Below are 57,671 nucleotides of genomic sequence, written 5' to 3' on the forward strand. Positions count from 1 at the left end.
AAAACGACAAAAAGGAACAAAAAGAAGTGAATTTTTTATGAAAAATCTTTAAAAAGGTGGGTTTTTCCACAATATTGTTAAAAAAAGACTTCGCTTTTGGCGAAGTCTTAATGATTTTGCATCTGTTCACTTGGTGAATTTTGATTTTGATAAAATGCGTCATAAATCGCATAACCACTAAGTACAAGAGCAACATAGAGCAATGCACTAATGGTCCAAACCCATTTGACATTCATCTTCATTCTGCCACTCCTTCTCTGACTGGCTTCAATCGTTGCAATCTGAGTGCATTCAGCACAACGGACACGGAGCTAAAGGCCATTGCCGCTCCTGCAAGCCATGGCGCAAGGAAACCAAATGCAGCGATCGGTATCCCAATACAGTTATAGGCAAGCGCCCAAAATAAATTTTGCTTAATGTTTCTCATTGTTTTTTTACTAAATTCCAGCGCATCTGCAATCGCATGGAGATCTCCTGTCATGAGCGTAATATCTGCTGCTTCCATGGCAACGTCTGTCCCTGTTCCCACAGCCATCCCAATATTCGCTGTTGCAAGAGCTGGGGCATCATTGATACCGTCTCCGACCATGGCGACTTTTTTTCCTTGTTTCTGAAGCGCTGCAATGTGAGCCGCTTTTTCTTCAGGCAGTACTTCAGCAATGACATGATCAATGCCTGCCTGTTCCGCAATCGCCTCTGCTGTTAGTTTATTATCACCTGTCATCATTACAACGTGAATCCCTTGCTCTTTCAGACGAGCGATGGCTTGAGGAGAGGATGATTTGATCGTATCTGCGACCGCGACAATGCCAGCGACTTCGCCGTCAATCGCGACAAGCATAGCCGTTTTTCCTTGCTCCTCCAGCGTTGTGACGGATGATTCGACTTGATCATATGGGATATGATGTTTCTGTAATAGCTTACGCGTTCCAATTAAAAGCTTGTGTCCTGCTGCCTTTGCTTCAATTCCATGACCTGGATCTGCTTGGAACGCTTCAACCTCGACCGTTTCAAGACCTTGTTCCTTCATACCGTCTGTGATCGCCCTGGCAAGCGGGTGTTCCGACTGCTGTTCTGCCGATCCTGCTAGTTGCAGCACCGCATCTTCTGTCCAATTCGCATATGCCAACACATCTGTCAGACTCGGCTCCCCTTTTGTCACAGTTCCTGTTTTATCTAACACCACCGTGTCGAGTGATTGAGTCACTTCTAAATGCTCTCCGCCTTTAAACAGAATGCCTGATTCAGCCGCACGGCCGCTGCCAGCCATAATAGAGGTAGGTGTAGCAAGTCCGAGCGCACATGGACATGCGATAACAATGACGGCTATAAAGGTTTCAAGTGCTGACGTCACATTCCCAGGGTCGACAAAGAAAAACCATATGAGGAATGTGAGCACAGCAATTCCTACAACGATGGGCACAAATATCCCTGATATTTGATCTGCCATTCTTTGAATCGGTGCTTTTGAGCCCTGCGCTTGTTCTACGACTCGGATAATCTGGGAAAGCGCCGTCTCTTTTCCGACTTTTGTCGCTTTTATTTTCATAAATCCATTTTTATTGATCGTTGCCCCGATGACCATATCTCCTGCTGTTTTATCAACTGGCAGGCTTTCTCCTGTAATCATGGACTCATCTATTGCGGTTGTTCCCTCTATGATCTCTCCATCTACCGGCACTTTTTCACCCGGTTTGACAAACACAAGATCATTCACTTTCACGTCAGAAATAGGTACAGTCATCTGTTTGCCATCTCGTTCGATAACCGCTTCTTTCGCTTGTAAGCCCATCAGTTTTTGAATCGCTTCTGATGATCTTCCTTTTGCTCTTGCTTCCATTAATTTTCCGAGCACGATCAACGTAATGAGGACAGCACTTGTTTCATAATAGAGGGCTGCCTCATGTGTGCCTCGAATCGCTGACTGGATGCTTTCATATAAACTATAGAAAAACGCGGCAGATGTCCCAAGTGCGACAAGAACATCCATATTGGCACTTTTATTTCTTAAAGCCTTATACGCACCTACATAAAATGGCCAGCCGACAATAAACTGCACAGGCGCTGCTAACGCCAGCTGAACCCATGGATTCATGAACGCTTCAGGCAGCCAAATAAAGGATGTGAAAGAAAAATGGCTGACCATTGCCCAAAGAAGCGGCAGTGACAAAATCATTGAGAATAAAAAGCGTGCCGTCTGCTTCTCTATTGCTGCTTGGCGGTGATCTTTTTTTCCTCCCTCTGCTTGATCTACGTCTGGTTCAATTAAAGAATACCCTATAGACTGCACTGCATCTTTTATATCATTTGTAGACGTTTGGCCCGGATGATATGTGACCTGAAGTGTCTCTAGCGCAAAGTTTACAGACCCGTGATCGACACCGTCCATTCGGTTAATTTTTTTCTCGATTCGGTTTGCACAAGCCGCACACGTCATTCCCTCTATATCAAATTCTGCTTGCTCCATCACCACATCATAGCCAAGAGATTGGACTTTTCGCTTCAAATCATCTGGTGTTAACTGCTCTGATTCGTAGATGATATGGGAAGTTTCAAGCGCCAAATTCACACTGGCATCCTCCACACCTTCCAGCCTGTTCAATCCCTTTTCGATGCGGCCTGCACAGGCAGCACAGGTCATCCCCGTAATTTGAAAGTCAATTTCCTTTTTCATTGATCTCACCTCTCCACATACTCCATGGGGGTATTATATTTTGAAAAAAAGACGTGCTGTCATGCAGCACGTATGTTCATTTATACGACATCATATCCCTGTTCTTCAATCACATCAGAGATACGGTGTAATGTGACTTGATCCGGGTGAAATGAAACCTCCACCTGTCCTTTGTCTAAATGGACTTTCACAGATTCAACACCTGCTAATTCTCCTACATTTCCTTCGACTGCTTTCACGCAATGTCCACAAGACATGCCCTGCACTTGAAGTGTTGCTTGTTCCACTTCTCATCGCCTCCATCAATCATTTTCTACAACTTACTATACCCTAGTAGGGTATCAATGTAAACATAAATGCTACGATTTTGTTAGTTTCGTAAAGACCGTCATTAACTCTTCAATGGCTTCATCCCCATTGCCGCTCTTGATAGCATCTGCTACGCAATGATGTGTGTGCTTTTCCATCAAATGCAGACTGACTTTTTTCAAAGCCGCATTGACTGCGGAAATTTGATTCACAACATCTATACAGTAACGATCGTTTTCAATCATTTGTTGAATCCCGCGAACTTGTCCTTCCACTCGTTTCAAGCGATTGATCAATTGATCTTTTTCCTTCTCGGCTCTTGGCGAAGCCATATGTCGTTCTTCATGTTCTGTCATGTGATCACCTTTTTTCTATTATGACTTGTCATTACCTAAATTAAAGCATATCTCCACCGGAAAAGGCAAAGATATGCTGAGCATCGCATATAAAGCTATGTTTGTCCTAATTTGTTAATTGTTCGATATCCTGCAAAAGATTGACGGATTGTTGAAGCTGTTTCATCAATCCCTGCTGATCCTCCAGTATGGAGGCAGCATCAATATCGCCTGCTTTCAATTGCTGTAAATACGTTTGGATTTCCTCTGACAGCACTTTATTTTTTTCAATGATTTGTGCATGCAGGTCTTCTGCCATTTTTGGCGCTGTGACTTCATTAAAATCTTGAATATCTGCCTTCAATGATTCAAGCTGCTGCGTTAATTCTGCTTTTTTGGCGGCATTTTGCACAGCTTCTTCAGCGAGTTTTGGAAAGTCCTCTGTAAATTGCTGAATGTCTGTCACATAGTCATTTGCCTCAGTGACATATGTCGTTGTATCGTTGACCTGATCAAGCAAGCCGGAGCACCCGCTTAATACAAGCGTTCCGGAAAATAGGAAAGCCATCACATATTTTTTCAAGATCGATCATCCTTTCATCTGTAGGATTAAAAGCATCATTTGTTCCGCTTCCCTCTATATCACACAGATGCAAAAAGACCTTAAAAATAGCCAGACCTTTGCCTCATGTGTGATAGGCAAAGGTCTGGCTAACATTGTTCATGCCGGAATGACCGAGAAACAACGAATGTTTCTGTAATGACGACCAGACCGTAAAAGCTACTCCCCTTTAGGAAACCGTTCAAATGTTATGTTTATCATATCGAATGTCGGGACAACAGTCAATTCGGGAGGTCCTGCTCTTGATATAGCACATGACCCTTTCCAGTTGATGCATAAATCCGGTTCCGTCCTTGGCGTTTTGACATATACAAGGCCTGATCCGCTTCAAATAGAAGTGTTTCTAATACACAAGGATCATTGGCTGTATGAGCAATTCCAAAGCTCGCTGTCACTCGCACTTTTTCCTCATCATTCGTAAAGAAACTCGCTTCAAACGAATGTCTTATTTGTTCCGCGATATGACATGCCTCTTTAAATGACTGATGAGGCAGACAAATCGCAAACTCTTCTCCCCCATATCGTCCAAATAAATCATCCATTTGTAAATGCTCCTGACAAATAGAGACAACATGACGCAGCGCTTCATCTCCAATATGATGTCCGTGTGTGTCATTAATTTGTTTAAAGAAATCAATATCAAACAGCATAACTGCCGTATCCTGCGCATCCTCTTCCAAAATCAGCTGCGTTCGTTCGATGAAAGAAGAACGATTGAAAATATTCGTCAAACCATCGATATACGCACGACGCTCCAGCTCTTCCTGCAGCAAACGCTGCTCTGTTACATCACTGATCACTATTTGCCTGCCCTCGATCTCTCCTCTTTTATTAAATAGAGACGAAGCGGTCAGATGATAATAGCAGGACTGGTCTTTTTCCTTTTTCCACATTAGATCATATTGCGAATGATCCTGCGGAGAGCGCAGCCACTGAATGAACGCTGAATCTTTGATGATTCCTGAGAAAATATCGTCGACTTTATAGCCAATTCCCTTTTTATTCGCAAGTGTCGGAATGATCGATGCTGCAGCGGGGTTGTAATCAATGAGTGTCCGATATCGATCTAAAATCAGAACCCCTTCAGACATATGCTCAAACACACGCTCCATTGCAATGGGAGAGATTTTAAAGAGCTGAAACGACATAATCGCCCATAGATAGAGTGCGTTAGTCAAAAACATCACCACAGGGACCGGATCAATATGAAAAGGAGTGACGCCTAATAAATAGATAAAAGAAGTCATAATGGGTAATAACATTCCCACTAACAGTATCAGAATCTGCTTTAAATATTCTTTTTTTGTGACACGTAAAAACCAAACCAGCATAAAAATAGCGAGCATCGAACAGCCAAACGTATAAACGCCATGGATGATATACCAATAGCCAATCGTAAAATCAGCCAATAAAAAACCATCTACTGGATTTATCGTGATGTCTCGATAAAAGAGCGAATGTAAAGAGTTGGTGAACACCAAAATGGTTGTGAGAGTTGGAATCAATAAGATGAGAAGCACGCGGCGCTTTGTGAAATATTGATGGAACCCCGTAAATTGCAGCACAATCAGCAGACTGAGCGGTGCGATAAACGGAAGACCTATGTATTGAAAACAAACCCAGAACATGATTTCTCCAGGGGTACGAGCCAATAATTCAAACGTATGCCCAAAGATATAAATCGCAGTTGCTCCAGACATGTACATAAACAATTGACAGCCAATATACCGATGGCGGTTTGCATGAGCAATGATTGATAATATCACGGACAGAATGCCAGAAACACTCATGATCACAATAAAATGTAAAACAATCGAATCCATGTAAACGCCCCAATTTCAGTCATTTAGAACTAGTCTAATCTTACTATATATGAGGACGTCACAAATGGGAAGATGTGATTTTGAATTGGTTGGAGGTTTTTTGTAAATTTTCAGGCGTTACCTGTTCGTGCCCCCTTATATTTTCACTACTTTTTGCTTAAATTGAGGGAGAAGTATGTTGCGCTCGGAGAAATATCTGTACAATGTGGGGATGAATGGAGAGGAGACTCGAAAGAAATATGATTTTTTGGATGATCATGACGGGGCTGTTTATACTGATTCTTTTAGAAAAACCGTTTGAAAAGAGAAGTTCTGGATTATTATTTTTGATCAGTTACTTGCTGCTGATTGCGATTTATGTGATTCAGACAACATTTGTGGAACTTGTGTCAGATGAATTTTTGATGATGTTTGCGGTGGTTGTCGTTTTTCCTTTGTTTGTTCGGTTGTTGGTGTCTTCTATGAGAAACCGTACATAAGAAAAGAGATGCCAGATGTGGCATCTCTTTTTCTGTTGTGATCCAAGTTCGGTGTATCTCCCTTAAAAAGTTCCAGCATCATTTTTTAAAATCAAGATTTTGATTTGTCCTTTGGTGTATCTTTAGCTTTCTCATCTTCAATTTTACTAACTTCTGTTTTTGCAAGAACCATCTCTTCTAATGCTTTCTTCATTCTAGAATCTATGAAATTCAAATCATCATCAACGACCTTATCTTGCTTTGTAACCTTTATGATATCTTTGAAGACCGGTTCTAATTTGTCATCTGTTTTTACTAAGTAACTATTTACTTTTTTATACGTATCAGGAACTTTGTTTTCGTTTTCTTTGGCTTCGCTAAGTAATTCTCGCAGGCTATCAATTTTCTTCTCAAGTTCACTAGCCCATTCTTTATCATAAACATTATCCATTGGAACTAATGAAAAAAAGAAAGGCATAATTCTATCTTCAAAACGTTTTAAATACCCCTTATACCATGCAGCATATTCTTTATCGGTCATCTTTTCAATTTTTTCTTGTTTTGCCGGCGTTTTATTTGACGATGAACCGTTTGCTGCTTCATTTTTACCGCATGCTGTGCTCATCATCAATGTAAATACTAGAAGAAATACTGAAATCATTGTCCTTTTATTTGTCTTCATGTGTGAATTACTCCTTATCCTTTGAGACTTTTTCTACTTCGTCATCGGCTTTGGCTGTTTGATCGTATGCTTTGTCGAGACTTTTCGAAATGTTATCCAATGATTCAAGATCAAGATTTTCAAGTGCTTTCGGTGTTTCTTCTACGGCATATTGATATCCTTTGTTTGCTTTTAGCAAATACTCATGTGCTTTTTTATAAGCACCAGGAACGTTTTTCTTTTCATTACCCTCATCAATGACTTTTTGTACATCAAAAAGTGACTTCTCGACAGATCCAAGCCATTCATTATTACCTGCATCAATGGCCACCATCTTTTTAGCAAACACGAGCATTGTGTCTTCGATATCACCTCTGTAGTTCTCATACCACTCGGCATATTCTTTTTCTGCTTTTTGGTTGCTGCACGCTGTACCGAATACCATCAGCACAGCAAGCATGATCATCGTTGCGACTAGTGATTTAGTCTCTACTTTGTTCACTAAGATAAACTCCTTCTGCATTCCTGCTGTTATTTTCAAGCTTTAAATTTAATGAAATTGCCACTTGTATATGGTGTAACATTCCTACATTTCATCGGTTAAATAGTAGTTATATTTAGCTATTCATTCAATTTATTAGTAAATAGATCCTCATTTGGCTTTTCTGTTAAAAAATTATAAAAAGCATAAAAAAAAGACGCTATCAATAGCGTCTTCTTGTATTTAATCTCAATTTTCATGTTGCCAGTCTCGCATCAAGGGCTTTCAAACCCTTTATACGACTGCATGCTGCAAAGGATGATGATACAGTCAATCAGATAGCTGTATTTTGGAAAGTTCCTTATATAGATGAAGAAGAAACAGTGGCCAAATTCTTGAACGAACATTCGGGGGGAACAAATGAAAATTACCGATAAAGTATCTTCTTTAATATGACCCTTCAAGTTGAAGGGTTTTTATTATCTTTTTGTAGAAGGGTACGACGTGACGGATCTTGATAAAGAGAAGCATGAGTGGAAGTTCAGTAATGTAAAAAAGCCGCCCAGGTGGACGGCCAATTTTACATATTAATCTTATTCATATTGAGCAGGAGCAATTTTGGCTACTGGCGCACCACAAAACAGCATGAATACAAATAACACGCTCGGCTTAATTGCAAGGCCTATACCGCCTAAGTATACTGCCACTGTCATCCAATCTCCCTTATCTATTGCTTTTTGCAGATGCTTTAAAGTACCTTTAGCGATGCCAACTGCATCCTCGACACAGCGAGTTACCGTGTTACTTTTCGTGGTCGCTTCTTGATTCATTAATTTTGCGAAAGCGATCATTCCATTTTTTTCTGCATCTGTATAAGGTGATTTTTCAAGCTCTTCTTTATTAATGGTGTAGCCTTTTTCTTTATCAGAAATGATAATCTTTGTGAAAATGTATTCAATTTCTTTTAAAGACTTCTCAATTTGCTCTTCTGTCAAACCTTCTAATCCCTTTGTGCTTTGTGTCTTTGCAGCAGCAGCTGGAGCAAAGGCAGTCACAGCCAGAACTAATGCTAACATTAAAAAAACCAATCTTTTCATATTAACTCCCCCTTTTTTCAACTCAAAATTACCTTATCATACATTTATGTAAAATAAAGGGTTTTAAGAGAGAGTTAAACCCATTAGTCATAATCAGACATACATCGACATTTTACGCCCACAAGTTTAAAGATAAAAACGAGAGAAAATAAATTACCATGCCTAACATTACAAAAAATTTAAGGAAATTTTCGTACTTTGTGAGAGGTCGCTCTTTTTTTGTTTTGATTAGTTTCCAATAAAGAGCGTATCCAGAGAAGAAAAGAATTAATTGACCAAGTCTTGAAGCGTTCTCTAATATATCTATTCCATTCATTATAGTTCACCTCCCAAATCACAGAAAAATCAAACATTCTACACATCTATTTTTCATGTATATCCAAGGTAATTTCAATTCATTATCTCAAATTTCCTTTCACCTTCCAACATTTATGTAAAAATAAGTAATAAGAAGCATTAGACAAGATAGATGAATCCCTCCTTTCTTTAAATGTTTTTTTGATATTCCAAAAATACGAATGATAAATAGGTGGACTTGAAGTAAAGAATTAACACAAAAAAGCCCCTCCAAAAAAATGGAAGAGTTCTCAATTTACTTATGTTTTACCTTAACATATTTTAATGAAGCAGTGATGTATAATCCTGATCTAATTTTAAACATTTTCGATCCGTTAACGGTCACCTAATCAAGCGTAAATGCTTCACCAAGCTTTATTTCTTTGTGTTTCGCTGACCAATTGGGCTTATCATAAAACATGCCTAATATTTAATAAATAAAAATTGCAATCCTTTTGTGCTAACCAGTCGTTTTATGGCACTCAGAAATTATAGCCACATATACCCTTCCAAACAAAAGGAAGTTGTAGCTTTTATGAAAGAAGAAGTTTTCTAATGTTGCCAGAATGATGCCAGCCTCACATCAAGGGTTTTCAAACCCTTGATACGACTGCATTCTAAAAGTTTTGATGGAGACGGTGGGAGTCGAACCCACGTCCAGAGACATCGATTACTTAAGCGTCTACGAGCGTAGTCAACATATTTTGTGTTCACTCATCCTCATGCCTGCTGACGGGCGCTTGGAGAGCTAGTCTGATGGATCTCTTCTTACGTCCTCAGACGGAAACGTAAGCGTAGCCTACTTCATTGGGCTCCTCACAGACACATAGGCGATGTCAGGAAGAGCTCGCTGCGCTTATTAGGCAGCTAGTGCTAAGTTTTGGTTAAAACTTTTAGTTTTGCCAGTTACATTTAAGTGCGTGTTAACGAGATCGCCTCTCGGCTCGCAGCCTAAGCTCGAACCATCCCTGTCGAATCCGTAACGTCCCCTTGTAAAAAGGGATATACGGGATGGAAGTTCAGCTTCACTGCTTCCGTATATAACTATTATAACAATCTCATCGCTCGAAACAACTGGTGGTTTCTGTAAAAAAGCGATGATTGTTTTCTGCATAACATATTGTAGCATAATGCTTCCGCTCTCAGCAAGCCATCTGCATCAGGCTAGAATTGCTTTTGACGATCGCGGAAGGCACGTTCGATTTCACGTTTTGCATCTTTTTTCTTCAGATCTTCACGTTTATCGTATTTCTTCTTCCCTTTCCCAATTCCAATCAGCACTTTTGCAAAGCCATTTTTCAAATATAGTTTCAGAGGCACAAGTGAGTAGCCTTCTTCCTTTGTCGCACCAATCAATTTGCTGATTTGCTTGCGATGAAGTAGCAGCTTTCTCGTTCTCAGCGGATCATGGTTATAACGGTTCCCCTGTTCGTATGGGCTCACGTGCATGTTGTGAAGAAACACTTCTCCTCGCTCGATTTTGGCAAAGGAATCTTTTAAATTCACTTTTCCAGCACGAATCGATTTGATTTCAGTTCCTTGTAATACAAGGCCGGCTTCGTAAGTTTCTTCTATAAAGTAATCATGATTTGCTTTTTTGTTTTGGGAAACAACCTTTCCCTCTCCCTTTGGCATTGGCGTACACCCTCCTTTTGACACAGACACGGTCCAAATCGTACGGATTATTTTATCAAACAATCCACCTTTCTACAATGCTGACGCCATGTGGTCAAAAAGCAAATAGAGCGTGATGCCCTATTTGCTTTTTGGCACGTTACTTTTTCTTTTTGCGTTTTTGTTTCGGTGCGTTTTCAAATACACGTTTTTTCTTTTTCTTCTTCTTACGGCTTGTGAACCAGTCACTTCCGCTTTTATCCTCTTTGCCTTTTTCCCCAGAGGCTTTTTGACCTCCACGCCCTTTTTTCGCTGGTGGATCTGTCCGTTTTTTGAACTTGAAATCTTTTGGTGATTTACGGCGAGTGCCCTTCATACCGACGATTTCAAAATCAATCGAGTGCTCATCTTTATTGACATTCACGACTTTGACAGTGATTTCATCACCGATACGGTAGACATTTCCTGTACGTTCACCGATCATGGCAAAGTGCTGCTCATCAAAGCGATAATAGTCGTCAGTCATGTAGCTGACATGGACAAGACCTTCTATCGTATTTGGCAGTTCAACGAATAGTCCGAAGTTCGTCACGGAACTAATCATGCCATCAAACTCTTCACCGATTTTATCTAGCATAAACTCTGCCTTCTTCAGATCATCTGTTTCACGCTCTGCATCGACTGAGCGGCGCTCCATCGTAGATGCATGATCTGCGATTTCAGGCAGCAGCTGGCCCCACTTTTCTAAGGTCGCTTCATCTGTCTTTTTCTGAATCAAATAGGTTCTAATCAGTCTATGCACGATTAAATCCGGGTAACGTCGGATCGGTGATGTGAAATGTGTATAGAATTCCGTTGATAATCCAAAATGGCCAATGCTTTCTGGATCATACTTCGCCTGTTTCATAGAGCGAAGCATCACAGTTTGAATGACGACTTCTTCTGGTTGATCCCTGACAGCATCGAGGACACTTTGAAGTGCGCGCGGGTGAATATTCGTTGACGTTCCTTTTACAATGTAACCAAACGTCGTCACGAACTCTAAAAAGCGCTGAAGTTTCTCAGGATTTGGTTCTTCGTGAATTCGGTAAATGAACGGAACATTCATCCAGTGGAAATGCTCTGCAACTGTTTCGTTTGCAACAAGCATGAATTCTTCAATTAATTTCTCTGCAACGGAACGCTCACGAATGACAACATCTTTCGCTGCGCCTTCATCATCTACAAGTACTTTTGCTTCCTTGAAATCAAAGTCTACAGCTCCGCGCTCCATTCGTTTGTCACGTAGAATCTCTGCAAGCTTCTCCATCTCTTGGAACATCGGAACAAGCGGCTCATATTTGTTTAGAAGCTCTTCGTCTTGGTCGACTAATATCTTATTTACATCGGAATAGGTCATTCTCTCTGTCGTTTTGATCACACTTTGGAAAATCTCGTGTTTGACGACTTTCCCGTTACGATCAATGACCATTTCACAAGACAGGGTGAGACGATCGACCTTTGGATTTAATGAACAAATACCGTTTGACAAACGATGCGGAATCATCGGAATGACGCGATCGACGAGATACACACTCGTTCCACGTTCATAAGCTTCCTGATCAATCGGCGAATTCTCTGTGACATAATGAGAAACGTCTGCAATGTGCACGCCGAGCTTATATTTGCCATCATCCAGCTTTTGCACGGTTACGGCATCATCTAAGTCCTTCGCATCTGCACCGTCAATTGTCACGATCGTTTCATTGCGCAGATCACGTCTGCCTTCAAGGTCCTTTTCATCAATCGTTTCCGGTGTGTCCGCTGCCTGCTGAAGTGCTTCTTCTGGGAACTCACCTGGCAGACCGTGTTTATGAATGATCGACAAAATATCAATGCCAGGGTCATTTTTATGACCAAGAATTTCAGTCACTTCACCCTCTGCACTCATTCTTCCTTCAGGGTAGCTTGTCAGCGTCACAACGACTTTATGACCTTCGACCGCTCCGTTTTTAGCGGATTTCGGAATGAAGATATCGTTTGTGATTTTTTTATCATCAGGAATAACAAAGCCAAAGCTTTTCGTTTCAGTATAGGTACCGACAACCGTCTGAGTATTGCGCTCCAGAATGCGGATGACAGTTCCTTCTTTTTTCGTGCCGTTTGATTTGTGGCTGACACGAACCATGACGGTATCGCCATTCATCGCTGTGCCTAACTCATTTGGGGGAATGAAAATATCATCCTGTCCAAACTCTTCTGGCGTTACAAATGCAAATCCTTTTGCATGAGCAGACAGCTTTCCTTTTACTAAATTCATTTTTTCTGGTACACCGTAACGGTCGCTGCGCGTGCGAACGATGAGTCCTTGATCTTCCAGCGTCACAAGTGCTTTGACGAGCTCTTTATAATCATCAGGATTGGTAATCTCCATCATGACTTCCAGCTCTTGAACTGTTAACGGTTTATACGCTTCTTCTTTCATAAAAGCGAGTAATTCATCCATAAATTCTTCTTTTTGCACACTCTAACCCCCTATATATTTAAATTGACCAATCAAGTGATTCTAAGAATGCATAGACATCCTGATGAACCTTCTCCCGCTCTTTATCAAGCGTGATGACATGGCCTGATTCTTCATACCATTTCAGATGCTTATCATCTGTCTCTACTTCGTTATAAATGATATTCGCACTGTCTGTATTAATCATATGATCGTGACGTGCCTGCACAACAAAAGTAGGTGAATAGATCATGTCGACATTGTTTCTGACATCTGCAATCAGTTCTTGCAAACTCTTGAGAGTATCCATTGGTGTTTTCTTGAACGCTTCCATTTCTTGTTCAATTTGGTCCTCTGACTTACCCTCAAATTTCTTATAGTTACGGGCATAATCTAGTACACCCTGGTACATGACTTCTTCACTTTTTATGTACATAGGTGCACACATAGGTACAATTCCCTTTACAGGTACAGTGTAACCTAATTTCAATGAAAAAACTCCTCCGAGGGATAGTCCGCAAACCGCAATCTCTTCATAGCCCTCATCTTTTAAGAATTGATAGCCTTCTTCTACATCTTTCCACCAGTCAGCCGGGCCTGTATGGACAAGCTCTTCTGGCGGCACACCGTGACCTTTATATTGAGGTGCATGACATGTATATCCTCTTTCGTTCAAATAACGGCCAAGCATTCGAACATCGGCTGTATTCCCAGTAAAACCGTGAAGAAGAAGCACCGCCTTTTCTCCACCTTTAAACGTAAATGGTTTTGGTGTAACAACTTTCATGATGATGTGACTTCCTTTCCTTCTGATATGGTTTATATTTTCCACTTGTATGTATGAAACAAACACAAAAGAGTGCTGATAATAAAAAAAGGTCTGAAAAAAGATCAGACCTTCTGTTACTCGCGCTTTACACGCCTAAATATGCCAATGCAAGTGTTAAGATGAAGAAAAGCACTGACAAAATAACCGTTAATCGGTGAAGAATCAAGTCAAGGCCTCTCGCTTTTTGTTTACCGAAAAGCTGCTCGGCTCCACCTGAAATAGCGCCTGACAGTCCAGCACTTTTACTTGATTGTAGTAATACAACGATGATAAGTGCGATACTGACAATTACGAGTAATGTGATAACAAATGCGTGCATGAAAACACCTCCAGACAAACTGGTACACATAACTTTATTTTACATGAAAACAAGGTGCATGTCACGAAACATCAAAATAAAGATTTCCTATATATTGTCGACTTGATTCGTTATTTTGATACAATTTCGTTCCAAAGTGCTGGCTGCAGCATTTTTATATGCAATTTTCCGGTTAAAAACTCATTTTTAATGAGTTGCTTCTTCCTTCAATAGCTGTTTTAATTCTTCTAACAAACGTTCAGCTCCTTCAGGACTCAGCATCACGCTTCCATTTCCATAGCTTTTGTTGTACTTCGTCACTTGTCCCGTTAGCAGGCAGCTCTTATCTGCATCATATTTTTTCAGCATAATGGTTTGATCTTCAATGAAAATTTCTAACAGCTGCTCTTCTTTAATATTGAGTACCTTGCGCATTTCTGAGGGCAGAACAATTCTGCCGAGAGAATCAATTTGTCTGACCATCCCAGTCCTTTTCAATGACATTTCCTCCTTGGTGATGATATGAATTATTGACTTTTGTCAACATTTTCATAGTAAAATAGATCTTCAAATTTTTTATCAAAGTAATGAATCATTTTGCCAATGACAAGCTGTCCTGGTTTTCGGTGACCATTTAATACCCTGCTAAGAGTGGCAGGAGAGATGCCAATTTCATCAGCGAGCTGATTTAAAGACATATCGTTCTCGATCATATACTGCATGACAAAAGCCCGCCTGATCTGAATCTTTTCGACCATCATTACAACCTCCTATGGAATCAATATGTACAACATGTAAGGCTCTCACATCAAGCAGATTCATTAACTTATGTCAACACTTTTGCCCCTCTGCTATTTCCTTTGGTCAATGATCATACTAAAATAAGTCATATACTGAAATGTGAGGTTCGATGTCATGAATCACTTTGGTGAACAATTACGCATTTTAAGAGAAAATAGAAAAATGTCGGTCAATCAACTTGCCATGTATTCAGGTGTAAGCGCTGCTGGTATTTCTCGTATTGAAAATGGAAAGCGCGGTGTGCCAAAGCCTTTAACCATAAAAAAATTAGCACACGCCTTGAAGGTGCCTTATGAGGATTTAATGCTGCTTGCCGGTCATATTGAACAGGAACAAGTTCATGAAATGAAACCGAAATATGAGTCCATGTTAAAAATCTATCAAACGGCGCTTCAAAAGGATGTAGAACATCTTCCCATTTTTGACGGGGACAAATGGGAAAGGCTCTCCGCACAAGACATCAGCCAGCTGAATGAATACTTTCTCACGCTCATCAACCAAAAAAAGGCGAACAAATAGCGGGGCATAAACCTAATGTACATCCACCATTAACTAATGTCAATATTTTCATGGTATACTTATTGCCAATAGTCAACATATCAAGTAAAATAGACATATCGAATCTATAACCATGTGAGGTTTTGCGTTGATGAACTTTGGTGCATATTTAAGAGCATTACGTGAAGAAAAGAAGCTGTCAGTGAACCAATTAGCGATGTATTCTGAGGTCAGCGCTGCCGGTATTTCTCGTATTGAAAACGGGAAACGCGGCATTCCGAAACCTCCTACGATTAAAAAGCTAGCTGGTGCGTTAAAGGTACCTTATGAAGACATGATGCAGGCTGCGGGCTATATTGAGGAAGTCTCTCCTGTCCATCAGATCAAGGAAGAGGATCTGGCTTTATCCAAAATAAAGGAAGCCTCAGCGAAATATGAACTTGATGATCTCGAAATATTTGATGGTGACATATGGTCGACCCTTTCGAAAAAAGAAATAGAGGACCTCAACCGCTATTTGTTATTTATGTTAAACAGCCGATCATCCTCATAAATGTTTTCATTATTAACAAGCTTTTTACGCCGATTTATGACAGATTTACGGTATAATGGGTTCAGATTGGAGTGAAGGAAGATGAATCAATCTGACATGTGCCCGCGGTTTGAAAAAGCAGTTGAGTTATTGAGCAAACGCTGGGTGGCACTGATTGTTTTTCAGCTTCTCTCAGGTCAGCAGCGCTTTAGTGAAATTGAGGCAGCCCTGACAAATTTAAGCGGTAGAGTATTATCTGAGAGATTAAAAGAGCTGGAGGCAGCAGGTATTGTAAAACGGGAGGTTTTTGCTGAAACACCCGTGCGCATAGAGTATTCTTTAACAGATATGGGGCGTTCACTTGCACCCGTTTTTGAAGAAATTGCGAAGTGGTCCTCTGAATGGATCACGCTTGAATCATAAAATACATGCATGTGAACTGCCTGATCATCATAAAACAACCTCCCTTACAGATGTAAGGGAGGTTTTGTCTTTTCAACCGCTTAAGCAGATGTGATGTTTTTTTCAGCTAACGCTTTTCTTTCTTTTTTCTTGTTTGTCGGGCTTAAATAACGTTCGAGCCAGCCCATGACAAGGTCAGCAACGATAGCCATGAGTGCAGTTGGAATCGCACCTGCTAAAATGATGGCTGTTCCGTTTGTGGCGTTTGATCCTCTGATGATGATATCACCAAGACCTCCCGCGCCCACAAATGTTCCAATCGCTGTAATACCGATGGCAATGACCAGTGCGGTTCTTAAACCTGCCATAATGACTGATAAAGCAAGCGGTAATTCAACCATTCTCAGCACTTGCCATTTCGTCATGCCCATCGCTTTACCTGATTCTAAATAGGCATGTTCAATGCTGACAATGCCTGTATACGTGTTTCGGATGATCGGCAGAAGCGAATACAAAAAGAGTGATAGGATGACTGTATTTGCGCCAAGTCCTAATACAAGCATCAACACGGAAAGCATCGCTAATGCCGGTATCGTTTGAATGACGTTGGTAATGGCGAAGACCCAATTGCTCAGCTTGCGGTAATGCGCCACAAAGATGCCTACTGGAATCCCGACAATCGCCGCAAACAACACCCCATACGCCGACATGAGAAAATGCCGATAAAATTCTTCTAACACATATGAACCGTTCTGCTGATAATACGTCCATAATTGCTGCAGTGTGTCCATCAGCCGTGACACCTCCCCATCTTACTCAAAGTAATTGTGTTTTTTCAGGAAATTCTTCGCAACGGTTGCTGGTTCTTGAAGCTCGCCGTCGACTTGATAGTTCAACTCTTGCATTTGTTCTGTATCGATTTTTCCGATCAGCCTGTTGATCACCTTATTAAGCCCTGGATTTTCTTTTAAGACTTTCTCCGGGACTACTGGCGATGCATCATATGGCGGGAAGAAACGTTTATCATCTTTTAAAATTTTAAGGTTATAGGCCTTGATTCGTCCATCTGTAGAATAGGCAAGCACAATATCCATTTTTTCATTTTTTAATGCATCATAGACTAAACCAATTTGCATCGGATATGTGCTGCCAAATTTAATTCCGTATGTTTTCACAAACCCTTCATAGCCGTCGCCTTTCTTTTTGAGCCATACGTTATCGACACCAAAACGGTAATTGTTCGCATTCTTTTTCAAATCAGAAACCGTTTCTAACTTGTTTTCCTTCGCCATCTTCTGCGTCACGGCAAAGGCATACGTATTATCAAACCCATAAGAATCAAACCATTTGTAATCATATCGTTTCTTAAATTCTTTTTGGACAATCTCCATCGCACGCTCCGGGTCTTTTTCTGCATCCATTCCAAGCGTACTTGTTAAATCCGTGCCTGAATATCTTGTGGCAGAGATGTCAACGTCTCCGTTTTCCATTGCTTTCTGCTGCACAGTGTTGGAGCCTAGGTTTTTCACAATGGTTGTCTTTTTATCTGTGTAATGTTCGATCATATCGCCAACCATATAGGCCATAATTTCTGATTCGGTAAAGTTTTGTGCTCCGATTCGCAGCGTGCCCCCTGAGGAGCCGGCTAGTCCAGGAAGTGAACAGCCGCTTATCAATAGCAAGCATCCGGCAAGCAGTGCACTGATCCATTTTGTTTTTCGATTCTTCACATAAGCCAACTCCTTATGAAACTTCCTTCAATCCTTTTAAGCCTTCTGGTGTTACTTTTTTCTCCAGCTTCATTAATGATAGGTCGATGATGACTGCTAAAATCGTGACTGGGATCGCACCCGCAATAATAAATTCAGGCTGATACAGCTGAAGTCCAATCAAAATGTAGTCACCTAGACCGCCTCCACCGATAAAGGCTGCAAGTGTTGTCCAGCCAATCAAATAAATCGTTGACGTTCTGACACCTGCCATAATGACCGGTACAGCAAGCGGGAGTTCAACAAGACGAATTTGTTCCCATGTTGTCATCCCGATTCCTTTACCGGATTCAAGCAAGTTTTTGTTCACACCTTGGACCCCGGCATACGTATTTCTTAAAATAGGTAAAACCGAATAGAAAAAGAGAGCAACGATTGCAGGTATTTTCCCAACCCCCAAAATAGGAATAAAAAAGGCAAGAATCGCTAAACTAGGGAGTGTTTGAAAGATATTCACGATACCGATGATAAAGCCTGCGCCTCGTTTCATTCGTGTGAGAACCACACCTAAAGGAACGGCAACAAGAATACCAAGCACAACAGCAATTAAGGAAATATATAAATGCTCCCACATTTTTGTGAGGAGTTCCCCACCATTTTTCTCTAGAAAGTCGATGATTTGATCCATGTGTACACCTCCCTTAATTCATTTCAGTGACAGCCGCCGGCGTATCGTCTCCCCAAATGGAGTCGTACACAACATCTACAAGACTTGCACGTGTCACAATGCCTTTTAAGTGCCCTTCTGCATCCACAACCGGTACATATTTAATGCCGCGTATTAAGATTTTCCGGACAGTGTCTCTTAGAAGTGCGCCTTCTTGTACGGTATAGAACTCTGTATTTAAAATATCACCAACGAAAGCTGCTTTTCTGCGGTTCGCATCGATTGTTTCAATGTCGATATAGCCTTTTAGCACATGATGTTCATCTACTACAAGCAAGGAATCGACCCGCTTTTCTCTCATGATGTAGATGGCATCTGTTAATGTTTTTTCAACTGTAATGGTGACTGGTGACGTGTTCATCATTTGTTCTACACGTTCCATATTCGGATTTGATTGAAGCAGACGTTCTTTTCCGATGAATTCTTCTACGAATTCATTGGCAGGGTTCCGCAGAATATCGTCAGGCGTACCTACTTGGACAATCTCTCCATCTTTTAAAATCACAATTCGATCAGCTAGTTTAATGGCTTCGTCCATGTCATGTGTGACGAATACGATGGTTTTATTTAACGTTTTTTGCAGTTTCTTAAATTCTTCCTGCAATGAATCTCGTGTGATTGGATCAAGTGCTCCGAATGGTTCATCCATGAGGATCAGAGGGGGTTCCGCTGCTAGTGCGCGAAGAACACCGATGCGCTGCTGCTGTCCTCCGCTGAGTTCATGAGGGTAGCGTTCTAAATATTCTGGTCCCATGTCGACAAGCTTCAGCAGTTCACGTGCTCGTTCTTTTCGTTTTTCTTCCGGCCATTTTAACAGCTTTGGAACAAGTGAAATGTTTTGTGCGATGGTCATATGGGGGAACAGTCCAATTTGCTGAATTACATAGCCAATTTCTCTTCTTAATTGAACTGGATCTTTTTTCATAATATTTTCTCCCTCGATGAAGATGTTTCCTGAGGAAGGTTCGATGAGTCGGTTGATCATCTTCATGGTTGTTGTCTTACCACAGCCACTCGGTCCAATAAAACAAATAAATTCTCCTTTTGCTATTTCTAAATCAATATTTTTGACAGCTTTTTTTCCGCCTTTATACGTCTTAGATACATTCTCTAGTTTCAGCAAATGAGACACCTCCAATTAGTCGGATCAATATTTTCAGAAAATTTACACCTTATTTATTATAGTGCAAACTTTATAAAATAAAAAGTTTATGATGTGTTTGTATTGCATAACATTTATTTAAAATTTTCAGTTAATGTCCTGCTAGATAGAGATCTCTCCTTTTTCCTCCAAATTACGAGCAAATACTCAATATTTATTGTTTTCATCAACAAACAGGTATATGATATATTGTGTTACAAATTGTCAGTCGTGAAGGGATGAATCGGGGAGTGGACAAGCAAGCGTTAGGCGCCATTCAAAAAGCACAGGATCATTATATTGAAAAAGCTGCCGAGAACATGAATGCCTTTGGTCTTTCTTCTACAGTAGGTAGAGTGCTTGGTATCATTCACATGAACCGTAAACCAATGACGCTTGGAGAGCTATCAGAGGCGACAGGCATGAGCAAAACGAGAATGAGTCAAGTCGTTCGAGAAATGCTCGATTTGAATATTGCGGAAAAGGTTTATGAAAAAGGAATACGTAAAGATCTTTATGACGTTGAGCAAGATCAATACCAAACGTTTATTTCCTTGTTTGCAGCCAATTGGTCCCGAGTTGTCAGCAAAAACCGCAAAGCACATAAGAAAACGTGCAAGGAATTGCTGGAATTGCTTGAACAGGACGACCTGCCAGAAGAGACAGAGGATAAAATCAATCTGCTTCTTTCAGAAATCAAGGAAAGTCTTGATTACTATGATTGGATTAGCCGCTTAATTGAATTCTTTGAGAGTGAAGAAGTATTTAAGCATGTGCCGAAACCTTAAAAAAAGCTGTTTTATTTTACATCATTGTAGAAAAAAACAGCTTTTTTATATACACTTATGACATAAACATCGGAAACATCCCTTTTAAGCCCGCACCAATCATTTCAACTGCCACTACAGCAAGAATTAATCCCATTAAGCGCGTCACGACATTCATCTCTGTTTTCCCCATTTTTCGCATAATGAAACTTGAATAATGAAAGGCATAAAAGGTCATCGCCAGTACGATGACAATGCCGATTAAAATCGCAAACATGTGAAGCATCACTTGACTTCCCGGGGTTAAGCTCATCACTGTAGCGATTGTACCGGGACCAGCGATGATCGGAATCGCCAGCGGCGTAACGGAGACATCAGCCTTTTCTTTGCTTTCTGCCTTTTCCTCAGAATGAGGGTTTTGGACATGTGACTCCTTTGCATTCAGTAAATTGTAAGCGATACCAAAAATGAAAATACCTCCGGCGATGCGGAGTGCATGAATATCGATCCCAAACAATTTGAAAATGAGCCTCCCTGCCAATAAAAAGGCAACCAAAATAATGAAAGAGACCACAATGGCTTTTTTGGCTGTTTGGGAGCGTTCTTTCTCTGTATATCCCTCTGTTAAGGTAATAAAAAGAGGCACGTTTCCAATAGGGTTTGATACAGCAAATAATGAGACCACGACATGAATCATAAAGGAAATCAACAGACACCCTCCTTTTTTCATAGTGTCTGCCAATCTGATGTGAATATTCCCTTGTGATGTTAAAACCTGTATATATTTAACCGATGATAATAAAGGTTTAAAGAAAGGGGAATGACACATGAAGAAAACGATCACCATCATCCTTCTATGCGCTGTGGTTTTAGGAGCAGCCGGCTGGATTGTTTGGCAGCAGCAGTCCATCCAAGCAGCAGAGGAAAAACATCAGCAAGAAAGCAAAACGAACACTGAGCAGCTTTCGAAGTTAAAATCAAATCAAGCAGATTTGAAGCATAAAAACGAAGATCAAAAAAAGAAACTGTCTACCATCACGAAAAAGCTCAAAAAAGAAAAGAAAGCCTATCAAAAAGAAGTCCAACAGCGTAAAGCGCTTGAGGCAAAAATCGACCAGCTTCAAAAAGAGCTGACAGCAGCGAAAGCCACTGCTCAAGCGAATAAGCAGACTTCACAGACTCCAAGGAAAACAACTGTCAAAAAAGACCCAAATGTCACCCACAATCCGCCTTCACAATGGGTACAGGATCAATATGATTGGGGTGTGAAACAAGGATATATTAAAGAATAGAAAGGATGAAAAACATGATACACATTCGGCCATTGTCAGGTGATCAATCTGCCCCTATGGATCTTTTACTCTTAGCTGATCCTTCAAAGGAAAAGGTACTTGAATATATGCAATCCGGTTCTTGTTATGCCGCTTATCATGAACAGGACGTGATTGGTATCTATGTGCTTTTATCTCTGTCTCAGCAGACAGTCGAAATTATCAACGTCGCCGTGAAGGAATCATGGCAAGGAAAAGGAATTGGAAAGCAGCTGATCCGCCATGCCATTTCTGAAGCGAAAGCCTCCGGCTTTCACACGATTGAAATCGGCACAGGTAACTCGAGTATCCAGCAGCTCGCACTTTATCAGAAATGCGGCTTCCGCATGACATCTATTGACCACGATTTCTTTCTTAAACATTATGATGAACCGATTTTTGAAAATGGCATTCAGTGTATGGATATGGTACGGCTCTCACTCACTTTGCAAGCAGACTGATGTTTTGTTCCGTCTGCTTTTTTTATGTTCTGCGCTTTTTCACCACATGCTTCACATATTGAATGAAAAAATAGAGCACGGCGCCAGCTAAAAAGCAGACCACACATCCAAAGAGCGTTGCCTCTGAACTGAATTGATACTCTTCAATTTTCATGATATAAAATGGCATGCCAAACATTGATGGACTTGATTCAACATGATTGACCTCTAGCAGCAATAAAAAAACAGGGGTCATAAACACAGCAAATACATACAGCATCGCAAGTGTTAAACCGCTGGAAAACGAATGAAATACTTTAATCATCTCTTTCTCTCCTTCATCTCTTTTAAACTGGCTGTGATATTTTTCCCGTCTGGGCAAGCTGGATGCAGCATCACCGTATTTAGTAAAGAAAAAAACAGCAGTTGATGACTTACCGGATGCTTCCATATCATAAAAAGCACAATCGAACAAAGCACCGGAAAGAGCGGGCCTGCAAGTGCCACCATCATATTGAAGCTCGGCCGGACAAATTTCTCATGGACGACCGCCACATGCTTCCAATCAATCGTTATCACAAAATCAAAGAGAGGCCTTTTTTCAATTTTGTTACACACCATCACCATCAGCATATGACCAAGTTCATGTATCAGCACAACTGCTAGGAAACTACACACAAACTCTATCATCGCAAGACAGGCCTCTTTAACATGACCGCATATATACAGCTAAAAAATGCAAGTGAACCTAGCAGATAGGCGGTGGCGAGAAGATACACATCTGTTGAAAGCCACTTCAATAAAAGCATATCGATGAAGCTGAATACAGCAATCATCATTACGATGACAAACAGTTTATTAAACTCACTGATCTTCACGATAAATCCGGTACAGGCCGCCATGACAGTGATCAACAAAATGGACAAACTTGCAAGGACATGGCCTTCACTTTCAATGCCTATCACTATAGATGCAAACCCAATAAACACAAAATATATAAACAAATTAATAGCGTAATAAAATAAAATTCTCGACAATAAATAAGCGCCCTTTGATGTATTTAACATAAAGATGGCCCTTTGATTCATATGATATTCTCTGCCAATCATCAGCGGAAGCATGATCAATATTTCCTTTAACGCATACTGCACAATAAAGGCATACAGCCAGCCGGTTTCTACCGGTGTAAAAACAAATGGCAGCCCCGCCGTTAAACAAACGAGAAATAAAAACAAAATGCCCTGTTCTTTAAAAACAACTGACCGGCTGAAATAGACCAATTCCTGCCGCAGGTGCGTCAGAAAGGAAGATTTCGTTCTGATTTTCTTATAAGAAAACGACTTCACCTCTGTTTTCAGCTGCAAAAACATCCAATGGACATAAGAAGCCGCTAACCCCTTCAGCCATAGCCAGCCTGCGCTTAAAAGGATCATTAGAAATATGAGATAGACTGGTGGCCATACGCGGATCATCTCCATTGCTTTTTGCAAAAGGAGAAACACCAATAGATTCAGCACCGCAAAGCCAAGCGTTTGCAGCAGCAAATGCTCTTTTGTTTTTGATATGAAATGGCTCACAGCAATCCGCATTAACATCCAAGAAGCAAGCGCAAGCAGCGCCAGTACACAGCAAGTCATGCACACAACCGTTATCCAATACAGAGATGGCGTAACACCGCTGATCAAAAGGCCTAATACAATCGGTAAAAAAAGCAGTCCAACCACGAGGAAACAAAAGAGCATCGGAAAGAAATATACACAAAGGACAAATGGCACACTTTGTATCGCACTATTCAAAAAGTAGAATTGATATTCCTGGCGCTTTAATTTATTGCGGGATAACACAATGCCTACGCTTAAAAGTAAAAGCGTCATTTTCATCAATTGGAGGTATAGAGCAGCCGGCTCGCTTTCTCCTGCCTGCATGAAAAAGCGCAGGCTGATAACGACGTATATCGCATACATGAGCAAGAAAAAAGCCTCGGCTGCGAGAAGCTGTATAGGGTACTTTTTTGCGAGCTGCTTGACTTTCGCTGTCAGCATCCCCCATTCTATTTTATGAAGAACGTGTCGTGTCCAGATCATTGAGTAACCTCTCCACCTGCATATAGTAATCTCGATTCACTTCTTTATAAATCTCTTCAAGTGCCTGATGAGGAAATGTCTGATTCGTTTCTTGGCGGGACATATCCAGCTTGACATATCCATTTCTCAAGATCATGAGATGGTCATAAAGCGTATCACCAAAACTCAAATGATGGGTTGAAATGAGAATGCCAGCGCCTTGCTCTCTCAGCTTCATGAGCACCTTTTTTAAGATGATCATCATATCTGGATCAAGTCCGTTTGTTGGCTCATCGAACACATAATAATCACATGGCCTGAGGAGCTGGGAAATGATCTGTGTTTTCTTTTGATTGCCATGAGACAGCTGAGCGATAGGCTGATCCATATACGCCCCCAGCTCAAACAGATCGATGATCGTCTCTTCCCGTGTGACATCTTGCTCATTTGGCAGCTGAAGTAATTGAAAGTATTCCCTCGGCGATAAATAATCGAACAACGAATGGTCATCAGGAATATAGGAAACATGTTTTTTCAACAAGGAGATATGTTCTGAGGATTGAAGGTTCAGCTGTTTACCATGTAAAGTGACGCATCCTATAAATGGCGTCAGCCCAAACATGGATTGGATCATCGTTGTCTTTCCCGCACCATTATGCCCCAAAAGCAGTAGCATCTGCCCTTTCTCGACACTTATTTGAATATTGCGGAGAGAGAAGGTGCGGCTATATGTTTTTTCTTTTAATTGTAATGTCAGCATCATATCCCTCCGTTTGATTCAGATAGAACAGATGACCTTGCATCTGTTCTCATCCCTGTTAATAACCACACTGGATTTTAACGTACATGCCTAATAATTTGAACTCTCCTAAAAATTTCGAGCCCCGTCCAAAGGTCTTGCATGCCCAAATCAATGCTCCAAGTGAAATAATGCCCAATATAGCGGCAAGGACATAAATCCAAAATGCGTTTTTCTGTACATTCTTAGAAGTTAGAATTCGTTGCTTCCTTTCATCATATGCCGCCAATAGGTGAAGAATATACATATACATACCTATTGGAAAACGAAGGCTAAAAGGATTCAGCATCTCATCACCCCCTAATATATGTAAAATGATACCACCCCCTTACAGAAAGCATAAGTTCATTTCAGATCATATTTTTAGACGAATTTTCATGATTTAGTGCTTATAAATGGAGGGGGTTTTGACTTCTTCTCTAACTGAAGGAGGAGGTTTTACAGAAATAGGATAAGTCAAATGAATTAGCCAGCGGATTTCGCTCAACAAAAAAAACGCTGCGTCCCGCTCTCATGAAAGAGTGGAACGCAGCGCATAGCTGACATTATTTATTCAAGTTATAGAATGTTGCAATGCCGTGATATTGTGCTGTTTCAGCCAATTGATCTTCGATGCGAAGTAATTGGTTGTATTTCGCCACACGGTCCGTACGAGACGGAGCACCTGTTTTGATTTGTCCAGCGTTTGTTGCAACAGCGATGTCTGCAATTGTGCTGTCTTCAGTTTCACCAGAACGGTGAGAAATAACAGCTGTGTATCCTGCGCGTTTTGCCATTTCGATTGCATCAAATGTTTCAGTTAATGTACCGATTTGGTTTACTTTGATCAGGATTGAGTTACCAACGCCGTTTTTGATTCCTTCAGAAAGCTTCTTCGTATTTGTAACGAACAAGTCGTCTCCTACTAACTGAACCTTGCTGCCAAGGCGCTCAGTTAATAGTTTGTGACCTTCCCAGTCGTTTTCATCAAGGCCGTCTTCGATAGAGATGATTGGGTATTTCGATACCATATCTTCATACCAGTCAACCATTTCAGCAGATGTTTTCACAACACCTTCGCCTGATAAATGATATTTACCGTCTTCTTTGTTGTAGAACTCAGAAGATGCAGCATCCATTGCAAGTTTCACTTCTTCACCTGGTTTGAAGCCAGCTTTTTCGATCGCTTCAACGATTGTTTGAAGTGCTTCTTCGTTAGAACCAAGGTTTGGAGCGAATCCACCTTCGTCACCTACAGCTGTGTTTAAGCCTTTTGCACTTAATACAGATTTCAGGCTATGGAAGATTTGAGCGCCCATGCGAAGTGCTTCACGGAAGTTTGGAGCACCTACAGGCATAATCATGAATTCTTGAATGTCTACGTTGTTATCCGCATGCTCTCCACCGTTGACGATGTTCATCATCGGTACTGGAAGCGTTTTGGAGTTGAATCCACCAAGGTATTGATAAAGTGGAATTTGTAAGAAATCAGCAGCCGCACGTGCTACAGCGATAGATACGCCAAGGATTGCGTTTGCGCCTAATTTCCCTTTGTTTTCTGTTCCGTCAAGTTCGATTAACATTTTGTCGATCGCTACTTGTTCTGTTACATCAAAGCCTAAAAGCTCTGGTGCAATGATTTCGTTTACGTTGTTTACAGCTGTCAGAACACCTTTTCCAAGGTAACGGTCTTTGTCTCCGTCACGTAGTTCTACTGCTTCATATTCACCAGTAGAAGCACCACTTGGAACAAGCGCACGGCCAAAGCCGCCAGATTCTGTGTAAACTTCTACTTCAACTGTTGGGTTACCGCGAGAGTCTAATACTTCGCGTGCATATACATCAACAATGTATGGCATTTTTAATTTCTCTCCTTTTGAATCAATTTGTTATTTTTGAATCAATGATGTTCCTGTCATCTCTTTTGGTTTTTCAAGACCAAGTAAGTCTAAAAGCGTTGGAGATAGATCGGCTAAAATGCCGCCTTCTCTAAGCGTCGCACCTTTTTTCGTCACGATGACTGGCACAGGATTCGTTGTATGTGCAGTATGCGGCTTTCCTTCTTCGGTAATTAGCACGTCTGCGTTACCGTGGTCTGCCGTGATGATGGCATGTCCGCCTTTTGCCAGGATTGCGTCGACTACAGCTCCTAAGCACTCATCTACTGCTTCAATGGCTTTGATTGTTGGCTCAAGCATACCTGAATGACCAACCATATCCGGGTTAGCAAAGTTCAGAATGATCGCATCATGCTTGTCAGCATTGATGTCTGCAACAAGTGCATCCTTTACCTCATAAGCGCTCATTTCCGGCTTGAGGTCATAGGTTGCCACATCTGGTGAATTGATTAAGATGCGGTCTTCACCAGGAAATTCTTCTTCACGGCCACCGCTCATAAAGAACGTCACGTGAGGATATTTCTCTGTTTCAGCAATCCGCAGCTGTTTCAATCCGTTTTGAGCAAGCACTTCTCCTACTGTGTTATCCAAATTTACTGGTTTGAAGGCAACATAGCCGTCAACCGTTTCACTGAAGTGTGTGAAGCAAACGAAGTGTAAATTCTTCGGATGAGCTTCTCCGCGGTCAAACGAGCGGAAATCTGCATTTGTGAAAGTGTTCGAGATTTGGATGGCACGGTCTGGACGGAAGTTATAGAAAATCACAGAGTCGCCGTCGTTTACTTTGGCAACCGGCTCACCATTTTCTCTCGTAATGACAGATGGAATAACGAATTCATCGTAGATTCCATTTTCATAGGAGTCATCAACGACATCATAGATGTTTTGATAACTTGGGCCTTCACCATACGCCATCGCGCGGTACGCTTTCTCCACACGATCCCAGCGTTTGTCACGGTCCATTGAGTAATAGCGTCCAGAAAGTGTTGCCACTTCACCGACACCGATTTCTTTGATTTGTTCTTCCAGCTGTTTTAAGTACACTTTGGCTGTCTTCTGACCAACGTCACGTCCGTCCAAGAAGCCATGAATGTATACTTTTGTTAAGCCTTCTTTTTTCGCCAGCTTCAGCAGGGCAAAAAGATGCTGGATGTGACTGTGCACACCGCCGTCTGACAAGAGACCAAATAAATGAAGCGCCTTGTCATTCTCTTTTGCATAAGTCATTGCATCTAGGAACGTTTCGTTTTTCTCAAATTCCCCATCACGAATGGCAACATTCACTCTTGTTAAGCTTTGATACACAATGCGTCCTGCACCGATGTTCAAATGTCCCACTTCAGAGTTCCCCATTTGACCTTCCGGGAGACCTACTGCCTCACCTGAAGCTGTTAAGGTTTGATGCGGAAATTCGTTCCAGTAGCGGTCAAAGTTCGGTTTTTTTGCTTGTGCGACAGCGTTACCGACTGTTTCGCCTCTTAAACCGAACCCGTCTAAGATGATTAATGCTGCTGGTTTCTTACTCATATTGACCTTCCTCCAATAATTGAACGAAAGACTGAGGTTCTAAGCTTGCGCCGCCTACCAAAGCACCGTCAATATCGGATTCTGCCATATATTCTTTAATATTTGCCGGCTTCACGCTTCCGCCATATTGAATGCGAAGGCTGTCTGCCGCTTCTTGACCAAATTCGCTTGCAACGGTTTGGCGGATGTGTGCGCAAACATCGTTTGCATCTTTCGCTGTAGAAGATTTTCCTGTACCAATAGCCCAGATTGGCTCATAGGCAATCACAGATTCAGCCACTTGCTGCTTCGTTAAACCAGCTAGTGCTTTCTTCACTTGATCAGCGACAAGTTCATTTGTTTTGCCAGCTTCACGCTCTTCAAGCGTTTCACCTACACAAATAATTGGAACGATGCCATGCTTGAATGCAGCATGTGCTTTTTTGTTCACTGTTTCATCTGTTTCAGCAAAGAATTCACGGCGCTCTGAATGCCCAATCACTGAATAGCCGATGCCTAGATCTTTTAGAGCAGCAGGGCTGATTTCACCAGTGAATGCACCATTTTCTTCAAAGTGCATGTTTTGTGCACCAATTTTAAGGTCTGTTCCGTTTGATAGGCTGTTTAGCTTTTCAAGGAAAAGAGCTGGCGCACAGACAATGGATTCCACTTTGTCAGGAGATGGAATAGATGACTTAACTTCTTCAACGAAGCTGACTGCTTCGCCAAGTGTTTTGTTCATTTTCCAGTTCCCAGCTATAATTGGTTTTCTCATGATTGACACTTCCTTATAGCAGTTTTGGTCTTATTTATCGTTTAATGCAGTAACACCAGGAAGTTCTTTGCCTTCCATAAATTCAAGTGAAGCGCCGCCGCCTGTAGAAATATGGCTCATCTGATCGGCAAGACCAAATTTCTCAACAGCTGCTGCTGAATCTCCACCGCCAATGACAGAATATGTATCTTTTGCTTCTGCCAGTGCTTCTGCGATTGCTTTTGTTCCTTTAGCGAATGCATCGATTTCAAATACACCCATTGGCCCGTTCCAGACAACAAGTTTGCTGTTTTTAATAACGTCAGCATACTTTTCTCTTGTCTCTGTTCCAATATCAAGTGCTTCTAGATCACTTGGAATTTCAGAGATTGGCACAATGCTTGTATTCGCATCATTTGAAAAGTCGTCGGCTACCAGAACATCTGTTGGAATCAGGAAGTTCACGCCTTTTTCTTTTGCACGGTCCATAAAGGATTTCGCTAAATCGACTTTGTCTTCTTCTAATAGAGATTTCCCTACCTCGTGGCCAAGTGCTTTCACAAATGTGTAAGCAAGTCCGCCGCCGATGATGAGGTTGTCTACTTTATCAAGAAGACTTTCAATCACACCGATTTTATCCTTTACTTTTGCGCCGCCGATAATCGCTGTAAATGGGCGATCAGGATTTGAAATGGCTTTTCCTAACACCTCAAGCTCTTTTTGCATGAGGAAGCCTGAAACAGCCGGAAGATAAGCTGCAATTCCTGCTGTCGATGCATGTGCACGGTGTGCAGCACCGAACGCATCATTGACATACACATCGGCTAAATCAGCAAATGCTTTTGATAATTCAGGATCGTTCTTTTCTTCACCAGGATAGAAACGAACGTTTTCAAGCACTAGCACATCTCCTTCTTTTAAGTCAGAGATTTGCTTTTTCACGTTGTCGCCGTAAGCTTCATCTGCTTTTTTCACTTCTTTTCCAAGAAGCTCTTGCAGACGTTTTGCCACAGGTGTCAGACGCAGTTCTTCAGTAACTTGACCCTTCGGACGACCCAAATGACTAGCTAGCAGTACCTTTGCGCCTTGTCCTGTTAAATACTCAATCGTTGGTAATGCTGCGCGGATACGAGTATCATCCGTCACTTCTCCGTCCTTCATTGGAACGTTAAAATCTACGCGGCAGAACACAACTTTACCTTTTACGTCAATGTCTTTTACTGATTTCTTATTCATGCTCGTCAGGAGATCCTCCTTTATTCTGGTTTCCTTACGCATTGGACAAGACTCTCTTTATCCTTTTCCCATTTTGCCCTCATCAAAACGAGAAATCGTGCAGAACGGATAAAAACAGAGAAAAAGGGAAAGGGATGCTTCCCCTTCCCTTGTCCGTCTTCATTATATCGTGTCTCTAGGAAAGAACCAAGTGAGTTCCTTCAGTGTGAGAAATTAAAGACCTTGTTTTGCAATGTAAGCTGCAAGGTCAACAACGCGGTGAGAATATCCACTCTCGTTATCGTACCAAGAGATCACTTTCACCATGCTGCCTTCCATCACCATTGTAGAAAGAGCATCGATTGTTGAAGAGTTTGCATTACCATTGTAGTCACCAGATACTAATGGCTCTTCGCTGTAGCCAAGGATTCCTTTAAGTTCTCCTTCAGCTGCTTCTTTAAGTGCTGCATTTACGTCTTCAGCTGTTACATCTTGGTTTAATTCAGCAACAAGGTCAACTAAAGAAACGTTAGGTGTTGGAACACGCATAGCGCCACCGTTTAATTTACCTTTAAGTTCAGGCAATACAAGTGAAACAGCTTTCGCAGCACCTGTAGAAGTTGGGATGATGTTTTCCGCAGCTGCACGAGCACGACGGTAGTCTTTGTGCGGAAGGTCAAGAATTTGTTGGTCATTTGTGTATGAGTGAACAGTTGTCATCATACCGCGTTTGATACCAAATTTATCGTTAAGTACTTTTGCAAATGGTGCTAAGCAGTTTGTCGTACAAGATGCATTAGAGATGACATCGTGGCTAGCTGCATCGTATTTGTCTTCGTTTACACCCATAACGATTGTGATATCTTCTTCGTTAGCAGGAGCAGAGATGATGACTTTTTTAGCGCCAGCTTCTAAGTGTTTCGCAGCGTCTGCACGTTTTGTGAAGAATCCAGTAGATTCAACAACGATTTCTACGCCTTGTTTACCCCAGCTTAATTTCGCAGGGTCACGCTCAGCTGATACTTCGATTGTTTTACCGTTCACTACTAAGTTTGTACCGTCTACAGAAACCTCTGCATCTAGTTTTCCGTGAACAGAGTCATATTGTAAAAGGTGTGCAAGCATGTTAGCATCTGTTAGATCGTTAACCGCTACTACCTCAACTTCAGGATTATTTAATGCTGCACGAAATACGTTACGTCCAATACGTCCAAATCCGTTAATACCGACTTTTACTGCCATGATGTTTCCTCCTTTTATAGGTCACAATGTTTTATATTGAGGGATCAATTGACTCCCTTAATAACTCTTTTGCGGCTCCTTCGTCTGTGACGAGAACCGTTCGGCGTGGTTTTTTGAAATAAGCTTCAATCGCCCCCGCCTTTGATGATCCACCTGCAACAGCAATGATGTGTGGAATGCTTTCTAGATCATCTAGCTGCATGCCGACGGAGTGCACTTTGTGTACGACCTCACCATCACGATTAAAGTAATAGCCAAAGGCCTCTGTCACTGCGTCATGCTCATCAATCTTTTTTAAATCTTCAGCTGGTGTATTTCGTCTCATCGCCATTGTTTTTGCTTCACCAATACCATGAATGAGCATCGTGGACGATTTAATCGTTTGAAGCACTTCTTTGACGGACGGCTCTTCAATAATGGAAGAGTATGCACCTTCTGACAGCTGTCCTGGAACAAACAGCAGTTTGTAAGTACCGGAAGCTTTTTCAGCCATGTGGGCACAAATGGTGTTTGCCTGATTTTTTACATTCTCCCCAAGACCGCCTCTAGCAGGGACAAACATCATATCGCGGTTTTTGGCATCAGGGGTCATCATTTCGGCAACGGCTTCCATCGTCGTTCCGCCAGTGACGGCGACGATATTATTTCCAGTAAACCTTTTTTTCATACATTGGACAGCAGCTCTTCCCATTTCTTGCTTCACCCACGGGGATTCGTCACTGTCACCAGAAACGATAATGACTTCTTCCAGGCCTAACTTTCTCTTTAATGTATTTTCCAAAAAGGTTAAACCTAAAACGTCCTTCATCATTCCTTCAAGCATTTCAAGCAAAGCGTGACCCTCACTCGTCAGCATCATGCCGCTCGTTTTGACATCCAGCAGATTTTGTTCTTTTAAAAACTGAACTTCAGCACGTAAGATACGCTCACTGAGACCAAGACTCGTCGCAAGACTTCTGCGGCCAATTGGTTCAGCTAATCTGATGTACTGCAAAATGTCGTAGCGTTTTTGCATAACAATGAGAAGATCTGGCAATAATTTTTTTTGAGCTTCCAATAAACGATTCATGGCTAACGACCCTTTCTTTTCACGTTGGACTAAAAACGTCCCACTGTGACAAAAAACGTCCCGCCACAGCCAAAAAAAATCAATCCCTGCTTTCTTTAATTATTTTAACAGGATAATCTTGCATTTTCAACTCTTAGAAACACATTTAGACAAAAAATAGACACATTTTCACCGAAAGCCTGCTTGTCATCAAGGTTCTTGCGATGATATTTCTTTTCAAAATATTTATTTCCCTTTATATAGAATGAATAGACGATTGAAAATGTGCATGCTGGTGATATCAGCATGCACATTTTTTTCAGGACCTGCTTATGTTTTTGTGATGGTTCCAAACTGTTTTGCCTCTTCCTTCGGTTTGATTTTAAGATAATAAATGATGTAGCAGGCGGCCATGAACGGGATTCCGCAATAAAGGCCGATCCGCTGATCCTCGATAAAAAATAAGCTGATGAGGACGATGCCAAATGCGATAAAGCCTGCTAATGGAACAAATGGATAGAGCGGTGTTCGGAAGACGAGATCCTTTACATCTCCGCCCTCCTTTATGAATTGTTTTCTAAAGAAATACTGAGACAAGCAAATGGACATCCACACCACAACAAGGACCATACCAGAAATAGAAATGAGCCATACATACACCGTTTTTGGTGCTACAACACTTGTAAGAAGAGATAGTGCAGATACACCCATTGTCACCAATAATGCATTGATCGGAATTTTACGCTTGGACAGTTTTTTCGTAAAGTCGGGTCCTTTTCCGTCTTTCGAAAGCGCCCAGAGCATACGCGATGATGCATATAACCCAGAGTTTGCTACAGATAAGACGGCTGTGATGATGATAAAATTCATGATATCTGCAGCATATGGTATGCCGACCTTGTCCAGCACGACGACAAACGGACTGTCAACGGTGCCTGCTGTCTGCCACGGAAGAAGAGCGGCCAGAACCGCAATGGATAAAACGAAGAAGACCATCGTTCTCCAAATAATATTTCGTATAGATCGCGGCAATGTTTTTTCAGGGCTTTCACTCTCTCCTGCTGCAATCCCTACAAGTTCTGTTCCTTGAAAGGAGAAATTGACCGTGACCATGGTTAATAAAATAGCAAAAACACCGTTAGGAAATAGTCCGCCATGATCCGTCAAATGACGAAATAGAGGGGCTGGTTCTCCATCTTTCAGATGAATCATTCCGAAAATTGCGCCAATTCCAATGATAATAAATAATAGGATGGCAGCGACCTTAATGGCTGAAAACCAAAACTCGGTTTCAGCGAAGCTGCGAGCTGAGATGGCATTCACGGCAAATAAAATCACACTAAATGCAAGACACCACAGCCAAACAGGGATATCCGGGAACCACCTTTGGAGCAAAATGCCTGCTGACGTAAACTCCAGTCCAATTGTACATGCCCAGCTAAACCAATAAAGCCAGCCGATCATAAAGCCTGTGGACGGGCCTATATATTTGGTTGCATACTCTTGAAAGGAACCCGCTGTCGGCATCGCCACTGCTAATTCTCCAAGACAGAGCATCACCAAATACATTAACAATCCGCCAATGATAAAGGAGAGAATGGCTCCCCCAGGTCCAGCCTGATGGATAATGAGTCCTGATCCAAGGAAAAGACCAGTACCAATGACGCCGCCTAAGGCAATCATAAAGAGATGCCTGCTTTTCATGGAACGTTCTAGTTCATTATGCTGTTCTTGCTTCAAATCCGCTTCCCCACTTTCACTCTTCTATTCATCATCCTTTGACAAAATTCGCTGTTCGTGGAAAGAGAAAGGGAGAAAGTGATGGTTCTCCCCCTTTGACATTTATGCTTGAAATAATGCTTCAATATGACCAATCGCCCAGTCTAAATCTTCTTTAGAAATAGTGAGAGGCGGTGCAAAGCGGATGACGGTCTCATGGGTTTCCTTACATAACAGTCCTGCTTGTTTCAGCTTCTCACAATAAGGTCTCGCAGCCTCTGTCAGCTCCATGCCGATAAATAATCCGCGGCCGCGCACTTCCTTGATAACAGGACTTTGAATGCGAGACAGTTTGTCTTTTAAGTATTCGCCAAGCTCCATAGAACGCGCTGCAAGGTTTTCGTCGATTAAGACATCTAGTGCAGCCAGCGACACCGCACACGCAAGAGGATTGCCGCCAAAGGTAGAGCCGTGAGACCCAGGGTTAAACACGCCTAATATATCGCGGTTTGCTACTACACACGAGATTGGGAATACACCGCCGCCTAAAGCTTTCCCAAGAATCAGCATATCTGGCTCAATGTCTTCCCAGTCGCATGCAAACATCTTGCCTGTTCGCGCTAATCCGACCTGAATTTCATCTGCAATGAACAGCACATGTTCCTGTTCACAAAGCGCCTTCGCTTCCTTCAAGAAGCCCTCTGGCGGCATGACAATTCCCGCTTCCCCTTGAATAGGCTCAATCAGAAAAGCCGCTGTTTGTGGTGTGATGGCTTCACGTAACGCTTCAATATCTCCGTAAGGAATCAGTTTGATGCCTGGAAGCATTGGACCGAAACCTCTTTGATATTCTGCTTCAGAAGAAAGGGAAACAGCCGTCATCGTTCTGCCATGGAAATTTCCGACGCACGCAATGATTTCTGCGCGATTGTCTTCGATTCCCTTGACGTCATAGCCCCAGCGTCGTGCTGCTTTTACAGCTGTTTCTACAGCCTCAGCTCCAGTATTCATAGGGAGTGCCATCTCTTTATTCGTCAGTTGACAAATTTTCTCATACCATGGTCCAAGCTGATCATTGTGAAAAGCTCTTGAAGTCAGTGTCACACGGTCTGCCTGTTTTTTGAGCGCCTCAATAATGCGGGGATGGCGATGGCCTTGGTTCACTGCGGAATACGCACTCAGCATATCCATATATCGATTGCCTTCAGGGTCTGTCACCCAAACTCCTTCAGCCTCTGAAATCACAATTGGCAGCGGATGATAGTTTGCCGCACCGTATTGTTCCGTTTGTTGAATCAATTCATTTGTCTGTGTCATCGTCTATTCCTCCTTCTATAAGCTAGCCTTTTTCAAATTAGGTTCATCTACACACATATGATATGCAAGGATTGTGCCAACTTTCTGCCTGCATCATGGCGCTGATTGTAAAGGCTATTCATGCAAAATATATTTGCACCTGCAAATTTTTTTAGAGGAAACCGCAAAATTTTTCATGTAAAATAGAGGTAACGTCTGGAGGTGCCGCAATGAAAGAAGATTCGTATACTGCAAAGCTGGCAAATGAGATTGATCTGTATAAGCAAATGCTCGATTTAATAGATGTCGGGGTTCATGCAATTGACGAGAATGGCAATACTGTTGTTTATAATAAAAAAATGATGGAGATTGAGTCTTTGAAACGCTCTGATGTTCTCCATAAAAATGTATTAGACCTCTTCGTCTTCCAAGACGAAATGCACAGTACGCTCGTCCAAGCGCTGCGCACTGGGAAACAAACCGTTCATGCAAAGCAGACGTATCATAATTACAATGGAAAAGAAATCACAACGATTAATCATACATACCCGCTCGTTCGAGATGGCCTCATCCAAGGAGCGGTTGAAATTTCGAATGATGTGACCAAGCTGGAACGGCTGATTCACCACAATATGAAGAAAAAAGGAAGCACACGCTTTACCTTTGATTCCATTATTGGACAAAGCCCTGCGTTTTTAGAGGTGATTGAGCATGCAAAACGAGCAACACGCACCTCTTCCTATGTGCTCATTGTGGGAGAAACAGGAACAGGAAAAGAACTATTTGCTCAAAGCATTCATAACGGCAGCAGCCGGTCATCTGGACCATTTATTACCCAGAATTGCGCGGCACTGCCTGATAATCTCATTGAAAGTCTGCTCTTTGGTACACAAAAAGGGGCTTTTACCGGCGCAACTGATCAGCCCGGTTTATTTGAACAGGCGCAGGGTGGTACACTTCTGCTTGATGAGATCAACTCATTGAATCCTGGTCTTCAAGCAAAACTGCTGCGCGTATTACAGGAGAAGCGGGTGAGAAGGTTAGGCAGCACAAAAGAAATCGCCGTTGATGTAAGAGTCATTGCCAATATGAATGAGGACCCTGTAGATGCGATCGCAGGCGGACGCATGCGCAAGGATTTATTTTATCGGCTAGGTATTGTCACCTTATTTATTCCGCCGCTTTCTGAGCGAAAAGAAGATATTCCTACGTTTGTCAGTCATTTTATTCAAAAATATAATGAGCTGTTTCAAATGGAGGTGAAGGCGGCTGATGAAGAGGTACTAGCCCTTTTTCAAGCGTATGATTGGCCGGGGAATGTACGGGAACTGGAGCATGTGATTGAAGCGGGGATGAATATGATGATGGATGAGGATTACTTAAGCATGCATCACCTTCCATATCATTTTAGATTTAAACATAGGGAAGGCCGTCCTGCAGCGCAATTACAGACGAATCCTTTGCAGCATACCGCAGCAGCTGACACGTTTATTTATACAAGCCCAGAACATACGACTGATTTTCAAACCCAAATGGAACGATTCGAAAAACAATACATCGTCCATTACTTAGAAAAAATGGACGATAATATTTCACAGACTGCAAAGATATTGGGCATGAGCAGGCAAAGTCTGCAATATCGCATGAAGAAACTGCATATTTCTCGTTCATAATAGAGCTGTGCCCTCATTCGGCACAGCTTATTGTGGTTCTGACTGTCCTGCCGGTTCTTGACTCACATCACTCAGCAGTTTTTCTACATTTTTTAAATGCGTGAGCATCGCTCTTTCTGCTTCTTCTGGCTGTCTTGCCATAACAGCTTTGTAAATGTGTTCATGTTCTTTGTAAAGCTGCCGAATGGAGGCTTTCTTTGAAAACAAGACGACTTTTCTCGTTTCCCGCATTGTTTCTACCAGCAAGGTGGAGACCTGATTCATTAACGCCTTTAATAAATCATTCTTTGAGGCTTTGGCTAAAGCGAGATGGAAGGAGAGGTCTGCCTCTTCACCAATTTCTTTATGCGCTTCTGCTAGTTTCATTTGTTCGAGTGCCTCACGCAGCTGATGAAGGTCATCGTCCGTTCGCAAAAGCGCTGCCTTTTTGACAGCACCCGTCTCAATAATGGTTCTTAATTCAAGGAGTTGCGTGATATCATGCTGCTTCATTAAAAATGCAGGAGACAGACTAAATGTGAGCTGCTCAGGATCGAACTGCTTCACATACGTGCCTTCCCCTTGTTTCATCTCTATTAATCCGATCGCTTTAAGAGCAGACAGTGCCTCTCTTACAGCGGAACGGCTGACTTGAAAGCTTTCTGAGAGCGCTTGAACCGAATCTAATTTTTCCCCTGGAAGAAGCTCACCTGTACGAATGGATTCAATTAATGCATCCGCAATTTCTTCATATATTTTTTTCGTTTTGATTTGTTTATATTTCAATTGGTCTCACCTCATCACTGTTGTCTATCCCTATCGGCTCATGCCCTATCTTATACTTTACCCCAAAATTTCAGATCACACGTCTCCCCTCTTTAATTTTCAAGAAATCTTCGGGCTGCCTTGCTTTCAACAAAAAAAGAAGCACGTGCCATGTTCTGGCAAGTACTTCTTTTTAATCGTAGCGCTTCCTCAGCGTTGAGGCTGGGAGATTCATTTGTTCGCGATATTTTGCAATGGTTCTGCGCGACACGCGGATGCCAAAGGTTTGCTGAAGCAGCGTCATGATTTGCTGATCTGAATACGGCTTTTTCTTATTTTCCGTTTGAATGAGCTCTGCAATATGCGTTTTGACTGTGTAGCTGGACGCCTCTTCTAGCGAATGCCCTTCTAATTTTGCTTGGAAAAATTGTTTCATTTCCATGAGACCATAAGGGGTTTGCACCATTTTCCCTTTTACAGTACGGCTGACTGTTGACTCATGGACTTGCAGTATATCTGCGATCCGCTTCATAGTAAGCGGTTTCATTTTATGTTTCCCTGTTAGGAAAAAATCCGTCTGATGTGAGATAATCTCTCGAACGACATGAGTCATCGTTTGCTTTCTTTGCCTCAGCGCTTGGACAAGCCAATTGTACTGCTGCTCTTTTTCCTTTAAATACGTGTGTGCTTCGTGCCGCTTTTGGTCTTGAATCATGGCGAAGTAGCCTTCATTCATTTCAACGTCTGGAAAAGCGCGCTGATTTAGCTCAAATGTGATGTGATCCTGCACCACAGTAATCGTCACATCAGGCTCGATATACACATGCTCTTCATCAGATGAGAAATGAAGGCCTGGTCTTGGTTCAAGCTGAGACACTTCATCTTGTACCGCTTGGAGTGTTTTCATTGAAACACCTGTTTTCGCCGCAATTTCCTTCCAAGCCTTTCTGGCAAAAAGAAAGAAATGCTCTTCGATGATCAGCTCAGCTTCATACCAGCGCTCCTTTTTTCTTCGCAGCTGAAGGAGAATGCATTCCTGCAATGATCTTGCGCCAATCCCGGCAGGCTCTAGTGATTGCAGCTGATGAAGGATGGCTTCTACTTCTTCAGCTGGCACCTTTAAGACAGCTGCCATTGCGTCGATCGGTTCATTTAGATAGCCATTGGAATCAATGGACTCAATCATAAAATGAAAGATTCTTTGATTCTTTTCACTTAAATTCAAATCAATCGCCTGTCTTTTTAAAAACATTTGCAGGCTTTCTTTTTGATGCGTTCGATACGGCTCTGTCATTCGTTCTTGTGATTTTTTATGATAAACTGGTTGATAGCTGTCCGTGTCTTTCCGCTCAATCAGAGGGTTCTCAAGCGCTAACTGGTCAAGATACTCGCCGAGCTCTGCGCAATTCAGCTGCAGCAGCGTAATGGCCTGCCTGAGTTCTTGTGTGAGCACCTGCTTTAATACCTGTTCTTGTTGCAGTTTAAGGCTCATTGTCTCCCCTCCCTCTCATCATTTTACATGAAGATTGACGGACCGTATATACGAAATAGGAGTGATTTCTATGTCTGAACTTTTTTCCGTTCCATACTTTGTCGACAACTTGAAACAGCACATCGCCATGAACCAAAATGAAGACAAAGTTCATGCGATGAATGCCTATTACCGCTCAGTGGTGTCAACGCTTGTTCAAGACCAGCTGACCAAAAATGCGGTTGTATTGAAGCGAATTCAGCATCTTGATGAAGCCTATCAAAAGGTGAAAAAAGAAAGCGAATGAACGAAAAAGAACACCCTTTTGTCAAGATGACAAAGGGTGTTTATCATATGCAAAAAGCTTCTGATCCAGCCTCGATTTATACATCATTAAAAAGCCAGACCGCCCTACAGTATAGATAATAAAGGCAAACCATAGGCCATGATTGTGCCAAATGGGCGTGACCACGGTTTGAACGACGATAAACAAAATCATTGCAAACAGCATCGAATTTCTAACAGGGGCAATTTCTGTCGCACCTGTAAATACGCCGTAAATGACCAAACCGAAACAAGCCGCAAACGGATAAAGTACAAGCCAGTCCGCATAGCGTAATGTCACGTCAAGCAGCTGAGGGAGATTTGTAAACAGGCTCAATATCGGCTCTTTTAATAGAAAATAAACCGCCGCAATGACACATGCCATAACAAGTGCCCACTGCCTTGAAAGGGTTAAAGTTTTTTCATAAAGAGAACGGTCATTTGCACCAACTGACCGCCCAACAAGGATGCTGGACGCATTGGCAAAACCATCGAACAAATAAGCCATGATGTAGTGAATTTGAAATAAGATAGCATTAGCTGCCAGCAGCTCCGTACCAAAAGAAGCCCCTTTTGCCGTAAACATGTTGATGACCACTAGCAGACAGATCGTCCGGATAAACAAATCTTTATTCACATGAAACATTTTCTGCACTGCGTGAGTATCCATGATTTTCTTAATGGAAGGCATCTGGAATCCGTTTGACGAATGCTTCATGATGATCCATGCCCCTAACACAAAAGCGGTTAGTTCAGACATCAATGTCGCAGCCGCAACTCCTTTGACCGCAAACGAAAACACATGAACAAGCAGAAATGCAAGCGCCATATTCATGACATTGATCAAGATTTGTAAAGAAAGGGCTTCTTTCATTTTTGCCATCCCCATCAGCCAGCCCAATATGACATAATTCATTAAAGTAAAAGGCGCTCCCCAAATGCGAATATGAAAATAGTCTGCGGCAAATTGACGGACATCAGCATCAGGAGAGATCACTAGAAAAGCAGATTGAATAATCGGCCATTGCAGGGCAATAAAACAAAGTCCGACGATGATGGCGACGAAAAAAGGTCTTAGAAAAGCAAGAACACCCTGCTCCTCATTCTGCGCCCCGTTTGCCTGGGCGGCAAAAGCAGATGTACTTACCCGCAAAAAACCAAACAGCCAATATAATGTACTGAAAATGAGACTGCCGACCGCAACGCCTCCAATATAAGCAGGATTTGCGAGCTGACCGACAACCGCTGTATCAACAGCTCCAAGTAAAGGAGTGGTCATCGTTGAAATCGTTAAAGGAATGGCCAAAGCTAAATACGCTCGATGGTTCACGACGCCACCTGCCTTTCATGAAAAATAGCCTCTTCTCAAAGAGGCGTTGATAATAAAGCTTTACCGAACCGGTCTGCCAATCGTTCGTGACAAAGGATGGTCTGCGAGCATTGCATCTCTCATTTTCCGCACCGCTTCCTCTTCTGATGAAAAGAATTCTTCCTTTGATTGAAATTGGGCGACAAGCTTTCCTTGATCAAGAATCGCCAATTGATCACTTAAGTGATAGGCTGCTGTCATATCATGTGTAATAAATAAGTAAGCCACACCCAGCTCCTTTTTTAATTCTACTAATAAATCTAAAATGACAGCCTGTGTGACCATGTCTAAGCTGCTGACAGATTCATCAAGTACAATGAGCTTTGGCTGGAGCAATAAAGCTCTAGCAATGTTGATCCTTTGCAGCTGGCCGCCGCTGAATTGGTGCGGATATTTAGACAAATCTTTTTCACTGAGCCCGACTCTTTCCAACCAATGAATCAGCACGTTTTTACGTTCCTTTCGGCTCATGGTTTCATAGTTTTCAAGCGGTTCAGATAAAATTTGTTCAACTGTCCATCTTGGATTTACCGCCGAATAGGAATCCTGAAATACCGCTTGCACATGCCGGCGAAAATGCTTACGTGTTTGCTGATCTGCACGATAAACATCCTGACCTTCAAAAAGAACCTGTCCAGCTCTTGGTTTCTCTAAACCAAGTATGATGCGGCCAAGTGTACTTTTTCCTGCACCGCTTTGTCCCAGCAGTCCAAGGCAAGTGCCTTCTTCAATTGTCAAATCGACGCTTTTCAAGACAGGGGCTGCGCCTTTATTTCTCATTAGAAACGACCGGCTGTTGTATGCATGACTGACTGCTTTCACTTCTAATAAATGCAAGGGCCTTCTCACCTCAAATCGGGCAAACAGCTGGGATGGATGGACGAGCTGCTAATAGTTTTTTTGTATAATCATGCTTTGGTTGTTCAAAAAGTTCAAGAACTCCTGCCTTTTCCACAATTTCTCCTTGTTTCATGACGACAACTCGATCTGCCATTTCAGCAATGACACCAAGATCGTGGGTAATGAGTAAAATGGCCGTTCCATAATCATGACGAATTTGGTTCAGATGCTGAAGCACCCGTTTCTGATTGTGTACATCTAAAGCAGTTGTCGGCTCATCTGCAATGATGAGGGGCGGGTGCATACAGGCAGCCATGGCGATCATGACACGCTGCAGCATCCCTCCGCTTAATTCAAAGGGGTATTTGTTGAACAGTTCGTCTGGCTGCGGCAGATTCATTTGTGCTAATGCATCTATTGCCTGTGCTCGTGCCTGCTTTTTACTAACAGCAGTATGCCGGCGGATGGTTTCAACCAGCTGATGGCCGATTGTCCATACCGGCGTAAAGCTGTTCATTGGATTTTGCATAATATATGAGATGTCTTTGCCTCGAATGGACCGCATATTCTTTTCACTTATACCGATCAATTCTCGTCCCTGTAATGTGATACTGCCAGTGACTTCAGTTGTTTTTCGATCAAGCATACGTAAGATCGACATACTTGTCACTGTTTTCCCGCAGCCGCTCTCACCAATTAATCCAAGGATTTGACCGCGCTCTACTTCAAACGATACTTCTTGAATAAGAGGAGTTGTCCCTTGAGGTGTTTTCGTATGCACATGCAGGTTCTCTATTTGTAAAATGGGCTCTTGCACATTGATCATTCCTTTACACACGGCGTTTGATACCATATTTCTCTGAAAGGGATTCTCCTAGTAAATTAAACAGAATCACCACAGTCATGATCACAAGACCTGGATACAGCATCAACTGTGGATTCGTTTGAATATACGACTTCCCTTCATGAATCATTGCTCCCCATTCAGGCATAGGAGGCTGAACCCCTAATCCGAGGAAAGACATCGCAGAAATGTCCATAATCGCCCAGCCCATTTCGAGTGTTCCAATGACCGCTAAAGGCGGCAGGACATTGGGGATCATGTGCTTCCTCATGATATTCCAGTGCGAGGTACCACTGATTTTTGCAGCTGCAATAAAGTTCTGTTCTTTTAAACTGAGCACCATTCCACGGAAGACGCGGGCATAATACACCCATTGCACAAGCATCAAGGCAAGTACGACTTGAGAAAGTCCCGGACCGAAGATACCGACTAATCCAAGGATCAGCACCAGGTTTGGAAATGCCATGACACCGTCACAGATTCTCATCAAAACATGATCAATCCAGCCGCCTTTGTATCCTGAAAACAGGCCGACAATTAAACCAATGAATAACGAAGAAAGAAAGATTAATAACGCACAGCCGAGCGAAACACGCGCACCATATAAAATACGAGATAAATTGCACCGCCCTAATTGATCTGTTCCAAGCGGATACTCCCATGAAGATCCCTTTAGCTTCATCGCTAGATTGACAGCTGCCGGATCATGCGGAGCGATCCATGGCGCACATATTGTCACAATCAGCAGGAGACCGAGCAGCAGGGCGCAGATCGAGATCATCTTTTGATGAGAGAAGAGATGTTTTACTTTTGTCATCATTGCTGGCGGCCTTCCTTTCTAGAAATACGAGGGTCAATGATCAATTGAATCAAGTCAACCATCAAGCTGCTCAAGATAAAAATACAGGCTGACATGAGGACATAAAATTGAATGACTGGCAAATCACGGTTAAAGATCGCTTCAATAAAAAAGCGGCCAAACCCTGGCCATGAGAAAACGGCCTCTACAATAATGGTTCCGGTTAACAGCTTGCCGAGGTTCACCCCAAGTCCGGTCAGCATCGGCGATATCGCAATTCTGAACACATGCTTGAACATGATCGATTGTTCCTTCAATCCTCTCATTCTCGCATATTGAACGAAAGGTTCTTGAAGCGCCTCACTCACACTTGAACGTAACAGCCTTGTATACGTAGCAATTAAAGGGACTGCCAGTGTGATCGACGGCAGGATGAGATGCGCCCATGTTCCGACCCCTTCAACTGGTAAAAGGTCGAGCTTCACTGAAAAAAAGAAGATGAGCAAATACCCCAAAACAAACGTTGGGATAGATGCTCCTAAGAAAGAAATGAGCCGGCTCACATGATCAACGGCACCATTTTTCCTCATGCCGCTGAAAAAGCCGAGCGGAATGCTGACACAAATAGCGATCAGCAGACTGGTCAGTGCCAATTGAATCGTTGCCGGTATTCGATACATCACCTCATCAACGACAGGCTGATTGGACATATACGACCGGCCGAAATCAAGATGAATGACTTTTTCAATGGTATGAAGATACTGCATATAAAATGGCTCATCTAAGCCAAATTCACTTCGTTTTTGCGCTAATATTTCATCCGTAGGCTGGATATGAGCCGCTGCTAAATATGCCTCAGCCGGGTCAACTGGCGAAAGGTGAATCATACCAGTTGTGAGCAGTGTGGCTAATAAAAATACAGGAATAATTGATAGCAATCGTTTGACGATATAGCGGCCCATTTCCTTACCTTCCTTCTGTTACTTCAGCTTAATGCCTGTGAAAGGATGTTCATCACGATTCGCAGGGAACTCAAAGTCCTTCACAGCTTTTTGATAAACGGCTGTCTTTTTAAAATAAGAGATTGGCACAATTGCCCCTTGATCCTGTAAAGAGGATAAGACAGACGAATACAGTGCTTTACGTTTCTTTTCATTTGTTGTTGATGGAATTTCCGTCATTTCTTTGATCAGCTTTTCCTTATTTGGGTAGGCTGAAATGGCTTCTTTGAATCCAAATCCATCTGATGAGAGAACGTTCATAAACGTATGCGGATCATACGGCGCTCCGTAGTTGCTAAAGAAGTTCATATCAAACTTATTGGCTTTAAAGCGCTGAACCTGTGTGGCCAAATCCACACCCTCAAGCTTGACGCCGACACCAACTGCTGCCCATTCTGCTTGCAGCGTTTCTGCCATCGCTTTTTGAATCGATTCTGCCGAGTCATACATCATGCTGAACTCAAGCTTTTTCCCATCTTTTTCACGAACGGATTTTCCTTTTGGAAGTGTCCAGCCCGCTTCATCCAGCAATGCTTTGGCTTTATCCACATCATATTTGAAAGACTTCACCTGAATGTTTGACGTATACGGCATGTTTGTCGGCAAGATGTGATCTGCTTCATCCTCTAAACCAGAAGTGACCCCTTCTACCATTGATTTTTTATTGAAGGCATATTGAAGGGCATGACGCACTTTCTCATCTGAAAGCTGATCCACTTTTGTGTTCATGACAAGCTGTCTCGTTGCAACAGGCTCTGACATTTTCGTTTCATACTTGCCGCTTGCCTCTAGCTGTTTGTAGGAATCAAGGCTAATGGTTCCTTCTCCGTAAAGTAGATCCACATCACCTTTTTCAAATGCCATGACTCTCGTTTCCGCATCTGGGATAACCTTTACCTTGATTTCTTTTACCTTTGGTTTTTCTCCCCAATAATGATCGTTTCGTTCGAAAATAGCATAATCATCTTTCTTATATGTTTTTAAAATCCAAGGGCCTGTCCCCACTGGTTTTTCAATTCCTTTTGACGTATCTCCGTTTTTAGGGAAGCCTGCTTCACCTAAGAAACGAACTGGACGAACAACGGCTAATTCTTGCACAGTTGGATAATATGGTGCTGTTAATGTGAGTTTAAATGTCTTTTTATCAACGGCTTCTGTCTTTTTGATTTTCTTAATGACACCTAACCAGCTATGTAAATCTTTATTTTTTAAAATCGTATCAAAGTTCTTTTTAACAATATCCGCATTAAATTCAGAGCCATCTGAGAATGTTACTCCGTCTCTTAAATGGAACGTATACACCTTGCCATCCTTTGAAACATCCCATGATTTCGCTAATTCTGGTTTCAGCTTTCCATTCTTTTGATAGCTCACCAACGGCTCATAAATCATTGATTGTGCAAACAATTGTGATGGGTTGTATACGTGTGGATTCATTTCACCAATATCTCTTGGCCACGCCATAGTGATCATGTCAGGGTGATCCTTGTTTCCATCCGCTCCATTGTTTGTTTGAGAGCATCCTACTAATAAAAAGAAAATAAGCAGGAAGGGTAACACAGTATTTATTTTAATTTTAGGGAAATAATTCCAAATAGTCATAAGTTGCTCCTCCTAATTGATGCTGATAATCATTTTCATTTTAAGGAGGAAGGGAGCCCTTGTCAATATCATATTTGAAACGAAATGACAATACTTATTCCTAATTATTCCACAAAATGAGGAATTTGATAGAAAGAGAGGAAGGCTGCTTACGAATGAGCAGCCTGTGAAGAGGTAAATGTTTTTTCTCGCAGCATGTCATGAAGTATATGGATGATACGCTCCTGATCTGCATCTGTCATGCTCGTTCCAGACGGGAGACAAAGCCCCCTCTCAAATAACAGCTCGGATACAGGCGTCCCTTTTTCCGCAGTATAAAAAGGGCAATGACGAAAGAGCGGCTGCTGGTGTAGCGGCTTCCATACATGCCTTGCTTCGATTTGTTCTTTTTCTAAAGCAAGAATGATATCTGCTGGAGACAATTTTGTATCACGATCAATGGTCAATGCCGTCAGCCAGCGGTTGGATTTCGTTTCTTGATATTCTGGCATCAAATGAAGACCATCCGCTTCTGATAAAGCGTCCTGATAACGCTGGAAAATGCGGCGCTTTTGATCAACACGCTCGTCCAACACTTCCATTTGAGCAATCCCGACCCCTGCTAAGAGGTTGCTCATACGATAGTTGTAGCCCATCTCTTGATGCTCATAGTGCATGGCTTGTTCTCTGGCCTGTGACGCAAGAAAGCGGCATCGTTCAATCGCAGCCTCATCATCACTCACAAGCATTCCGCCCCCTGATGTTGTAATGATTTTATTTCCATTAAAAGAATAGATACCGAACCTGCCCATTGAGCCGCTTTTCCTTCCTTTATACAGCGCACCTAACGATTCAGCCGCATCCTCAATGACGGGTACATCATATGCTTCACACAGAGCCATGATTTCGTCCATTTTTGCACTTTGCCCATATAAATGGACGACAATGACCGCGCGAGGTTTTTTACCAAGACGTTTTGATTCAACAAAGGCTTTCTCTAAAGCAAGCGGGCACATATTCCACGTCTCCCTTTCAGAATCAATAAAAACGGGCGACGCTTGTTCATATAAAATCGGATTTGCCGTTGCAACAAACGTGAGGGTGGAACAAAAGACAATGTCTTCTTTTTGTACACCTATCAGCTTTAAAGCAAGGTGAATCGCCGCTGTTCCTGAGGATAAAGCCGCGCCTGTCTTCACTCCTGCATAGTCCGCTACTTTCTGCTCAAATTCATTCACAAGCGGTCCAAGCGGCGCAATCCAGTTGCTCTTGAAGGCTTCCTCTATTTTGAGATACTCTTTTCCGCTCATATGCGGAGGAGATAAGTAAATTCGCTTCTTTTCTTTCATCACTTTCCACCTTCTTTCCGATCTTTGATTTCCATTGCAGGAATTCCTACCGCAACCTTCTGATCATGTATATCTCTTGTCACTGCTGCTCCAGCGCCAATGACCGTCCAGCTTCCAATCGTTGTACCCGGTGTCACGACGGCACCTGCCCCAATATGTGCACCCTCCCGCACGGAAACACCGCCAGTCAGAACCGCGCCTGGTGACAGGTGCACAAACGATTCGAGTATGCAGTCATGCTCCACGATAGATCCTGTATTCATAATCGCATGCTCACCGATGGCTGCATCTGCTTGTACCACTGCCCTTGCCATCACGACAGTCCCCCTTCCAATGACAGCTGACGGACTTATGACCGCCTCTGGATGAATGAGTGTGGCGTACGCTGTGTTTTCAAATGAGAGGCGTTCCTTCATGAGCTGTCTGATCTCATTTTGTCCGATCGCAATCAGCCATTTCATATGTGGCATGGTCTTTCTCAGCTGCTCACTCATGTATATCGGTCCATACAAAATCCCGCTTTGAGTGACCACTTCTTCAAATTGATCATCTAACACCGCACATAATGAGTAATCGGAATGTGCAGAAATGAGATCTTGGATGACTTTGCTATGTCCTCCAGCCCCAATTAAACCAATGGTTTGCTTCTTACATATCGGTTCCTTTGAATTTTTCAGCTGTGGCATGATCCGGCTGCTGCACCCCCTCTGTTTTCATGACTTTCAGCAAGGTCATCCATAGAATTTTCATATCGAGCCAAAACGATTGATGCTCGACATACCAAAGGTCATAGGTGAATTTCTCCTCCCAGGAAAGCGTGTTTCGGCCGTTCACCTGTGCCCATCCTGTTATGCCGGGCTTTACAAGATGACGCCTTGCTTGTTCTTCTGTATACATAGGCAAATACTCCATCAAAAGCGGTCTTGGCCCGACGAGACTGAGCTCTCCTTTGAGTACATTGACAAGCTGCGGCAATTCATCAAGACTAAGCTTTCGAATCAAGGCGCCGGTTTTTGTTAAACGCAGATGATCTGGCAGCAGCTCCCCATGTTCGTCGCGTTCATCGGTCATTGTCCGAAATTTATAGAGCATAAAAGGCCTACCATACAGACCAGGCCGCTTCTGCCGAAACACCACAGGCGTTCCAATTTTCCATCTAATGAGTCCATAGATGAGAAGAAAAAGAAAACTGCCTGCGATGAGCAGCGTCAATGCCACCATCACATCGATCATTCTTTTCATCATTGCATCTCCTTTTCATATTAGCGGGAGACCGCATGTTTTACCTTACGCATCAGCTGCATCCGCTCTCGTTTCGTTCCTGCAAACACATACAAGTAGCCCATATAGAGAATGAAACAAAGCCCGCCAATACAAAACAGCTCCCACCATGAAGTCACGTTATATACCGCTTGAATTCCTGCGCAGACGCCCCAAATAAATAGCGCTCCTGCAAGCGGAACCAGCGTATGCTTGTAAAAGATAGTGCGTTTCTGATTCGTGATGCTAGCCGTATAAAATGGCAGAAACACAATATTTTTGATCAATAAAACCATTGCCCCCGCTGATGCAATGCCATATAAACCGAGCTGCAGCATATGAGTCAATCCATAGGCAAAAAGCACATTAGACACACCTAATATAAGGGTGACAACCGCAGGAACTTTAAAACGATTAAACACGGTTGGCACATATGTGAGCGGTAAAAACATCAAGGTCAAACATAAATAAGCCGCATGAATCATGAGAAGCCATTTCAGCTCCTCAAAAGCAGGGCCAAGCCATAGAAGCATGAGCGGACCAGCGAGACCTCCTAAAAGCGCGGCTGGGAACGCAACAAATAAGCCGCTCCACTTAATAGCATTTGCAGCATATTGAATAAGTCCCTCTTTGTCCTGATTCGAATAAAATTTCGTAATTGTTGGTGCAAACACAACGGCCAGTGTTCCTGCCAGTGTGCGTAATAATAATGGAAACTGTAAAATCGCCGCATATTTGCCTGTCGCTTCAGCTCCAATGAGCAAGTTGGTCATCAATAAATCAATTTGTAAAAACAACAAAATCCCCATTTGCTCAAATGAATGCCAGACCCCTGATCGAACAAGAGTGAGACTAGACGATAATGAGACATGCCGCCACTTAAACGAAAACCAAGGGATGAGTTTTTTAAAATAATAGATACCGATTCCCATAGCCGCTAAGCTTCCAATGACGGCCGCAAGTGGAATATGCCAAATGGCTGGTGTCGTCCATGTAAACAGGATGATAATCATCAGTGCTCTCAGAAACATTTGAATTGCCTGTCCAACACTTGATACATAGAGCTTATTCGCATAAAACGGTGCAGCCCCAATGCCAGACATGACGAAATTGAGCATAAATAAAAGACCCCCTAAAATAAAGGCGGTCTGTGTGTCTTTTGCGAGATGATCGGGCACATGAAGCCACTCAACCAGCTGATGAGATATGAAAAGACAAAGCAAAAAGAGACTAATAGATAGTAAAAACGAACTGACGAAATAGGAAGCGAGATAGCGCTGCGCCTTCTCCATCTCTCCTTTATGAGCCGCCACAGAAAAAAAACGCACAACAACCGCACTTAACGAAGCGGTAATGACCGATAAATAGTTGATCATATTTTGCGTCAGATGGATTAAGCCGAATGCTTCCACTCCAAGCGTATGAACAATATAAGGTGTTAAACAAACAGACATGAGCATCATCAGGACAAATGTGATTAAGTTCGCACTGGCATTATAAAGAAACGCTCGATTCATTGTGCTTTCACGCAGCGTTTAAGAGCCCTCATCCAGCTTCCTCTCCCTTTTGACCGCTTGTTTTCATCAGCTGATGAACGGCCTCTTTCACAGCGGCCTCATTTGGTTCTTTTAAAAGGGTCATAAACGGAAGGTGAGCCACCCACTCAAATCCCTCCATCACCTTATGATCAAACGATCTAAGGACAACACACGGTGTATGAGTGATCGCACAAAAGATCATGCCATGCAGACGATCTGTCACGACGACCTGCGTTTGTTTTAACTCCGTCCACAAAGACGTTAACTCCTCCAAGCGAGTTGTTCGATCGACCCGTCTGCCAATTGTCGTTGTGATCAAACCGACTTGATCATATGTCTCTTGGATATACTGCTGCAGCTGCTGGCGCTCCTCCTTTGTGAGATATGCTTCTTGATCCTCACGCAGACAAAGCAGAACCCCTTCACGTGTTTCATCCTTTGATGATTCGTCTAATGACAGCACCATATCAGGCTGTTTCCACACATCTTGATCAGGAAAATGCTGCTTCATCCATTCATAGGTTGTTTGATCTCTTGCCATGAGGAGCAGTCTTGGGTGCTGCTTATACGTGTGTATGGCGCGGCGCTCCTCCCTTTTCCCTTCCTTTGTTTCTGTAAAATGAGCAGTAGCAGGCAGCTGGATCATAGGATAGGACTTGAAGGTCTTGATGATAAATTGTCTCGTCCATTCTTCGTATCGGTATAAATCACCCATATTGCCCCCACCGATCATACAGACGATGTCTTCTGGGTGCCGGCTGCGCTTTAGCGGACGAGCGAGGCGATAGATCTCTTTCATGTCCACTTCTATGATGTCATAGGCTGGAAAGTGTTTCTTTAAAAAACAATAACTCGCATAGGCAATCGCATGATCCCCCAAATTATCATGTCCCGGCAGCAGCGTGAGAATGATTTTCTTCTGATGACTCAGCTCTGGCAGTCTTTTGCGGCTCAGTCTATACTCAAGCGGATATTTGACCTTTAAGAGCAGCCACTCTGCGGCGTTTGCCTTCAATTGCTGCAATGTCAATCCCATCACCCCTATTTCCTTGTCTGATATTCGATCCATTTTTGATAGCTAGAAGCCGCAGCAGAAAGCGGATAAATCAATCGGCACTTAGCAAGAAATAAAATCATACGCTTTCGAACTGTGAGCTTCGATGGTTCCACTTGTTTAACGGCATGCTGGAAAGCATCGTGTGTCACCATTTCCCGCATGTGATCAAGCTTTTCCTGAATAGAGAGGTCATTTTGGCTCTTCCATTCGTTGAGCATACAATGAAGCGTATGATTGACGATAAAAAAGTCTAATGCTTTCTCATACAGAGAGATGTCATCATGCTCTTTTAAAAACGAGCGCTGTGCATGATAATAGGTCAGTCCATGATGAAAATACTGCTTCTGATATCGCTGCACAATAGATGACAGATGAACCCTGTAGTAATAAAGGGGCTCATGAACAAAAGCGATGCTGCGTGATAAAGAAAAACAGCGCAGCGTCACATATTGATCTTCAATGTTCTCAAGCTCCCCCCGCAGCGGAAATCGAATGTGATGTTCTTCCATAAAGGCACGCCGATACAGCTTATTCCATGAGAATCCAGTCAAGTCTCCGTGTAATAACGCTTTGATTAAATCCGTTTTTTCGGCTGACCGCTTCTCTAACAGCGTTGTTGGTATCGTTCGCTTTGACTGTTCAAATTGAATCCAATATTCACTCACAACAAGATCTGCCCCGGTCATTTCGGCTTTTTCGTACATGGCTTCACAGTAATGAGGAGCGAGAATATCATCTGAATCCACAAAGGCGAGGTACGTCCCTTTCGCTTCCTCGATGCCCCGGTTTCTCACAGCGCCTAACCCTTGATTGGATTGATGGATTACCCGGAAACGCTCATCACGCTCAGCAAATGCTTCAAGCCATTCACCGCTGCGGTCGGTCGATCCATCATTGATAAGAATGACTTCTATATCGGAAAAGCTTTGATCTGCAATTGATTGAAGACATTGCTCCACATATTGACTCGTATTGTAAACTGCGACCAATAGACTGATAGCTGGCATTACAGCATGCCCCACCTTTCTTCAAATCTATTTATTAAATATCGTTCTATACGGCAAAACCGAAGAATCGAACGGCATCAGCATGATGCTGTACAGAATATAGCAAACAGCAATCCCTACATACATAAACACATTAGACCGCTGATCAAAAATGCGTGTGAAATATGGCAGTAAAATGAGCTGATACAAGCCAAAGTAAATATGAAATCTTGCATAAATGACATCTTTCGTTGCAAGGATGCCAAACAAGAAACCAAGCAAACAAAAATTCACAACGTAATCACTCTCAGGTGTCAGCTCACGAAGTCGTTTTCGATAAAAGAAAGCGAGCAGAAGCGGCAAAATCAAGACACCGATTTTTGTCACATTCATTCCATTCGTATTCGTTGTGAGCCATTCCTCGTAATGACCATATGAACTTCCTTGCAGCATCACGACAAACACTGAGACAAAACGGTCATAAAGCGCGGTTAAGCCTAAGAAAATCAGGCATAAGAACAGCATCATCCAAGACCAAGCCTTTGTCCTCACAATAAAATACACAGGAATCATGATGAGAGCCGATGAATGAAACAATGAACATACAAGGACGAGAGGAAAATACAATTTCCACTGACCATTGATCACCAACCGGATGGCATAAAAAAGAATCGCTGCCACCATATACTGACGCATGCCATTAAATGACGCATAATAATGAAAGGTCCCAAGAAAAAGCAGCATACTGAGCTCAAATGGACGGCCATATTGAATAAGCGTCTTGATAATAAAAAAATAAGTAATGGCTCCGACTGAGATATACATGATTTGCGGATCATGAGTCAGTTGATTAAGCATCCATAAAATAAACGTAAACCCTGGATCCGTTGCGGCTTTATCCACACCGAATCCAAATATATGCCAAGGCTTTTCATAGTTAATGGAGAACTCATACATCTGTCCATATGTGACAAAATCGGTTCCTACTTTATACCGAATACCAGACACGATACAAAGAAACAAAAACGGAAAAAACACAAGAAGCTTGTTAGGCCGCCATCCGCTTTGAATGGTATCATCACGTCTGCCGTAAAATGCGGCAAAGCTCGACCATAAATAGACCATGATCATGTTCACCAAATAAACCGCCATCTGCCATTCCTTCCTTACAGTCCATATAGATTCATCACACGTGTAATATTCTGTTTCACATCAAATCCTCTTTGTTCAAGCTGTGAGGTAATGGTCTCTTGAAGAGGAGGTTCTGCATGATATGCTTCAAGCACCGCCTTCATCCATTCATGCGCGGAATCTCGCAGCGACATCCTTTTCACAAGCCCGCAGCCTAAATCTACTTCCTCTGTAATATGATCTGAAATCACACAAGGCAGCCCAGATGCCTGTGCTTCCACTAATACAAGCGGAAGACCTTCAAACAAGGAAGGCATCACAAAAACATCAAATGCTTTCATATACTGTGGAACGTCTGATACGACGCCTGTAAAGACAATGTCCTCCATCAGGCCTGCCTTCTCCGCATACGATTCGACTACTTGCTTCAGCGGTCCATCTCCTACGAGGACAAGCTGAAATGAAACGCCTTGCTTCTTTAAGGTCTGGGCCAGCTCCATAAAAAAAACATGATTTTTTTGCTCATGGAACCGCCCAATATGACCGATGATCATGTTTTTTTCGCGAAGATAGAGCTGCTTTTTGATCTCCGCCTTTTCGTCTGGATCAGGCTGAAAAAAAAGGGATAAATCAATCCCATTTGGCAGCACCTCAACTTGCCCGTTCTGCATTTTTTTCTGTCCAAATAAAAAGACTCCGGCATCCTCGCCGCATGCAACAAGCTGTGTAGAGAATGCAAAGATCAGCTGGCGAAACCCTTTGAGCATCATATGATCCAGCCAGTTTGGCGACTGCTTCCACGCTGTATTATGCGAATGGCAAATGCGCACCTTCACACCCGCTAGTTTTGCAGCAAGTGCGGAGAAGCCTGTCTGAAAATCCGTATGTGCATGCACGGCCTGATAGGGTCCTGCTTGCCTAATTGTCTTTGTCAATGTTTTCACAAAAGCAACCGGAGAGGACGCCCCAATACTCGGGACATAAAAGATGCGTCCCCCAAGCTCGCGAATTTCCTCATCATAATCACAGACGTCCTGCCGGTGGGTAATGAAATCAAATTGAAGGACATTCCTGTCGAGTGCACGATAAATGTTCATAATCATCGTTTCAGCTCCGCCGCGGTTCATCCCGCCCACAATATGAAGCACGCGCTTTGGCTCACTCATCCCGAACAGCCCTCCTCTTCAGCATAGACGACGCCAGCTTCCGGCGATGATAAAGCTTCATGACCTTCGGTGACAAGCAGGCACGGACCACCGGTTTTAGAGCAAATAAATAGTCAAGCGGCGATAGCTTTAATAGCCAGCATGCTTTCAAAACGAGCCAGGCATTATCCATCGAATATCGAAACTTTCGCCGCTGAAAGGCTGCTTCATCCTCTCTCACAAGATATAACGGCTCTTGTAAATTAAAGCCTTTCCTCCCAGCAGCAAAAAAGCGGATCCAAAGATCGATATCTTCCATCCGCCTTGTTGTTTTCACAGAGCGATATCCATTTAAAGCTTTGTAAGCAGAAGCCCTCATCATAATGGTCCCATGACAAAAAGGAGTCCCTCTTGCCATCACCTTCCGATCAGGCTCTGAAACAAGTGCCCGTACACCCTTTGTTCCCGTTTCATCAAAAACCGTCATCGCCGTACCGACCACATCGTATTCAGGATATGTATCGAGGAAATGAACCTGTTTTTCTAAACGAACAGGCACCGATAGATCATCGCCATCCTGCCTTGCAATCAACTCTCCCCTCGCTTCAGCCAGACAGCGATTGAGACTGGCAGCGAGCCTTTGATTTTGTTGATTACGGATCAGGCGAATTCTTTCAGGATCTCGTTTTGTATAAGACAGCACCTTCTCATAAGTGCCATCTGTTGATGCGTCATCACATATGATGAGCTCCCAGTTTTCATATGTTTGATGAAGAATGGATTCAATACTTTCTTCTACTGTCTCTTGGCAATTGTAGACACCCATGATAATAGACACCTTTGGTTTACGCATGCTGTATCACCTTCTCTGCTTGATCCATATAAATTGTATAAATTTCTTCCATTGCACTGACCGTCTGCTCCTGTGCAAATGCATAAGCGATAGATCGTCCCGCTTTTCCCATGAGGGGCAGCTGATCCTTTTTGTCATAGAGCTGCTGCAAGTAATCAGCTAAACCATTCACATCCTGCGGTTTAACTAAAAATCCATTGACGCCATGTTTGACAAGCTCACAATGCCCTCTATTCTCCGTTGCAATCACGGGTTTTTCTGCCGACATCGCCTCAAGCAAATTCATGCCGAGCCCTTCTCTCAAGCTGGTGGAAACACACACATCGCTCAAATGCATCCATTCCTCCATTTGTTTGCAAAACCCAGCAAAGTGAACATGCTTTTCAAGCTGGAGCTGGTGAGTAAGCTTTTCATAGTTTGGCCTCATTGTCCCTTCCCCGGCAAACACGATCTTTATATTTGGTATTTTCCTAGACAGTTGTGCACATGCTTTGATGAGCATTCCTTGATTTTTATTCATGTTTAATTCGCCAGCACACAGCACGATAAAATCTTCCGCAGAAAAACCGTAGGCTGCGCGAAGACGCTGCTTCTCTTTTTCATCGACTGGTGCGAACCGTTTCATATCCACACCCATACCAGGAACATAATAAACAGATGTCCGCTCTTTTGATAGACGGTCTGCTCTTTTAAAATCCTCCCCATTAATGGTGATCAGTGCGTCTGTATAGCGGGCAAGAAATCTCTCAATTGGATAATAGAGCAGCCAGTTTTGAAGCGGCGCCCCCTGCCAAAAGTGAAAGCCATGTGCCGTGTAAAGAACCTTCGTTCCTTTTTTGCGCGCGCCTTTGGCTGCAAGCCTGCCAATGACACTTCCCATTGGTGTGTGGCAATGGATGAAATCATAGTGCTCTTTCGTTAACAGCTTCTTCAGTTCTACATACGCAAGCCGGTTGCGGACATGAAAAGGAGAGCGCTGAATTGGAATCGAGTGAGCTTGATTCACATAGGGCAGCTCAAGCTGGCCATTTGCCGCTGTATGCACTTCCCATCCTTTTTCCTGAAACCACCGGAAATATGGAAGATGAAAGGCCTTAAAGTGATAATCAACCGTTGCGCAAAACAAGACTTTTTTCTTCATTGGCAAGCGGCTCCTCCTCTCGTTTCATTTGTTCGGACAACATATCATGCGACTCAATGGCCGCAAATAATGCTTGTCTCATTTGCTCTTCACTCATCATGTCAAATTCATGGATAAAGCGGTTCAGCACATATGGGTCACCATCCAGCGCATGGCCGATATGAATTTTCGGGAAGATTTGTTCCTGTGCTTTTTCATGCTGGTTCAGTAGTTCTTCGTACATTTTCTCCCCAGGACGAATGCCTGTGAAAGTGATCGGAATCTGGTCTGTGGTGTAGCCTGAGAGGTGAATGAGGTTTTCTGCGAGGTCTACGATTTTCACTGGCTCCCCCATATCTAAAACAAAAATCTGTCTTCCTTCTGCCAGTGCACCTGCCTGAATCACAAGCCTTGATGCTTCTGGGATGGTCATAAAATATCTTGTCATGGCTGGGTGCGTGACTGTCACCGGCCCGCCTTGCTCGATTTGTTTCTTAAAAATAGGGATGACGCTCCCTCTGCTTCCAAGTACATTTCCAAATCGAACGGCGACAAATTTTGTTTCGCTGCTTGCCCCCATTTGCATAATCAGCATTTCAGCAAACCGCTTAGTGGCTCCCATCACATTGGCAGGGTTGACTGCTTTGTCAGATGAGATGAGGACGAATGTTTCAATGCCGTGCTCATGTGCGGCTTCCGCGACATTTTTTGTGCCGATAAT

Annotated in this window: 62 protein-coding genes and 1 other RNA gene (1 of these 63 cut by a window edge); 9 read left to right on the forward strand and 54 right to left on the reverse strand. The window is 42.6% G+C overall.

The genetic code is table 11. From position 1 onward, the window contains the following. Window positions 1-107 precede the first annotated feature (107 nt). The 6 genes from MHI46_RS15940 to MHI46_RS15965 all read right to left on the reverse strand — a co-directional run bounded on the left by MHI46_RS15940 (window position 108) and on the right by MHI46_RS15965 (window position 5,763). Complete coding sequence (locus MHI46_RS15940) at window positions 108-242, reverse strand: hypothetical protein (RefSeq protein WP_282960879.1); 135 nt, start codon at window positions 240-242, stop codon at window positions 108-110. Continuing rightward, window positions 239-2,674, reverse strand: a complete 2,436-nt coding sequence (locus tag MHI46_RS15945; protein ID WP_342502939.1) for a heavy metal translocating P-type ATPase — start codon at window positions 2,672-2,674, stop codon at window positions 239-241. Before MHI46_RS15945 ends, MHI46_RS15940 begins: the two co-directional genes overlap by 4 nt. 80 nt (window positions 2,675-2,754) lie before the next feature. Next, entirely contained in the window at window positions 2,755-2,961 is a 207-nt protein-coding gene (copZ, locus tag MHI46_RS15950) for a copper chaperone CopZ (RefSeq protein WP_024423475.1), read from the reverse strand. Between the two features lie 72 nt (window positions 2,962-3,033). Next, window positions 3,034-3,339, reverse strand: a complete 306-nt coding sequence (locus tag MHI46_RS15955) for a metal-sensing transcriptional repressor (protein WP_012011272.1) — start codon at window positions 3,337-3,339, stop codon at window positions 3,034-3,036. Between the two features lie 106 nt (window positions 3,340-3,445). Then, entirely contained in the window at window positions 3,446-3,901 is a 456-nt protein-coding gene (locus MHI46_RS15960) for a DUF6376 family protein (protein ID WP_064498035.1), read from the reverse strand. A gap of 260 nt (window positions 3,902-4,161) precedes the next feature. Further along, entirely contained in the window at window positions 4,162-5,763 is a 1,602-nt protein-coding gene (locus MHI46_RS15965) for a histidine kinase N-terminal 7TM domain-containing protein (protein WP_099663689.1), read from the reverse strand. Between the two features lie 239 nt (window positions 5,764-6,002). Between MHI46_RS15965 and MHI46_RS15970 the strand changes: the two genes are divergently transcribed. Then, complete coding sequence (locus tag MHI46_RS15970) at window positions 6,003-6,242, forward strand: hypothetical protein (RefSeq protein WP_059377601.1); 240 nt, start codon at window positions 6,003-6,005, stop codon at window positions 6,240-6,242. Between the two features lie 91 nt (window positions 6,243-6,333). On the opposite strand, the gene MHI46_RS15975 is transcribed toward MHI46_RS15970, so the two are convergent. The 11 genes from MHI46_RS15975 to MHI46_RS16025 all read right to left on the reverse strand — a co-directional run bounded on the left by MHI46_RS15975 (window position 6,334) and on the right by MHI46_RS16025 (window position 14,780). Then, a complete protein-coding gene (locus MHI46_RS15975) occupies window positions 6,334-6,903 on the reverse strand; it encodes a hypothetical protein (protein ID WP_039181445.1) in 570 nt (189 codons plus the stop codon). Window positions 6,904-6,910: 7 nt separating this feature from the next. Continuing rightward, entirely contained in the window at window positions 6,911-7,384 is a 474-nt protein-coding gene (locus MHI46_RS15980) for a hypothetical protein (protein WP_342502940.1), read from the reverse strand. Between the two features lie 572 nt (window positions 7,385-7,956). After that, window positions 7,957-8,460, reverse strand: coding sequence for a hypothetical protein (locus MHI46_RS15985; protein ID WP_338592763.1), 504 nt, complete (start codon window positions 8,458-8,460; stop codon window positions 7,957-7,959). Between the two features lie 112 nt (window positions 8,461-8,572). After that, window positions 8,573-8,776, reverse strand: a complete 204-nt coding sequence (locus MHI46_RS15990; protein WP_240193784.1) for a hypothetical protein — start codon at window positions 8,774-8,776, stop codon at window positions 8,573-8,575. A 647-nt stretch (window positions 8,777-9,423) separates the two neighbouring features. After that, window positions 9,424-9,786, reverse strand: a transfer-messenger RNA (tmRNA) gene (gene ssrA, locus MHI46_RS15995). Between the two features lie 174 nt (window positions 9,787-9,960). Then, the gene (gene smpB, locus MHI46_RS16000) at window positions 9,961-10,431 is read right to left on the reverse strand and encodes an SsrA-binding protein SmpB (protein WP_012011279.1); all 471 of its coding nucleotides are present in this window, start codon (window positions 10,429-10,431) and stop codon (window positions 9,961-9,963) included. A 139-nt stretch (window positions 10,432-10,570) separates the two neighbouring features. Continuing rightward, window positions 10,571-12,913, reverse strand: a complete 2,343-nt coding sequence (rnr, locus tag MHI46_RS16005) for a ribonuclease R (protein ID WP_025094047.1) — start codon at window positions 12,911-12,913, stop codon at window positions 10,571-10,573. Window positions 12,914-12,932: 19 nt separating this feature from the next. Further along, window positions 12,933-13,679: a carboxylesterase gene (locus MHI46_RS16010; protein ID WP_039181462.1), complete on the reverse strand. Its 747-nt coding sequence runs from the start codon at window positions 13,677-13,679 to the stop codon at window positions 12,933-12,935. A 127-nt stretch (window positions 13,680-13,806) separates the two neighbouring features. Beyond that, the gene (secG, locus tag MHI46_RS16015) at window positions 13,807-14,040 is read right to left on the reverse strand and encodes a preprotein translocase subunit SecG (protein ID WP_003212746.1); all 234 of its coding nucleotides are present in this window, start codon (window positions 14,038-14,040) and stop codon (window positions 13,807-13,809) included. A 186-nt stretch (window positions 14,041-14,226) separates the two neighbouring features. After that, the gene (locus MHI46_RS16020; protein WP_047202977.1) at window positions 14,227-14,517 is read right to left on the reverse strand and encodes an AbrB/MazE/SpoVT family DNA-binding domain-containing protein; all 291 of its coding nucleotides are present in this window, start codon (window positions 14,515-14,517) and stop codon (window positions 14,227-14,229) included. A gap of 29 nt (window positions 14,518-14,546) precedes the next feature. Then, window positions 14,547-14,780: a helix-turn-helix transcriptional regulator gene (locus MHI46_RS16025; protein ID WP_024719830.1), complete on the reverse strand. Its 234-nt coding sequence runs from the start codon at window positions 14,778-14,780 to the stop codon at window positions 14,547-14,549. A gap of 154 nt (window positions 14,781-14,934) precedes the next feature. Here MHI46_RS16025 and MHI46_RS16030 point away from each other — a divergent pair, with 154 nt between their 5' ends. The 3 genes from MHI46_RS16030 to MHI46_RS16040 all read left to right on the forward strand — a co-directional run bounded on the left by MHI46_RS16030 (window position 14,935) and on the right by MHI46_RS16040 (window position 16,273). Continuing rightward, window positions 14,935-15,339, forward strand: a complete 405-nt coding sequence (locus MHI46_RS16030) for a helix-turn-helix transcriptional regulator (RefSeq protein WP_034660010.1) — start codon at window positions 14,935-14,937, stop codon at window positions 15,337-15,339. A 130-nt stretch (window positions 15,340-15,469) separates the two neighbouring features. Next, window positions 15,470-15,871: a transcriptional regulator gene (locus tag MHI46_RS16035; RefSeq protein WP_126682592.1), complete on the forward strand. Its 402-nt coding sequence runs from the start codon at window positions 15,470-15,472 to the stop codon at window positions 15,869-15,871. Window positions 15,872-15,952: 81 nt separating this feature from the next. After that, window positions 15,953-16,273 carry a helix-turn-helix domain-containing protein gene (locus tag MHI46_RS16040; protein WP_024423485.1) on the forward strand — a complete coding sequence of 107 codons (321 nt, stop codon included), beginning with the start codon at window positions 15,953-15,955 and terminating at the stop codon, window positions 16,271-16,273. An 80-nt stretch (window positions 16,274-16,353) separates the two neighbouring features. Here the strand turns inward: MHI46_RS16040 and MHI46_RS16045 are convergent, their stop codons facing one another. From MHI46_RS16045 to MHI46_RS16060, 4 genes are read right to left on the reverse strand one after another with little or no spacing between them, the layout of a single operon-like run. Next, complete coding sequence (locus MHI46_RS16045) at window positions 16,354-17,043, reverse strand: ABC transporter permease (protein WP_099663687.1); 690 nt, start codon at window positions 17,041-17,043, stop codon at window positions 16,354-16,356. A gap of 21 nt (window positions 17,044-17,064) precedes the next feature. Further along, entirely contained in the window at window positions 17,065-17,982 is a 918-nt protein-coding gene (locus tag MHI46_RS16050; RefSeq protein ID WP_039181479.1) for an osmoprotectant ABC transporter substrate-binding protein, read from the reverse strand. Window positions 17,983-17,995: 13 nt separating this feature from the next. Then, window positions 17,996-18,649 carry an ABC transporter permease gene (locus MHI46_RS16055; RefSeq protein WP_034280933.1) on the reverse strand — a complete coding sequence of 218 codons (654 nt, stop codon included), beginning with the start codon at window positions 18,647-18,649 and terminating at the stop codon, window positions 17,996-17,998. Window positions 18,650-18,662: 13 nt separating this feature from the next. Further along, window positions 18,663-19,811: a betaine/proline/choline family ABC transporter ATP-binding protein gene (locus tag MHI46_RS16060; RefSeq protein WP_039181485.1), complete on the reverse strand. Its 1,149-nt coding sequence runs from the start codon at window positions 19,809-19,811 to the stop codon at window positions 18,663-18,665. Between the two features lie 269 nt (window positions 19,812-20,080). On the opposite strand from MHI46_RS16060, the gene MHI46_RS16065 reads away from it, so the two are divergent. Further along, window positions 20,081-20,617 carry a GbsR/MarR family transcriptional regulator gene (locus MHI46_RS16065; RefSeq protein ID WP_024426065.1) on the forward strand — a complete coding sequence of 179 codons (537 nt, stop codon included), beginning with the start codon at window positions 20,081-20,083 and terminating at the stop codon, window positions 20,615-20,617. 55 nt (window positions 20,618-20,672) lie between these two features. Here the strand turns inward: MHI46_RS16065 and MHI46_RS16070 are convergent, their stop codons facing one another. Beyond that, window positions 20,673-21,305, reverse strand: coding sequence for an NAAT family transporter (locus MHI46_RS16070; protein WP_058837609.1), 633 nt, complete (start codon window positions 21,303-21,305; stop codon window positions 20,673-20,675). A 118-nt stretch (window positions 21,306-21,423) separates the two neighbouring features. Here MHI46_RS16070 and MHI46_RS16075 point away from each other — a divergent pair, with 118 nt between their 5' ends. Both MHI46_RS16075 and MHI46_RS16080 read left to right on the forward strand, forming a co-directional pair. After that, window positions 21,424-21,888, forward strand: a complete 465-nt coding sequence (locus tag MHI46_RS16075; protein WP_059377588.1) for a hypothetical protein — start codon at window positions 21,424-21,426, stop codon at window positions 21,886-21,888. Between the two features lie 14 nt (window positions 21,889-21,902). Then, window positions 21,903-22,367: a GNAT family N-acetyltransferase gene (locus MHI46_RS16080; RefSeq protein ID WP_342502941.1), complete on the forward strand. Its 465-nt coding sequence runs from the start codon at window positions 21,903-21,905 to the stop codon at window positions 22,365-22,367. Between the two features lie 22 nt (window positions 22,368-22,389). Here MHI46_RS16080 and MHI46_RS16085 read toward each other — a convergent pair whose 3' ends face one another. The 13 genes from MHI46_RS16085 to MHI46_RS16145 form a co-directional block, all read right to left on the reverse strand. Beyond that, window positions 22,390-22,671, reverse strand: a complete 282-nt coding sequence (locus MHI46_RS16085; RefSeq protein ID WP_039181498.1) for a hypothetical protein — start codon at window positions 22,669-22,671, stop codon at window positions 22,390-22,392. After that, window positions 22,668-23,036: a hypothetical protein gene (locus tag MHI46_RS16090; RefSeq protein WP_099663684.1), complete on the reverse strand. Its 369-nt coding sequence runs from the start codon at window positions 23,034-23,036 to the stop codon at window positions 22,668-22,670. The genes MHI46_RS16085 and MHI46_RS16090 overlap by 4 nt, the downstream gene beginning before the upstream one ends. Next, window positions 23,033-24,430 carry a hypothetical protein gene (locus tag MHI46_RS16095; RefSeq protein WP_342502942.1) on the reverse strand — a complete coding sequence of 466 codons (1,398 nt, stop codon included), beginning with the start codon at window positions 24,428-24,430 and terminating at the stop codon, window positions 23,033-23,035. Before MHI46_RS16095 ends, MHI46_RS16090 begins: the two co-directional genes overlap by 4 nt. Next, window positions 24,402-25,169, reverse strand: coding sequence for an ABC transporter ATP-binding protein (locus tag MHI46_RS16100; RefSeq protein WP_342502943.1), 768 nt, complete (start codon window positions 25,167-25,169; stop codon window positions 24,402-24,404). Before MHI46_RS16100 ends, MHI46_RS16095 begins: the two co-directional genes overlap by 29 nt. 58 nt (window positions 25,170-25,227) lie before the next feature. Beyond that, on the reverse strand, window positions 25,228-25,497 hold the full coding sequence (locus MHI46_RS16105) for a hypothetical protein (RefSeq protein ID WP_144490063.1): 270 nt from the start codon (window positions 25,495-25,497) through the stop codon (window positions 25,228-25,230). Between the two features lie 256 nt (window positions 25,498-25,753). Next, window positions 25,754-27,046: a phosphopyruvate hydratase gene (gene eno / locus MHI46_RS16110; RefSeq protein ID WP_003212752.1), complete on the reverse strand. Its 1,293-nt coding sequence runs from the start codon at window positions 27,044-27,046 to the stop codon at window positions 25,754-25,756. Between the two features lie 30 nt (window positions 27,047-27,076). Further along, entirely contained in the window at window positions 27,077-28,612 is a 1,536-nt protein-coding gene (gpmI, locus tag MHI46_RS16115; protein WP_039181511.1) for a 2,3-bisphosphoglycerate-independent phosphoglycerate mutase, read from the reverse strand. Beyond that, window positions 28,605-29,366, reverse strand: coding sequence for a triose-phosphate isomerase (gene tpiA, locus MHI46_RS16120; RefSeq protein WP_017359213.1), 762 nt, complete (start codon window positions 29,364-29,366; stop codon window positions 28,605-28,607). The genes gpmI and tpiA overlap by 8 nt, the downstream gene beginning before the upstream one ends. A 30-nt stretch (window positions 29,367-29,396) precedes the next feature. Next, window positions 29,397-30,581 carry a phosphoglycerate kinase gene (locus MHI46_RS16125; protein ID WP_024426073.1) on the reverse strand — a complete coding sequence of 395 codons (1,185 nt, stop codon included), beginning with the start codon at window positions 30,579-30,581 and terminating at the stop codon, window positions 29,397-29,399. A 213-nt stretch (window positions 30,582-30,794) separates the two neighbouring features. After that, entirely contained in the window at window positions 30,795-31,802 is a 1,008-nt protein-coding gene (gene gap / locus MHI46_RS16130; protein ID WP_007500174.1) for a type I glyceraldehyde-3-phosphate dehydrogenase, read from the reverse strand. Window positions 31,803-31,833: 31 nt separating this feature from the next. After that, on the reverse strand, window positions 31,834-32,871 hold the full coding sequence (locus MHI46_RS16135; protein ID WP_039181517.1) for a sugar-binding transcriptional regulator: 1,038 nt from the start codon (window positions 32,869-32,871) through the stop codon (window positions 31,834-31,836). A gap of 309 nt (window positions 32,872-33,180) precedes the next feature. After that, a complete protein-coding gene (locus MHI46_RS16140; protein WP_047203010.1) occupies window positions 33,181-34,554 on the reverse strand; it encodes an amino acid permease in 1,374 nt (457 codons plus the stop codon). A gap of 138 nt (window positions 34,555-34,692) precedes the next feature. Further along, window positions 34,693-35,886 (reverse strand): ornithine--oxo-acid transaminase, encoded by a 1,194-nt coding sequence (locus tag MHI46_RS16145; protein ID WP_039181526.1) that lies wholly within the window; start codon window positions 35,884-35,886, stop codon window positions 34,693-34,695. 209 nt (window positions 35,887-36,095) lie between these two features. Here MHI46_RS16145 and MHI46_RS16150 point away from each other — a divergent pair, with 209 nt between their 5' ends. After that, window positions 36,096-37,538: a sigma 54-interacting transcriptional regulator gene (locus MHI46_RS16150; protein ID WP_342502944.1), complete on the forward strand. Its 1,443-nt coding sequence runs from the start codon at window positions 36,096-36,098 to the stop codon at window positions 37,536-37,538. 27 nt (window positions 37,539-37,565) lie between these two features. On the opposite strand, the gene MHI46_RS16155 is transcribed toward MHI46_RS16150, so the two are convergent. Both MHI46_RS16155 and rpoN read right to left on the reverse strand, forming a co-directional pair. Then, a complete protein-coding gene (locus MHI46_RS16155; protein WP_039181531.1) occupies window positions 37,566-38,303 on the reverse strand; it encodes a FadR/GntR family transcriptional regulator in 738 nt (245 codons plus the stop codon). 172 nt (window positions 38,304-38,475) lie between these two features. Beyond that, a complete protein-coding gene (gene rpoN / locus MHI46_RS16160; RefSeq protein WP_342502945.1) occupies window positions 38,476-39,774 on the reverse strand; it encodes an RNA polymerase factor sigma-54 in 1,299 nt (432 codons plus the stop codon). 70 nt (window positions 39,775-39,844) lie between these two features. Here rpoN and yvfG point away from each other — a divergent pair, with 70 nt between their 5' ends. Continuing rightward, the gene (gene yvfG / locus MHI46_RS16165) at window positions 39,845-40,060 is read left to right on the forward strand and encodes a protein YvfG (RefSeq protein WP_024423509.1); all 216 of its coding nucleotides are present in this window, start codon (window positions 39,845-39,847) and stop codon (window positions 40,058-40,060) included. Between the two features lie 21 nt (window positions 40,061-40,081). On the opposite strand, the gene MHI46_RS16170 is transcribed toward yvfG, so the two are convergent. From MHI46_RS16170 to MHI46_RS16250, 17 genes are all read right to left on the reverse strand, one after another. Further along, complete coding sequence (locus MHI46_RS16170; RefSeq protein WP_039181536.1) at window positions 40,082-41,407, reverse strand: MATE family efflux transporter; 1,326 nt, start codon at window positions 41,405-41,407, stop codon at window positions 40,082-40,084. A 60-nt stretch (window positions 41,408-41,467) separates the two neighbouring features. Beyond that, a complete protein-coding gene (gene nikE / locus MHI46_RS16175) occupies window positions 41,468-42,283 on the reverse strand; it encodes a nickel import ATP-binding protein NikE (protein ID WP_342502946.1) in 816 nt (271 codons plus the stop codon). Between the two features lie 13 nt (window positions 42,284-42,296). Continuing rightward, entirely contained in the window at window positions 42,297-43,112 is an 816-nt protein-coding gene (gene nikD, locus MHI46_RS16180; RefSeq protein WP_342502947.1) for a nickel import ATP-binding protein NikD, read from the reverse strand. Between the two features lie 4 nt (window positions 43,113-43,116). After that, window positions 43,117-43,950: a nickel ABC transporter permease subunit NikC gene (nikC, locus tag MHI46_RS16185; RefSeq protein ID WP_342502948.1), complete on the reverse strand. Its 834-nt coding sequence runs from the start codon at window positions 43,948-43,950 to the stop codon at window positions 43,117-43,119. Next, the gene (gene nikB / locus MHI46_RS16190; protein WP_039181545.1) at window positions 43,947-44,891 is read right to left on the reverse strand and encodes a nickel ABC transporter permease subunit NikB; all 945 of its coding nucleotides are present in this window, start codon (window positions 44,889-44,891) and stop codon (window positions 43,947-43,949) included. The genes nikC and nikB overlap by 4 nt, the downstream gene beginning before the upstream one ends. Window positions 44,892-44,909: 18 nt before the next feature. Next, on the reverse strand, window positions 44,910-46,532 hold the full coding sequence (gene nikA / locus MHI46_RS16195; protein WP_342502949.1) for a nickel ABC transporter substrate-binding protein: 1,623 nt from the start codon (window positions 46,530-46,532) through the stop codon (window positions 44,910-44,912). A gap of 149 nt (window positions 46,533-46,681) precedes the next feature. Then, window positions 46,682-47,860 carry a DegT/DnrJ/EryC1/StrS family aminotransferase gene (locus MHI46_RS16200; protein ID WP_099663678.1) on the reverse strand — a complete coding sequence of 393 codons (1,179 nt, stop codon included), beginning with the start codon at window positions 47,858-47,860 and terminating at the stop codon, window positions 46,682-46,684. Continuing rightward, window positions 47,860-48,546 carry an acetyltransferase gene (locus MHI46_RS16205; RefSeq protein ID WP_059376652.1) on the reverse strand — a complete coding sequence of 229 codons (687 nt, stop codon included), beginning with the start codon at window positions 48,544-48,546 and terminating at the stop codon, window positions 47,860-47,862. The genes MHI46_RS16200 and MHI46_RS16205 overlap by 1 nt, the downstream gene beginning before the upstream one ends. Continuing rightward, on the reverse strand, window positions 48,509-49,102 hold the full coding sequence (locus tag MHI46_RS16210; RefSeq protein WP_059376661.1) for a sugar transferase: 594 nt from the start codon (window positions 49,100-49,102) through the stop codon (window positions 48,509-48,511). The genes MHI46_RS16205 and MHI46_RS16210 overlap by 38 nt, the downstream gene beginning before the upstream one ends. A 20-nt stretch (window positions 49,103-49,122) precedes the next feature. After that, window positions 49,123-50,637, reverse strand: a complete 1,515-nt coding sequence (locus tag MHI46_RS16215; RefSeq protein ID WP_059376651.1) for an MATE family efflux transporter — start codon at window positions 50,635-50,637, stop codon at window positions 49,123-49,125. Window positions 50,638-50,665: 28 nt separating this feature from the next. Beyond that, window positions 50,666-51,688 (reverse strand): polysaccharide pyruvyl transferase family protein, encoded by a 1,023-nt coding sequence (locus MHI46_RS16220; protein ID WP_342503264.1) that lies wholly within the window; start codon window positions 51,686-51,688, stop codon window positions 50,666-50,668. 11 nt (window positions 51,689-51,699) lie between these two features. Next, window positions 51,700-52,722 (reverse strand): glycosyltransferase, encoded by a 1,023-nt coding sequence (locus tag MHI46_RS16225; protein ID WP_059376648.1) that lies wholly within the window; start codon window positions 52,720-52,722, stop codon window positions 51,700-51,702. A gap of 27 nt (window positions 52,723-52,749) precedes the next feature. Then, complete coding sequence (locus MHI46_RS16230; protein WP_059376647.1) at window positions 52,750-53,853, reverse strand: EpsG family protein; 1,104 nt, start codon at window positions 53,851-53,853, stop codon at window positions 52,750-52,752. 14 nt (window positions 53,854-53,867) lie between these two features. After that, entirely contained in the window at window positions 53,868-54,998 is a 1,131-nt protein-coding gene (locus tag MHI46_RS16235; RefSeq protein WP_342502950.1) for a glycosyltransferase family 1 protein, read from the reverse strand. Further along, window positions 54,991-55,830: a glycosyltransferase gene (locus MHI46_RS16240; protein ID WP_260774873.1), complete on the reverse strand. Its 840-nt coding sequence runs from the start codon at window positions 55,828-55,830 to the stop codon at window positions 54,991-54,993. Before MHI46_RS16240 ends, MHI46_RS16235 begins: the two co-directional genes overlap by 8 nt. Further along, window positions 55,823-56,971, reverse strand: coding sequence for a glycosyltransferase family 4 protein (locus tag MHI46_RS16245; protein WP_260774874.1), 1,149 nt, complete (start codon window positions 56,969-56,971; stop codon window positions 55,823-55,825). The genes MHI46_RS16240 and MHI46_RS16245 overlap by 8 nt, the downstream gene beginning before the upstream one ends. After that, on the reverse strand, window positions 56,937-57,671 hold the final stretch of the coding sequence (locus MHI46_RS16250; protein ID WP_039181574.1) for a nucleoside-diphosphate sugar epimerase/dehydratase. The gene runs 1,140 nt beyond the window's last position; the window shows 735 of its 1,875 coding nt (coding positions 1,141-1,875); its start codon lies beyond the right edge, outside the window — the gene reads right to left on this strand; its stop codon occupies window positions 56,937-56,939. The genes MHI46_RS16245 and MHI46_RS16250 overlap by 35 nt, the downstream gene beginning before the upstream one ends.

The sequence above is a fragment of the Bacillus sp. FSL K6-1000 genome, from assembly GCF_038630785.1.
In the GTDB taxonomy this organism is placed as follows: Bacteria; Bacillota; Bacilli; order Bacillales; family Bacillaceae; genus Bacillus; species Bacillus safensis.

What these genes read in the sequence shown, in the direction of transcription:
- MHI46_RS15940 (WP_282960879.1), bottom strand. Translation starts at nt 242, where the DNA reads ATGAAGATGAATGTCAAATGGGTTTGGACCATTAGTGCATTGCTCTAT.
- MHI46_RS15945 (WP_342502939.1), bottom strand. Translation starts at nt 2,674, where the DNA reads ATGAAAAAGGAAATTGACTTTCAAATTACGGGGATGACCTGTGCTGCC.
- MHI46_RS15955 (WP_012011272.1), bottom strand. Translation starts at nt 3,339, where the DNA reads ATGACAGAACATGAAGAACGACATATGGCTTCGCCAAGAGCCGAGAAG.
- MHI46_RS15965 (WP_099663689.1), bottom strand. Translation starts at nt 5,763, where the DNA reads ATGGATTCGATTGTTTTACATTTTATTGTGATCATGAGTGTTTCTGGC.
- MHI46_RS15970 (WP_059377601.1), top strand. Translation starts at nt 6,003, where the DNA reads ATGATTTTTTGGATGATCATGACGGGGCTGTTTATACTGATTCTTTTA.
- MHI46_RS15975 (WP_039181445.1), bottom strand. Translation starts at nt 6,903, where the DNA reads ATGAAGACAAATAAAAGGACAATGATTTCAGTATTTCTTCTAGTATTT.
- MHI46_RS15985 (WP_338592763.1), bottom strand. Translation starts at nt 8,460, where the DNA reads ATGAAAAGATTGGTTTTTTTAATGTTAGCATTAGTTCTGGCTGTGACT.
- MHI46_RS15990 (WP_240193784.1), bottom strand. Translation starts at nt 8,776, where the DNA reads ATGAATGGAATAGATATATTAGAGAACGCTTCAAGACTTGGTCAATTA.
- smpB (WP_012011279.1), bottom strand. Translation starts at nt 10,431, where the DNA reads ATGCCAAAGGGAGAGGGAAAGGTTGTTTCCCAAAACAAAAAAGCAAAT.
- MHI46_RS16010 (WP_039181462.1), bottom strand. Translation starts at nt 13,679, where the DNA reads ATGAAAGTTGTTACACCAAAACCATTTACGTTTAAAGGTGGAGAAAAG.
- secG (WP_003212746.1), bottom strand. Translation starts at nt 14,040, where the DNA reads ATGCACGCATTTGTTATCACATTACTCGTAATTGTCAGTATCGCACTT.
- MHI46_RS16025 (WP_024719830.1), bottom strand. Translation starts at nt 14,780, where the DNA reads ATGATGGTCGAAAAGATTCAGATCAGGCGGGCTTTTGTCATGCAGTAT.
- MHI46_RS16030 (WP_034660010.1), top strand. Translation starts at nt 14,935, where the DNA reads ATGAATCACTTTGGTGAACAATTACGCATTTTAAGAGAAAATAGAAAA.
- MHI46_RS16035 (WP_126682592.1), top strand. Translation starts at nt 15,470, where the DNA reads ATGAACTTTGGTGCATATTTAAGAGCATTACGTGAAGAAAAGAAGCTG.
- MHI46_RS16040 (WP_024423485.1), top strand. Translation starts at nt 15,953, where the DNA reads ATGAATCAATCTGACATGTGCCCGCGGTTTGAAAAAGCAGTTGAGTTA.
- MHI46_RS16045 (WP_099663687.1), bottom strand. Translation starts at nt 17,043, where the DNA reads ATGGACACACTGCAGCAATTATGGACGTATTATCAGCAGAACGGTTCA.
- MHI46_RS16055 (WP_034280933.1), bottom strand. Translation starts at nt 18,649, where the DNA reads ATGGATCAAATCATCGACTTTCTAGAGAAAAATGGTGGGGAACTCCTC.
- MHI46_RS16075 (WP_059377588.1), top strand. Translation starts at nt 21,424, where the DNA reads ATGAAGAAAACGATCACCATCATCCTTCTATGCGCTGTGGTTTTAGGA.
- MHI46_RS16080 (WP_342502941.1), top strand. Translation starts at nt 21,903, where the DNA reads ATGATACACATTCGGCCATTGTCAGGTGATCAATCTGCCCCTATGGAT.
- MHI46_RS16085 (WP_039181498.1), bottom strand. Translation starts at nt 22,671, where the DNA reads ATGATTAAAGTATTTCATTCGTTTTCCAGCGGTTTAACACTTGCGATG.
- MHI46_RS16090 (WP_099663684.1), bottom strand. Translation starts at nt 23,036, where the DNA reads ATGATAGAGTTTGTGTGTAGTTTCCTAGCAGTTGTGCTGATACATGAA.
- MHI46_RS16095 (WP_342502942.1), bottom strand. Translation starts at nt 24,430, where the DNA reads ATGATCTGGACACGACACGTTCTTCATAAAATAGAATGGGGGATGCTG.
- MHI46_RS16100 (WP_342502943.1), bottom strand. Translation starts at nt 25,169, where the DNA reads ATGCTGACATTACAATTAAAAGAAAAAACATATAGCCGCACCTTCTCT.
- MHI46_RS16105 (WP_144490063.1), bottom strand. Translation starts at nt 25,497, where the DNA reads ATGCTGAATCCTTTTAGCCTTCGTTTTCCAATAGGTATGTATATGTAT.
- eno (WP_003212752.1), bottom strand. Translation starts at nt 27,046, where the DNA reads ATGCCATACATTGTTGATGTATATGCACGCGAAGTATTAGACTCTCGC.
- gpmI (WP_039181511.1), bottom strand. Translation starts at nt 28,612, where the DNA reads ATGAGTAAGAAACCAGCAGCATTAATCATCTTAGACGGGTTCGGTTTA.
- tpiA (WP_017359213.1), bottom strand. Translation starts at nt 29,366, where the DNA reads ATGAGAAAACCAATTATAGCTGGGAACTGGAAAATGAACAAAACACTT.
- MHI46_RS16125 (WP_024426073.1), bottom strand. Translation starts at nt 30,581, where the DNA reads ATGAATAAGAAATCAGTAAAAGACATTGACGTAAAAGGTAAAGTTGTG.
- gap (WP_007500174.1), bottom strand. Translation starts at nt 31,802, where the DNA reads ATGGCAGTAAAAGTCGGTATTAACGGATTTGGACGTATTGGACGTAAC.
- MHI46_RS16135 (WP_039181517.1), bottom strand. Translation starts at nt 32,871, where the DNA reads ATGAATCGTTTATTGGAAGCTCAAAAAAAATTATTGCCAGATCTTCTC.
- MHI46_RS16140 (WP_047203010.1), bottom strand. Translation starts at nt 34,554, where the DNA reads ATGAAAAGCAGGCATCTCTTTATGATTGCCTTAGGCGGCGTCATTGGT.
- MHI46_RS16145 (WP_039181526.1), bottom strand. Translation starts at nt 35,886, where the DNA reads ATGACACAGACAAATGAATTGATTCAACAAACGGAACAATACGGTGCG.
- MHI46_RS16150 (WP_342502944.1), top strand. Translation starts at nt 36,096, where the DNA reads ATGAAAGAAGATTCGTATACTGCAAAGCTGGCAAATGAGATTGATCTG.
- rpoN (WP_342502945.1), bottom strand. Translation starts at nt 39,774, where the DNA reads ATGAGCCTTAAACTGCAACAAGAACAGGTATTAAAGCAGGTGCTCACA.
- yvfG (WP_024423509.1), top strand. Translation starts at nt 39,845, where the DNA reads ATGTCTGAACTTTTTTCCGTTCCATACTTTGTCGACAACTTGAAACAG.
- nikD (WP_342502947.1), bottom strand. Translation starts at nt 43,112, where the DNA reads ATGATCAATGTGCAAGAGCCCATTTTACAAATAGAGAACCTGCATGTG.
- nikC (WP_342502948.1), bottom strand. Translation starts at nt 43,950, where the DNA reads ATGATGACAAAAGTAAAACATCTCTTCTCTCATCAAAAGATGATCTCG.
- nikB (WP_039181545.1), bottom strand. Translation starts at nt 44,891, where the DNA reads ATGGGCCGCTATATCGTCAAACGATTGCTATCAATTATTCCTGTATTT.
- nikA (WP_342502949.1), bottom strand. Translation starts at nt 46,532, where the DNA reads ATGACTATTTGGAATTATTTCCCTAAAATTAAAATAAATACTGTGTTA.
- MHI46_RS16200 (WP_099663678.1), bottom strand. Translation starts at nt 47,860, where the DNA reads ATGAAAGAAAAGAAGCGAATTTACTTATCTCCTCCGCATATGAGCGGA.
- MHI46_RS16205 (WP_059376652.1), bottom strand. Translation starts at nt 48,546, where the DNA reads ATGCCACAGCTGAAAAATTCAAAGGAACCGATATGTAAGAAGCAAACC.
- MHI46_RS16210 (WP_059376661.1), bottom strand. Translation starts at nt 49,102, where the DNA reads ATGAAAAGAATGATCGATGTGATGGTGGCATTGACGCTGCTCATCGCA.
- MHI46_RS16215 (WP_059376651.1), bottom strand. Translation starts at nt 50,637, where the DNA reads ATGAATCGAGCGTTTCTTTATAATGCCAGTGCGAACTTAATCACATTT.
- MHI46_RS16225 (WP_059376648.1), bottom strand. Translation starts at nt 52,722, where the DNA reads ATGCCAGCTATCAGTCTATTGGTCGCAGTTTACAATACGAGTCAATAT.
- MHI46_RS16230 (WP_059376647.1), bottom strand. Translation starts at nt 53,853, where the DNA reads ATGGCGGTTTATTTGGTGAACATGATCATGGTCTATTTATGGTCGAGC.
- MHI46_RS16235 (WP_342502950.1), bottom strand. Translation starts at nt 54,998, where the DNA reads ATGAGTGAGCCAAAGCGCGTGCTTCATATTGTGGGCGGGATGAACCGC.
- MHI46_RS16240 (WP_260774873.1), bottom strand. Translation starts at nt 55,830, where the DNA reads ATGCGTAAACCAAAGGTGTCTATTATCATGGGTGTCTACAATTGCCAA.
- MHI46_RS16245 (WP_260774874.1), bottom strand. Translation starts at nt 56,971, where the DNA reads ATGAAGAAAAAAGTCTTGTTTTGCGCAACGGTTGATTATCACTTTAAG.